The sequence below is a fragment of the Paenarthrobacter sp. AB444 genome, assembly GCF_028736865.1.
In the GTDB taxonomy this organism is placed as follows: Bacteria; Actinomycetota; Actinomycetes; order Actinomycetales; family Micrococcaceae; genus Arthrobacter; species Arthrobacter nicotinovorans_B.
In genome coordinates this window covers 1-55,020 of sequence record NZ_JAQZBY010000003.1, presented here as the reverse complement: position 1 = coordinate 55,020, position 55,020 = coordinate 1, and the positions used below count along the sequence as shown (strand labels likewise).

The following is a 55,020-nucleotide window of genomic DNA, read 5'->3' as shown; positions in this document are numbered from 1 at the left end:
CCTACAGTCCGTTGGGGGCCAGCAGCGACTTGCTGAACGCCCCGGTGCTGGCTTCCATTGGGGAAAAGTACGGAAAAACTCCGGGCCAAGTGGTGCTCCGCTGGCACGTGCAGCAGGGACTTGTCGCCATTCCCAAAACTGCGAATCCCCAGCGCATGAGGGAGAACCTGGACGTCTTCGACTTCGACCTGGACCAGGACGACCTCAGCAAACTGCAAACCCTCGACGCCGGCCCTGACGCAGGCGTCGACCCGGATGTTCAGGGACACTAGGGAGGACTGACATGGAAACTCTTATCTGGACCGGTTCCTACACCGCTGACCGGAACGCGAAGGGCGAGGGAATCGCTGCCATCTCCGCCGATTCCGAAGGAAACCTCACCTCACTGGGACTGGCCGTTGCCGCCGACTCGCCGTCGTTCCTCGCGCTGCACCCGACGCTCCCTGTGCTCTACGCCGTGGCAGAAGAAGCGGGCCATGTACAGGTCTACCGCCGGACAGGCGACGCCAAGCTCGAAGCCTTTGGCGATCCATGGCCCACCGGAGAAGCGACCTGCCATGTCGGTGCCGATCCACAGGGCCGCTTCATCGTGGCAACTTGCTGGGGTGACGGCCAGGTCATCCTTTTTGAACTGGACGACGGCGGCGCCATCACCTCGCGCGCCAGTGCGGCAGCCGCCGTCGACCCTTACGCCGGGACAACCCCCGACGGCGCGAGGCCCAGCCGGGCGCATTCGAGCCTGATGCTTCCCGACGGCCGGGTGATGACCACGGACTTGGGAAATGACCTGGTTCGGGTGTGGCAGTACGTGCCCGGTGAGGGTTTGAAGGCCGACCACCAGTTGGTCCTGCCGATGGGATCGGGGCCACGGCATATGGCACGGCACCACAGCGGGACTGTCTTTGTGGACACTGAGTACTCGGTGGAGGTCGCAGCCGTGCGGATGGAACCTGACGGCACCTATGAGCTGACCTCGGTGGTCCCGGCCAGCGCCACCGGTGCAAAAGATGGCGACGCCGGCGCTGAGATCGCGCTGTCCTCCGACGGCCGCTTCGCCTACGTGGGCGTGCGGGGGACCAACCGTATCTGCGTGCTGGAAGTTTCCCCCGACGGCTCCGGTCTCGAACCCGTTGGCGAGGTGCCCTGCGGCGGCGAGTGGCCGCGCCACCACCTGGTCCGCGAGGGCTGGCTGTACATCGCCAACGAAGGCTCGGACGACGTCGTGAGTTTCCGCCTGGACCCGGAAACCGGGCTCCCCGACGGACCCGTGGGCCGCGTGGAAACAGGCGCGCCCAGCATGTTGCTCGCGGCCGGTTAAATGACACCGAGATGGCATTTAATGACAATGATCCGCTCAGACATTGTCATTATTTGCCATCTCGGCGAGTTTTTCAGGCGGCCCAGACCTCGACGTCGTCTGTGCCGCAGATGAGTTTGCGGCCGGTCGGTTCGAGGACCACCCAGAGCAGTTCCTGGTGCTTGGAGACATCGTCCACGCGCCCCTTGCCGGCGCCCCACGCGACGTCGTAAATCCACACAGGATCGCCGGCGCTGAGGTCTGCCCACTCGGAAGCAGGCACATGGCGGTAGTCGGCCGGGCGGTTCAGGATGGAGCTGGTCATGCCGATACTTCGGCGGAAGTGCGCCGCCTCCACAGAGTCGGGACACCGTTGTAGGCCGGCAGCACGTGGCCCTCAGCGAAAACCTGGACGGTATCCGGTTCGCAGTCCGGGCTCCACAGACCCGACGCCGGGCAGTGGGAACCAGTGGGCATGACGCGGGTGGCTCGTTCGCGCAGGAGGGCGATGCTCTTCATCGTTGAAACTCATCCTTGGGGTAGATCGGGGCACTTTGTGAAGTAGATCTCTCCAACCCTATGTAAGCCGCGGACGCTTCGTTATGGGCAGTTGCACAGCGTTTATCCACCGCGGTATGCAAAGGCACAGTGACCGTTTACCCGTCGCCCAACTTGGGTACAGGAAACGTCGCTCCGGGCTGCCGGAGCGACGTTTACTGATCCCTTGGACGGGCCTAGATGTAGTTGAGGCTGAGCAACATGGACTTCAGCTGGGCATACTGGGTAGTGCCCATCCAGGCCGTGGCAGCTGCCGGGGTGGCAAAGGTAGGCCGCTTCGCCGGGTCAAAGAGCACGTAGGCACTCATGACACCGTTGGGCATTGTGATCTGGTTGGTGCCCGAAGAGCTGATGCCGGCCTTGAGCTCCGAAGTGAGCCGGACATCCATGATGTACGTCGGAGGGCCTTCGACAGGTCCCGATTGGGGTGAGGGCATTCCCTCGTAGGGCGGCCCCTCGTAGGGGATGTACTGGGGCTGGATCGACGAGAAACCGAATTCCACCTGGCTGCCGTTCACGTCCCTCACTCCGGGGACCACGGCCCGGTCAAGGACTGTCCGGTCCACCAACCCGGCCGTACCGTCGCCGTAGAATCCGCTGTAGATGTAGGCAACGGGCGAGCCGGCACTGTCCATGACGGTGGCACCCTGCGAAGCCGCTTTCGTTTCCTCTGACAGGTATGGACCTTGCTCCGTCTTGACGCTCCATCCGACTGGGTAGCTGAAGGAGAGGTGTCCGTCGGGGAACGTGTAGCTCTGGACTTGGCCAGCATGCGGCAGCGTCGTTGTCGAAACGGGCGTTGGCGCCACCACCGGGACAGTAGCGACAGGCGTGGAAGTGGGCTGGGGCGTTGCAACTGCTGTGGGTGTCGCTGTCGGAGCAGGCGTTGGCGTGGCCGTTGTCGACGGCGTGGCGGACGCCGACGGCGCGGCCGTGGCTTCGGCTGAAGTGAACGTCGCCGCCGGGGCCGGGGTGGCACCGACCGGCCCGAAGTTGGCGGCCACCAGAACGCCAGCCGTTACCGCTGCAGCGCCGAGGAACAATCCACCGGCAATCTGGAACTTCCTTGCCCGGCGCTTTTCAAGGGAAGCCACGTTCGAGAGAGTATTCGCGTCGCTGAATACAGTTGTCCCGGACAGGATCCTATGGAGCGCTTCCTCACCCTTGGGTTCCGGAGCGTCATTCATATCCCACGGGTCAATTGCTGAAATCTGGTTCTTGATAGGATCCATGATCTTCAGGCCCCCAACTTCTGTGTAGTAAATTCGGCCGCCGGCATCTGTTTGCGGAAGGCCGTACGTGCGCGGTGCAAGCGGACTTTCGCCGCTGATTCGCTGCACTGGAGGACTCCGGAAATTTCGGCCGTGCCCAAACCGTCCCAATAGGCGAGCTGCAGGATTTCGCGGTCCTGTTCGCGCATCCGCATCAAAGCGTCCTGAACCACGACGTTCTCGGAGTCATCCCCAAAGCGCTGGACCGCCGTCGTCCGGAGCTTTTCCTGCAGGGCGAGTCGCCTGTCGCGGCTCCGGTACGCGTTCCCCACCAGGTTGCGGGCGACTGTCAGAAGGTATGGAAGTTCCGGGGTGGACTCGTCCGTCCACTTCTGCCAGACGACGCGGAAAACGTCCGCGGCGATCTCCTCGGCTATATCCGCCGATTCCACGCGTCGGCGAACAAACTTGAAGACGGACGGATAGCTGTCTTTATGAATGGCGATGAACGCCAATTCGCGCTCGGAAAGCACGATTTTCCCCCTGAAATATAGAGCCCGGACCTGCAGGATACTTGTCTAGTTTCCGGCTCGGGCCCGCCGGTTACAGGGAGCGGAAAATATTTGTGTGCCGTGGGCTACGCGGATCGCCGCAGCGCCCGTCCGCGCCAGGCAGACACACCCCACACGATCACGAACAATGCCACGAGGATCAAACCGGCATCGCCCAAGTCGATTCCCCCGAGCCAGGTTGTCAGAGGATCATTCAGTCCGAAAGCGGCGTTGAGGAAGCCACCCAGCGTAATCACGGAAATAAACAGTGCCGAAACTGCCGAGATGCCTGTAATGACGGCGTTGAAGCCGAGTTTCCGTCGGGGATTGTGAAGGGCGGATTTGTACATTTTCATCATCGCAACCCCGTTGATGGAGTCGCACAGGGTCATGGCTGCCGTGAACGCCAGCGGCAGGGCCATCAGGGCGAGCGGCGAAACGCCGGCGAGTGACGCCGTCGTGGTGATGACCAGCAGCCCGATGGTGGTGGCGGTATCGAACCCCAGGCCGAACAGGAAACCGATCACGTAGATGTTCCTGGGCCGCTCCACTTTGGACAGGGGTTTCGCCAGCAGCCGCGCCACGAAACCTTTGGCCTCCAGATCCTCGGGGCGCAACTCACCGCCGGCCTGCACCTTCCGGTAAACCTGCGTGGCACGGATGAACGCCGAGCCGTTGAACAGGCCCATCGCCAACAGGAAGAGCCCGGACACCCCACTGCCGATCAGGCCCAGCACCATATTGCCGGTGGTGCCGTCCTCCATGAACTGCCCAATCAGCGTGGCACCGGCAACCACCAGCAGACCAGCCAGGATCACCACGGAACTGTGCCCCAGGCTGAATGCGAACCCAACGCTCACCGGGTCCTTCCGCTGGGCTACGAACTTGCGCGTCGAGTTGTCGATGGCCGCGATGTGGTCCCAGTCGTAGCTGTGCTTGATGCCCGCAACGTAAGCGGTGACCACCAGCCCGAGCGCCAGCGGTTGAGCGCCTCCCGCGCCTCCCGCAAGCAAAAGCACGACGGCGGCAAGATGCAATGCGGCGACGGCACCGAAGGTGAACAGCATGCGCGTCCGGAGGGACAGAGCGTCCCGTTCGCGGTACATCGTGGCGAACTCGGTCAACGCAGTCATCAGTATTTCCTCAGGTTCAGGGGCTCCTGCCCGTACCAGCGTCCGCGAAGGAAGTTGGTGCAGGCACCCAGCAGTGTGTTGAGTTCTTCGGTGCTGTTCGACAACGATCGCAGCACAAGCCCGGTGGTTCCGGCAATAGTCGCGGTCAAAGAAACTCCGGTGTACGCCTCAAATCCGCGGGTCAGTTCATGCAACTGGTCAGCGAGCCCTTGGTCCACCCGTGGATCCACCACCACCAGCGACCCCAGATGGCTGAAGCCCTCCATGAACCCCAGCCCCGTCACATCGTTGAGGGGAGGCCGGATCAGGAGGTTGTCCAGCGCCAGCAGCTGCGTGACGTTTTCGTCCTCGACCCGGACCTCGTTCCTGAGCCGCACTTCCTCAAAGCGGAACGCCGCACCGTCGGGCGACCAACCGGGCGTGATGACTTCGGCCATCACAAAGCACGACGTCGGGTCGAGACTGATGTGCGAATTCTGCCGGTAGCTCGCCTCCCGGTAGGCAATCAACTGGTCGGGCAACAGCTCCAACCGCGAGCCCTCCCCCAGCCGCACACTCATCCGCTGCTCAGCGAAGGACCCGGGCGTCCGATACACCTTGGTTGCCGACTGTGTAGTGAGGAGCAGGTCAGCCCCGTCTTCGACCTCCACCTCAATAAGGAACAAATCCGCCCCAAGATACGCTCCACCCGGATTGACCATGACATAACAAACCTGCCCGGACTCATCGAGATAGTGCGGCCTCAAAACCCGCAAGGCCCCCTCATGGAACTGCCGCGAAGCCACAGCCCTCCCGGCCCGTACACTAACCCCAAGCTCCAGCCGCCCCCGCACCGGCCGCTCCGCGTGGGATAACCCCGCGTGGGGCTCTGGTTCCAGTCCTTGGCCTTGGTCAGCGGAGGCGGGGATAAGGGGCCGCGGCGTGGCGGGCATCGCGAAGCGGGCACGGCCCCTTATCCCCGCCGAAGCGGTGACGGCCGCCCTCACGAGGCCAAGTCGAGCATCAGGACATCCCGCCGGATCCAGTTGAGGACGTCTTCGAGCCCCTCATCGGTCTTGAGGTTGGTGAAGCAGAACGGCTTATCACCGCGGAACTCCTTGGAGTCCCGTTCCATGATGGACAGGTCCGCACCGACGTGGGGCGCCAGGTCGGTCTTGTTGATGATGAAGAGGTCGGACTTGATCATGCCTTGCCCGGCCTTGCGGGGGATCTTCTCGCCTTGCGCGACGTCGATGATGTAGATCGAGAAGTCCACAAGCTCGGGGCTGAAGGTTGCCGAGAGGTTGTCGCCGCCTGATTCGACGAAGATGACCTGCAGCTCGGGGTGGCGGGTTTTCAGTTCTTCGATGGCGGCCGTGTTCATGGACGTGTCTTCGCGGATGGCCGTGTGTGGGCAGCCGCCGGTTTCGACGCCGATGATCCGGTCTTCCGGCAGGATGCCGTTGGCGGCCAGGATTTTGGCGTCCTCAATGGTGTAGATGTCGTTGGTGATGGCGGCCATTGAGATGTCGCGGCTCATGTGCCGGGTGATCCGCTCCACGAGCTGGGTCTTTCCTGCTCCGACAGGGCCGCCGATGCCGATCTTGATGGGTTCAGTCATGTGTCCTCCTGCATTAGCTCATGAACATGCGGGCACGTTGCCGTTCGTGCCGCATTTGTGAAATTTCCAGTCCGGGGCTGACTGCCCCGAAGTCGTCCCAGCACAGCTGTGCTATATCCCGGGTGGCGGCAGCAACGGCGTCGTGCGCGTGGCGAAGTACCCGCTGCCCGGCGTTCTGCCCCAACGGTATGGCGCGCACGGCGTTCTGCGTCAGCGACGTAACCGTGGCAAACAGGTAGGCACCAAGGGCCTCCTCGAAGGGGACCCCCAATGACCGCGCGATGACTCCAAAAGCCAAGGGTTGATGCCCGGAAGCCACCCCCTCACGAACCAACTTCCGGTAGCCATCCAACTGCGTCGACGGGAACACTTCCCCACCGATCTCAAGCAGCCGCCCACCCATCTTCACGGAAGCCTCCCGCACCTCCCGAGCCAACAGCTGCCCCGAAAGAACAGAATCCAACAACCCAACATCCACCCCGTCATAAAGAAAGCGCAGAGCCAACCCATCGGAATAAGTCAATTGCTGCCCCACAAAAGCGGAAAGCCAAACCCCAAACGACGCCTCATCCCCAACAAGCCCACGCTCGATATAGCCCTCAAACCCCAAAGAATGAGCAAACGCCCCCGTAGGCAAAGCCGAATCAGTCAACTGTTGAAGAGCAAGCTGATATGCGGCGCTCAAGGAGTACCGCCCAAGGTGACGGCTGCGCGCTGGAGTGGAGCTGGGAAGGGGGCCGCGGCGTGGCGGGCATCGCGAAGCGGGCACGGCCCCCTTCCCAGCGAAGCGCAAGCGCGCGCACCCAACCTGACGCTGCGCTTGACTTTAGTGCGAGTGCTCAGCATGGCGGAACGGCACCGGCATGACCCGTTCTTGCCTGTCGTAGGGGACGCCGACGCTCTTCAGGTAGTCCTCGACCGTGTGATCGTACTGGCACACCATGACTTGGGCCCCGTACTCGGAATCGGAGCCGAAGAATTGCGCCTGCAGGTGACGGTTGCCGAGCGAATGCGCCACGACACCCATTTCGTGGATGCTCCGCGGCGCGATCACCAGGACATCGGTGGGCAGCACGGAGATGACGATGACGTTGTGGTCGTCCAGCGCCAGGATGTCACCGTCGCGGAGGTCCCCTGAGCCGCTGGGGAGGCGGATGCCTAGTTCCTTGCCGTGGTCGGTGGTGACGCGCTGGATGCGTTTGACCAGCAACGCACTCGGGAGCACCACCTTTTCCTTGTGGTGACCGGTGAAGGCCTGGGGTTGCTCGTGCAGGTTACCCAGGATTTTTTCGATGATCATGCGGGCTCCTAAAACAGGAAGTAGCGCTGCGCCATGGGCAACACGTCGGACGGCTGGGAGGTGACCTCTTCGCCGTCGACCGTCACCTTGTAGGTTTCGGGGTCGACGGCGATGTCCGGCGTTTCGCCGTTGAATTTGAGGTCCGCTTTGGTGAGGTCGCGGATGCCGGCCACGGGTTTGATGACGCGTTCGAGGCCGAGCTCTTCGGGCACGCCGGCGTCGATGGCTGCCTGGGAAAGGAAGGTGATGGACGTCTGCTGGAGCGCCTTCCCATAGGTGGCGAACATGGGCCGCATGGTGCGCGGTTGCGGCGTGGGGATGGAAGCGTTGGAGTCCCCCATCAGGGCGTAGGCGATCTGTCCACCCTTGATGACGAGTTCGGGTTTCACGCCGAAAAACGCCGGATCCCACAACACGAGGTCCGCGAATTTTCCTTCTTCCACGGAGCCGATCACGTCGGCCATACCTTGGGCGATGGCAGGGTTGATGGTGTACTTGGCCACGTACCGCTTGAGCCGGAAGTTGTCCGAGTCCGGCGAGCCATGCTCCGCTCCCGAGGGGTCCTGCAACACGCCGCGATGGCGTTTCATGGCGTCGGCTACCTGCCAGGTCCGGGTCACGACTTCGCCCACCCGCCCCATGGCCTGGGAGTCCGATGACGTGATGGCGAAGATGCCGAGGTCGTGAAGCACGTCTTCGGCGGCGATGGTTTCGGCCCGGATGCGGGAATCGGCGAAGGCCACGTCTTCCGGGATGTCCGGGTTGAGGTGGTGGCACACCATGAGCATGTCCAAATGCTCTTCGATGGTGTTCTTCGTGTAGGGCAGCGTGGGATTGGTGGAGGCGGGGAGGACGTTCGGCAGGCCGGCGATCTTGATGATGTCCGGGGCGTGGCCGCCGCCGGCACCTTCGGTGTGGAAGGTGTGGATGACCCGGCCGTCGATTGCCCGGATGGTGTCCTCCACGAAGCCGCACTCATTAAGGGTGTCTGTGTGGATGGCCACCTGGACGTCGTATTCGTCCGCCACGCGTAGGGACATGTCAATCGAGGATGTGGTTGAGCCCCAGTCCTCATGGACTTTCAGCCCTACCGCACCAGCGCGGATCTGCTCAGCGAGGGGCTCGACGGCGGACGCATGGCCCTTTCCGAACAGGCCGATGTTCACGGGCAGTCCCTCAGCAGCGAGCAGCATCCTGGAGATGTGCCACGCGCCGGGCGTGATGGTGGTGGCTTTGGTGCCTTCGGCCGGGCCGGTGCCGCCGCCCACCATGGTGGTGATGCCGTTGCACAATGCTGCCGGCACCTGTTCCGGGGAGATGAAGTGGATGTGGGTGTCGATGCCCCCGGCAGTGAGGATTTTCCGTTCGCCGGCGATGATTTCGGTGCTGGCCCCGATGACGATGTCCACGCCATCGGTGATCTGCGGATTTCCGGCCTTGCCGATCTTGAAGATGTGCCCGTCTTTCAGGGCGATGTCGGCCTTGTAGATTCCGGTGTAGTCCAGGACCACGACGTTGGTGATGACGGTATCCGGGATCTCGTGCGAACGGGTCAACTGTCCGTTCTGGCCCATGCCGTCGCGGATGACTTTGCCTCCACCGAAGACCACTTCCTCGCCGTGGACCGTGTAGTCCTTCTCGATCTCAAGGAAGAGTTCCGTGTCAGCCAAACGGATGGCGTCACCGGTGGTCGGTCCGTAGAGTTCGGAGTATTGCTTGCGTGATATCTCGAAGCTCACTGGTGGTCCCTTTCCGCTGCGACGCCCGGGCGGGGTTCCCCGGCAACCCCGGTACCGCCGTCGAGCTTTCCGTTGACCGCATTGCTGAGGCCGAAGACTTCGCGGGACCCGGCAAGCTCAATCAGTTGGACCGTTTTCCTGTCCCCCGGCTCGAAGCGCGCGGCCGTGCCCGCGGGGATGTCCAAGCGGCGGCCGTATGCGGCTTCGCGGTCGAACTCGAGGGCGGGGTTTGCTTCGGCAAAGTGGTAGTGCGAACCGATCTGCACGGGACGGTCGCCGCGGTTTACGACCTCGACGGCGATCGCCTCACGTCCGCTGTTGCAAGCGATGGAACCTGGCCGGAGCCTGTATTCACCGGGGATCATGGGGGCTCCTAACGGATGGGGTTGTGGACGGTGACAAGCTTGGTGCCGTCAGGGAAGGTGGCCTCGATCTGGACGTCGTGGATCATCTCGGGAACGCCCTCCATCACGTCGTCGCGGCTGAGCAGGGTGGTTCCGTAGCTCATGAGTTCCGCCACGGTCCTGCCGTCGCGGGCACCTTCGATGAGCTCGTAGCTGATGATGGCTACGGCTTCGGGGTAGTTCAGCTTTAGCCCCCGGCCTTGGCGGCGCCGTGCGAGGTCTGCGGCCACCACGATCATGAGTTTCTCCTGCTCACGGGGCAATAGGTGCACGACATCTCCTTAGGGCTGGGCAGAGCTGGGCCTGATGTGACCAGCGTAAGGAGCGGAAGTTTCAGCCACGTTTCCGAACTGTCTCAGCCGGGGGTCGGAGTGGCCCGAATTGACCTCAACTAATGTTGAGGTTCTAGCATCGATTACTGTGCGCCCAGCGGTGCCATATTCGAGCATTTTCCATCAAAGGTATAGCGATGACCCACCACAATCCCCTGCCGTCCCCGGCTGTCGGCGAGCTCTTCCGGGCCGCGTTCCGCGCACACCCGGCGGGAGTCGCGATCGTCACTGCCTCAGGACCGGAGGGACCGGTGGGACTCACTGCTTCCTCGGTGGCCTCGGTGGCCGTGGATCCGCCAACGCTTGCCTTCTCCGTGACCGGTGGCCGTTCGGCGTCAGTCGTTGCAGCGGCAGACTCGATCGTGGTGCACCTTGTTGGGGCCGACCAGCTGGAACTGGCCCGTACCTTTGCGGACCCCGCGGCACCCCGCTTCACCGAAGACATGGATTGGCAGTGGCTGCCCACCGGCGAACCCCTTCTCCGGGAGGCCCAGTGGGCGCTGCGCTGCGACATCATCCACCGCGCGCCGCTGGGAGGTTCGGTGCTGCTCGCGGCGACGGTTCTGGACATCCGGGCCAATGACGGCGGTTCAGCCCCGCTGGTCTACCACAACCGGGCGTTCCACACCCTGCTTGAGAGTGTTCCGGCGCTGGGTTAGCTGTTCCTGCCCCTCGCGGCCACGGTCCACGTGTCCACCACAGCACCGTCACGCACCGCGTAGACCTCGTCCACCAGGTTCATGGTGAGGCAGACGTGGTTGGGGATCACCCGGAGCCGGGTGCCCAAGGCCGGAAGCTCGGCCGAATCCGGCCAGACTACCGTGGCGTGGTGCTCGGACAGTGCGGTCACCCTGGCCTCGGGAAACTCGGGGAGCCGGGCGTAACCCGTGGCCCAGTCAGGTCGATCGCTGCCCAGGACCTTGCTGCCGGCATCCACCACCACGCGCCGGACGTTGCCGCCGCGTGCTTCGTGGCGGCTGACCACCGTAGCGGCCACCGACAGGGCGATGTCGTCCCAGGTGCACCGTTCAAGCTCCAGTTGCTGGGCATCGCCAAAGACGTAGACGCCGGGGCGCAGCTCAGTTGCGGCCGTCGGGCCGTCAAGCAAGGCCGTGGGAGTGGACCCACCGCTGACTGTCCGCACCTCGAAGCCCGCCGAGCCCAGCGCCGCAGCCGCCTGCCCCAGTGCTTCGTTTTCATTGCCGGCCGCCCCTGTTGGCATTCCGGGCTTGTAGCTGTGGCCGGGGAAGGTGAAAACGCCTGCGACGGTGAGGCCTGCGGCGGCCGCAGCACGGGCCACCTCCACTGCCTCGTCGGGAAGGACACCGCTGCGGTGGTGGCCGCTGTCCACCTCGATCAGCACCTCCACGGAACCGGCGTCCGCACCCAGGCGGTGACCCATCGCCGTCGCGCCCTCCGCTGAATCCACGCCGGCAGCCAGGCGGGAACCTGCGGCCAGGGCCCGGAGTCGCTCCGCGTTTTCAGCTTCCACCCACAGCGGGTACGCGATGAAGATGTCCTTCACGCCGTTGGCCGCAAAGACCTCAGCTTCGCCAATAGTGGCAACCGTGATCCCGACAGCCCCTGCGGCCAGTTGCTTGCGCGCAATCTCCAAGGTCTTGTGCGTCTTGACGTGCGGGCGCAGATTCAGCCCACGGCCCTGCATGCTGTCAGCCATCCGCTGGATGTTGCGGTCAAGGATATCGACGTCGATCATGACGGCGGGGGTACGGAGGGCGGCTGGGATCACGTTCATTCCTCAAAGACTAGCCGCCCTTACGGCGCTGAATGCCGGATCCGCAGTTCGAAGGCGGCCTCCAGCTGGCGGACGTCGCCCGTTTCCCGGTCGCTTTCGATCCGCTCGATCAGGAGTGCGACGGCGCGCTCGGCAATTTCCGCACGCCCCGGCGCCACGGTAGTCAGCGACGGCGACGCGAACCGCGCCTCCTCAATGTCGTCGAAACCGGCCACGGCGATCTCCTGCGGCACCTTCTTTCCACGGACCAGGAGCTCGTGAAGAGCCCCCAGGGCCAAGGCGTCGTTGAGGCCGAACACGGCGTCAAACTCCGCGCCACTGTCCAACAGCCTGGCAATGGCCCCGGCTCCCCCATCTCGTCGCCACTCACACCGCACCAGCAAAGTGGGGTCGTACTCAACGCCGGCGTCCGCGAGCGCAGCCTTGTACCCGCTGAGCCGCAGGCCGGCGCTGCCTGTTGTGTCGCCGTCGGCCGCCCCCAGGACAGCTATACGACGGCGGCCACCGGCCAGCAGGTGCGTGGTGATGGCTGCGGCGGCTTCCTGGTTCTGGATGAGGACCATGTCCAGGCGCGGGTCCTGCACATACTCTCCCAGGAGGACCAACGGCTTGGTGCCGGCCCCCTGGATGATCTCCTCAGCACCAAGTGCCAGGGGAATGAAAAGGAGGCCGTCCGTGAGGCTGCGGAATTGGCCTTGGATTGCTGCCTTCTCGTGGGCCGCTTCGTTGCCTGACTGCTCCACCAGGACGCGATAGCCGCGGCGCCAGGCAGCCTTCATGATGTCGGATGCCAACTCCGCGTAATACGGGATGGAAAGGTCGGCCAGCACGAGGCCCAGCATGTTGGTCTTCCCGGAGCGGAGGCTTCGGGCCGTCAGGTTCGTTTCGTAGCCGAGCTCTTCAATGGCGGCCAGAACGCGTTGCCGGGTGGTCGGACGGATGAATTCGTAATTGTTGATGACGTTGGAAACTGTCTTCAACGAAACCCCTGCGGCTTTCGCGACGTCGTTCATGGTGACGGCCATGCGGGCACTCCTTCAGTGCTGGTGAAATACATCGGTGCAATTAAGGATGCGCACTGACGGCTGTATCTTGTTGCACGTCCTAAGCGTAGTGGCGAAGTATGAGATACCGGATGGTGATGCTCCGGAACTGATTTATCCGGGTTGGGCGCGAACACGAGTGCCCAGCCGCCCAGCCGGAAATGCGTGAGGTCCGGCCACGCTGAATTGAGGCCACAATGGCCCGGAACGAAGAAGCGAAATCTTCTGCAAAAAAGCAAAATCATCTTTCTGAAAGCCCCACATCCACAGGATCCCGGCCAGACCTGACCAATTTTCTGGAGCGCATCCAGGATCTGCTGGTGGAAAACGCGGACATTCCCGGCTTTCTCGGCGACCTCGTGGAATTGACCGCGGACGAACTCACAACATCGGCCAACGCGGTGTCTTGCGGAATGACGGTCATGCGGCAGAAAAAGCCGGTTGCCGTAGCGGACAGTGACCCGCTGGCCCGCCGCCTGGACAAGATTCAGAATGACCTGGGCGACGGCCCCTGCCTCAGCGCCCTCCGGACACGGACCATGACCCACGTCCCCGACATACGGCATGAAAACCGCTGGCCGGACTACATGCAAGCCGTGGAGGACACGGATATTGGTGCCATCCTTGCACTGCCCCTGGACTTGAACAGCACCTCTGCCGCCGTCGTAAATCTGTACTCGGCGCATCCACACAGCTTCGGCGAGGAGGACGTTCGTGCAGCCCAGCGGGTGACCACCACGGGAGCGAAGGCACTGCAGCTGGCCCTGAAGATGTCGCAGCTGCAGGACGCACGCGCGAACTTGGCGGCGGCACTGGATTCCCGCACGACCATCGACACCGCCGTAGGCATCATCATGGCGCAAAACAGGTGTGGCCGCGATGCTGCCTTCCAGATCCTGGCGGATGCTTCCAGCCATCGCAATATCAAGCTGCGCGCGGTGGCAGAGGCCGTCGTCGCCCACATCGCAGGCGACCGGCGGCTTCCCACGTCCTTTGAGGACTGAGGCCCCCACGCAGACTCCCTAGGCCGTCACACGTCGCTCATACCCATGCAACGCGCCTGCAACATAGTTGCGCAAAGCTGGATTCAAGTAAATGGCGGAGCCAGCTGAGGAGGCAACCATGGGCATTGCAAACAGGGACCTGTTCCAGGCGCTGAAGACACAGGCCACCCTGGCCCAAGCATTCGGCGCAGTACCGGGCAGCCAGGAAAAACCGCACCCCCTGAGCCAGGGAGACAACGTTGAGGCGTGGCACAACGGCCGCCTCTACCACCAAGGCACCGTGGTCAAGACCGTGGCGGGAACGGACCTTTTCTGGCTCAACGACCAGACGGGGACCCGGCGTTTGCTGGATATGGAATCCATGGAGATCGTGACCGTTGACGGTCCGGCTCCGGAGGCTGCATCGCAGTCACCAAAACCGGCTCCCGCCACCGTCACTCCCATCTCCGCCTACCCGACGTTCCACGACGGAACGCAGCAGATCGCTTAGCTGTCGTTGCCCGAATCCAGGGACAGCCTGATCATGGTCCAGCTCACGGCCGGAAGCTCCGCGGTGAGGTTGCCGCCGTCGAGCTTCACACTGACGTTCTCGGACGGCAGGACCGACGTCGAATCGTCGGCTGTCGCCTGCCAGTACGGGTCCTTGTTCGCGTAGGTCACGGCCTCGATAACCTTGCCGGCGTTCAAGCTTCCGACGGCGGCCTCCAGGGTCAGCGCGTCCGTCGCCGAACGGTTCACGGCGAATACGACGGCCTGGTTGGCATCGGCGTCGTAGGTCGCCACGGCCGACAGGGCGCTGAAGCCGGCTGTCTTTTCGCTGTCCAACTGCGGTGACTCGACGGCGAGATTGAGTACTGCGCCCGAGGCATGCTGGGACGTGAGGGCGAACGGGTGGAAGGTTGTCTGCTTCCACGCGCGGCCGCCGGGCTCGGTCATGATCGGCGCGATGACGTTGACCAGCTGGGCAAGGCTCGCTGAATGAACGCGATCGGTGTGGCGCAGCAGCGTGATCAGGAGATCGCCCACCACCACTGCGTCCGCCACCGTGTAACGGTCCTCCAGGAGAACCGGCGCAACCGGCCAGTCATCCCCGGTGGGGGCCTTGGACTCGTCGCGTGTCATGTGCCAGACATTCCACTCATCAAAGGAGATGTTGACCTGCTTCCCGGACTTGTTAGCCGACTTCACATGATCGATGTGGGAAACGATGTCCTTGATGAACGCTTCCATCCTGTGGCCTGCGGACAAGTGTTCCTGCAGGTCGCCGAAGTCCTCGAAGTACTGGTGCGCTGAGATCAGGTCCACCAGTTCATAGGTTTCGTTGAGGACCACGCGCTCCCATTCACCGAACGTGGGGATGTTGGGGCCGGAGCTGCCGCAGGCAACCAGCTCCAGTTCCGGGTTGACCATGCGCATCGCCCGCGCGGTTTCGGCAGCCACACGGGCGTATTCCGTAGCGGTCTTGTGACCGATCTGCCAGAAACCGTCCATCTCGTTGCCGAGGCACCACATGGTGATGTTGTGGGGTTCCACCGCGCCGTTGGCCTTGCGCTGCTCAGACAACGCCGTGCCGCCCTTGATGTTGGAGTACTCCAGCAGGTCCAGCGCTTCCTGGGTGCCCCGGGTGCCAAGGTTCACGGCCATCATGGGCTCCACCCCGGCCTTCACGGACCATTTGGCGAACTCATCCACGCCCACCAGGTTGGGGTCGCTCGAGTGCCACGCGAGGTCAAGACGGGTGGGACGGCTTTCCTTCGGACCCACCCCGTCCTCCCAGCGGTAGCCGGAAACGAAGTTGCCGCCGGGATAGCGGACAGTTGAGACGCCGAGTTCCTTGGTCAGCTCCAGGACGTCCGTACGGAATCCGTCCTCATCAGCCTTGGGATGCTCCGGCTCGAAAATGCCGGTGTAGACACAGCGGCCCAGGTGCTCGACGAAAGCCCCGAAGGTCTTCCTCCTCACGGGGCCGATGACGAACGCGGGGTCGATGGTGATCTTGGCGGTGTTGTTCTGGGCTCCCAAAGCGTGGGTCCTTGTCTGCTGGTGTGCGGGGCGTGCGAGTCGATTTACAACGTTATAGAAACCATGCTGTCGGTGGATGGGATGGGAGTCAAGAGATTTCTTCGCGCGCATAGGTCGCGGAAACAAAAAACAGGCCGGAGACTCAACGTCTCCGGCCTGCGAGAAGGGTGGGCCCTGTGGGGATCGAACCCACGACCCACGGATTAAAAGTCCGATGCTCTACCAACTGAGCTAAAGGCCCTCCAGCTGTTGAAACAGCCATAAATACTGTACCCCAAGGTCAAGGCAGGTAAGGAACCGGGGTGGGGTGCGCCGTCGTGACCTTCTTTGGGCGGAAGTACGACGGCGACGCGCCGCTGACGGCGGCGTGTCGGCCCACCGGCGGCGGCAAAGAGGGTCGGGAAGCGACGGCTGCGCCCGATACAAGCGTTACTCGACCCCACCAGAGCACAGGAGTACGGTGAACTCATGAGCGAACAGCCAGGATCACGTGCGTACGGCGGAGCAAACAGGCACCACAAACCAAAGCCCTTTGCGCCCATCGATTTCGAACCGTTTGCCGGCGGCGCGGACCCTGCGAGAGTCTCCGAGGCCGCACACCTCGCGGCCCAGGCCCTGGTGAAGCGCGGCCGGGACAGTGACGACCCCAAAGTCACGCGCAGATTGGTGAAGCTAGCCGACGAGCAGGGCCTGGATGCGATCGCCGAGATGTGGGCCGAGAGCCCCGCACGCAGCTTGCCCGGCGCGCTCTGGCGGCTGTACGCCCTTCGCGCTGCCACCATCCAGAACCCGGAGCGCATCTCCGTGTACTTCAGGGCCGGCCGGGACACGGCACAGGTTTCCAACGTGGTGGCAGGGGCGGCCGAGCCGCCGGGAGCCGAAGAGATGAAGACCATGGCGGACGCGATTTTGTCGGGAGCCTTCGACGGCGAGTTCGACGTCGCGTTGGAACGCTCGGCCGCATTCTGCCGCGTGGTGGCGCTCGGCCAGGCAACGATTGCCGACGGCGCCGAGCACACCAACGAAGGCCACGCCAGCAAGCTCACCCGCAACTCCCACCAGCTGGTGAAGACCGCGGAAGACCTCGAGCACGCGGCCAACGCCTGGCGGCTGGGCGAGCTGGACTAACGCGCCCGAAGGGCGAAACGTACCCACGCCCGGCCCGGACTGTCAATGTTGACTTAGCCAGCCAGACGGGGAAAACTAAAACTGGTGTCGAACCGCGAAACCCCCGGGCTTCAACTTATAGCCGCTTCGAGCGGCCTACCGCCGAGAGGCGTATCCGGTTCGGCACCATTTTTATGCCCGAAAACAGTTTGCCCGGACCAGCCTTGAGGCGGCCCGGGCAAAACGCGGCAGAAACTACTTCAGCGTCACCGTGGTTTCGGCGGTTTCCTTCTTGTCGTGGTCAAGGTCGCCTGCTGCGTTCTGGGGCGTCATGGTCGCCTTGATCTCGGCTTCCTTGCCCGCGGTGTAGGCGAAGTTCTCGGCAATGTTGAACGACTCACCCGGCTTCAGCACGAACGGGTCCTTCTCCTTCAGCTTGATGCCTGAGCTGGTGAGGCCGTATTTCTTGAACCCGTCACTGCTGGAGTCGGACGGCATGCCGCCAAGGTACTTCCAGTCCGTGTACTTGGCGTTGGGCGTCACCAACGAGTGGCTCAGGGGGATGTCGGCCGATGACGTGTTGGTCACCACGTAGTTCACGTAGACGATCGGGGCGCCCTTCTTCAGCAGGTTCTCCTTGGTTTCCTTGTCCACGAACATGCTGTCCTTGGAAGCGACGTCCGTAGCCACCTGGAAGACGTCGACGGAGAAGCTGTCACCCTTCATGCTGCCCAGCTTCTCCCCCGCGTCGGAGATGGGGAGCGCCCAGGACGCTACCTTGTAGGAACCCGAGGAGGTGCCCTCGGAGGCAGCCGATGATGCTGCGGACGAGGCAGACGGCGAGGAGGACGACGGCGATTCGGAACCGCCCGCCGTCGGGCCCGTCGCGGCGGGAGCGCAGGCACTCAGGGCAAGAAGCCCCGCAGCGGCCAGGCCGCTGATCTTCATAAGGTTATTGAGACGCATAGTTCCCCCATTGATTGGATTAATTAGCAGACGTCCCAAGTGTTGCATGGATGTGCGGCGGCTTGCCATGGGGAGTAGTTCCCGCAGCACTCCTGCTGACCGGTAAAGTTGGGAGCGAAACGGATCGCGTCAAGTCAAGCGGCCCGCGCCCACCCGTCCCCAGCCCGGAAGCGATATGAAGCTGCGCCTTTTCCCCCAGGAACCTGCCGGGCTCGTACTGCTGGCACAGATGGCCGGCGTCATCGTGGCCGCCACCGGGACGCTCTCCGAAATTCTTGGCGCCCCTGCCAGCGAGCACGAACGGCTCGCAGAAGAGCTCCACGAGCACGAGTCCAAGTCGCTGGACCTGCACTTCGCCCTCTTGACGCATATGCGCACCAGTTTCGTGAACCCCCTCCCCCGCGAGGACATGTACACCCTCTCCCGGCACCTCAACGAGGCCATGGAGAAGCTGGATGCCGCCGGTGACCTCGTGGCGATCTACAAGCTGGACCGGCTCCCCAAACGTGCGGCCGACCAGCTGGAGATCATCAGCCGCCAGGCCGAGCTGACGGTGGACGCCATGCGGAAACTCGAAGACCTCGACGAGCTGGAGGACTACTGGATCGAGATACTCCGCCTGGCGAAGCGTGCCGAGCGCACCCACCGCATCTGGGTAGCGGAGATGCTCAAGGACATGAAGTCGACACAGTACGCACGGCACCGGGACATCGCCAACCAGTTGGTGGAAGTGACCAAAGACATGCGGAAGGTCGCCACGCAGGTAGGCAGCATCATCGTCAAGGAATCATGACGTGACCATCGCCGTCCTGGTCCTGGTAGTTGCTTTGGCCTCGGGTTTTGCATTCCTGAACGGCTTCCGGGATGTCTCCAACGCCGTCGCGCTTTCAACGCGGACCCGAGCCCTCACGCCATCGGTCGCCGTGCTCCTGGCTGCTGTCTTCAACTTTGTGGGCGCCATGCTCAGCGGGACGTTCGTCCTGGCCTTCACGCAATCCTGGATCACGCTACCCCAGGGCACCGGGGGCCTCACCATGCTCGCCTCAGCCCTGGCGGCTTCCATACTGTGGGGAGTTTATGCGTGGTGGCGGGGCATTCCCTTGTCCTCCACGAACTCGTTGGTGGGTGGGCTCATAGGTGCGGGCGGCGCCAGCATCCTGGTGGGTGGAAACTCCCTCGGTGGCGTGGACGGCATCGTTCTCACCCAGGTGGTGCTGCCGCTGGTGCTTTCCCCGTTGATAGCTTTCGGCGCGGCGTATTTGCTGGTGTGGCCAGTGACGTGGGCCGCCCGCTACACCCAACCGAATGTGGTGAACAGGCGCTTCCGGCGGGCCCAGGCCGTGTCCAGTGCGGCTGTCGCGTTCGGTCATGGCCTGCAGGACGGCCAGCGCACAGCAGCGGTCATTTTCCTGGCCGTTGTGGCCGCCGGGTTGTCAGGCGGTGACGAGCTACCCCTATGGATTCTGCTGCTCACGGCCGCCATGCTCACGGCGGGAACATTGCTGGGTGGCTGGAGAATCTCCCACACCCTGGGGCACAAACTGATCCGGGTGGATCCGTTACGGGGATTCGTGGCCCAAACGCTGACGTCCGTCATGCTGTTTGTCGGTGCCATTGGTTTCCAGCTGCCGCTCTCCACTACGCACACGCTCACAGCGTCCGTACTGGGCGGGGGCATCAACCAGCGGTTCCACACCGTGAACCGGCGCCTCGTTCGGAGGATCCTGATGTTCTGGGTAGCCACCCCGCTGATCACTGCGGCCGCGGCGTTCATCTTGGAACTCGCGTTCTCCCCCCTCACCCACCTCTAGACCCAACCAGGGGACAGATACGGGCCCACTGAGCGTTCAGTGGACCGTCATCTGTCCCCCAGTTGGGTAACAAAGAACGACGGCGGCCGTACCCCCAAGGCGACGGCCGCCGTCGTTATGTGCCGACTCCCCCCATAGAAGCCGGAACCCGCGGAACCCTTATCCGAAGCGGCCGGAGACGTAGTCTTCCGTGGCCTTCTGGGACGGGTTGTTGAAGATGGACGCGGTGTCAGCGAATTCAATGAGCTTGCCCGGCTTGCCCGTCCCCGCGATGTTGAAGAAGGCGGTCTTGTCGGACACACGGGCAGCCTGCTGCATGTTGTGGGTCACGATCACCACGGTGTACTGGTCCTTGAGCTCGTTGATGAGGTCTTCAACAGCAAGGGTGGAAATGGGGTCCAGTGCGGAGCAGGGCTCGTCCATGAGGATCACCTGGGGTTCAACGGCGATGGCACGGGCGATGCAGAGTCGCTGCTGCTGGCCACCGGAGAGGCCGGAGCCCGGCTTGTCCAGGCGGTCCTTGACCTCGTTCCACAGGTTGGCACCCACCAAGGACTTCTCCACCAGGGCATCAGCCGCGCCCTTGGAGATCTTCTTGTTGTTCAGCTTTACACCGGCCAGCACGTTGTCGCGGATGGACATGGTGGGGAACGGGTTGGGGCGCTGGAAGACCATGCCCACCTGCGTGCGAACGGTTACGGGGTCCACGCCGGGACCGTACAGGTTGTCGCCGTCGAGCAGTACTTCGCCTTCGACGCGGGCGCCCGGGAGGACCTCGTGCATGCGGTTGAGGGTGCGGAGGAAGGTGGATTTGCCGCAGCCGGACGGGCCAATGAAGGCCGTCACGGACTTGGCCTGGATGTTGATGTTGACGTCCTCGACGGCCAGGAAATTGCCGTAGTAGACGTTCAGGTCTTTGACGTCGATGCGCTTGGACATGGTGTTCCTTTGTTCCTTGGGGGTTCTGGAAGTTTTCGTGCCGGGAGTGCCGGGAGTGCCCGGCTGGCGGCTAACGGCCCGTCTTGGGAGCGAAGATGCGGGCGATAAGGCGTGCTCCGAGGTTCAGGAGCATCACCAGGATGATCAGCACCAGCGCTGCGCCCCAGGCCCGCTGGTCGGACGGACCAGGGTTGGACGGCGACGTCGGGTTGAGGATCTGCGTGTAGATGAACGTGGGCAGCGAAGCCATCCAGCCGCTGAACACGTTGTTGTTGATGGTGGTGGCGAAGCCGGCGGTCACCAGGATGGGCGCGGTCTCACCGATCACGCGCGCGATCGCCAGGGTGACGCCGGAAGCGATACCGGAGATCGCCGTCGGAATGACCACCTTGGTGATGGTGCGCCACTTGCGCACGCCCAGCGCGTAGGAGGCCTCGCGGAGCTCGTTCGGGACGATCTTCAGCATTTCCTCGCTGGAGCGGACCACCACCGGGATCATCAGGACCGAAAGCGCGACGGCGGCTACCGCACCGGTCTTGGTGCCGGGGCCCACGACGGCGAAGAAGAACGCTGCCGCAAAGAGGCCGGCCACGATCGAGGGGATGCCGGTCATGACATCCACGAAGAAGGTGATGGCGCGGGCCAGCGGACGGTCGTTGCCGTATTCCACCAGGTAGATCGAAGTGAGCAGGCCGACGGGCACCGAGATGACCGTTGCAAGGAGCGTGATCTGGATGGTGCCGATCAGCGCATGGTAGATACCGCCGAGGACCTTCCCGCCCTCTTCGGCTGCCTTGTTGTCGAAAGCGCCGGTAACGCCGTTCATGGAGGTGCCGAGGAAGCCGGGGGTGATGAGTCCGGGGATGCCGTTGATGAGGACCGTGACGATCACCGAGATCAACGGCAGCAAAGCGATCAGGAAGGCACCCACAACCAGGCAGGTAGCCAGCTTGTCCTTGGCCTTGCGGGAACCTTCGACAACACCGCTCCAGGAGACCAACCCGACGGCAAAGAGGATGGCCGAGACAATCCCCCAGCCGAAGGCGTTGAAGCCGATCAATGCGAGGATGGCCGCGCCGACAATGAGTGCGACAGCCAGGACAATGTAGGGCGCGAACTTCGGAAGTTGGCCCTTGGTGAGCGCGGAGCGCTTGCGGACTGCTGTGGCGGTCATTTAGTTGGCTCCCGAGAATTCTTTGTGCTTGGTGATGATCCAGCGGGCGATCATGTTCACGCCAAGGGTGATGACGAACAGCACCAGGCCGGCAGCGATCAAAGTGTTGACCTTCAGGCCGCTGGCTTCGGGGAAGTTCAAGGCGATCTCGGCGGCAATGGTCTGGTTGCCGGACTGGATCAGGCTGGCGGTAAGGACGCCGGAGGACAGCACCAGGGCCACGGCCATGGTTTCTCCGAGCGCGCGGCCCAGGCCAAGCATGACGGCGCTGATGATGCCGGGACGGCCGAAGGGCAGCACAGCCATTTTGATCATTTCCCAGCGGGTGGCTCCCAGGGCCAACGCGGCTTCTTCGTGCAGCTTGGGGGTCTGCAGGAAGATTTCGCGGGACAGGGAGGTGATGATGGGAAGGACCATGACCGAGAGGACGATGCCTGCCGTGAGGATGGTCTTTCCGGTAGCCGAGGCCGGTCCTTGGAAGATCGGGATCCATCCGAGATTGTTGGCCAGCCAGTCGTAGGCGGGGGAGATTTCCTTGGCCAGGAAGGCCGCACCCCAGGCACCGTAGACAACGGAGGGGATGGCGGCCAGGAGGTCCACCACGTAGCCGAGCCCGGCAGCGAGCCGGCGCGGGGCGTAGTGCGAGATGAACAGGGCCACCCCGATGGCCACGGGCGTGGCGATGACCAGTGCGATCACGGCGGCAATCAGGGTACCCACCACGATCGGGGCGATGTAGGCGAAGAAGCCGTGTCCGCCCTGGATGTCCGCGGGCGGGGCGGTGAGCGCCGGGATGGCCTGCACCACGAGGAACAACGCGACCCCGAAGAGGACTGCGAGAATAAGGCACCCTGCGGCCATGGCGGCCCCGGAGAAAACCTTGTCCCCGGCGCGTCCTGCGCCTCGGGAGGTTGTCAGGGAGTTGGTGGTCACTTCACGATCCTTCAGTCTGGAGTGAACTGGTCTTGCACGGCCAAGTTCCCTGCCCCGCCGCGGCGGCGTTGGCCACCGGGGAGCGGGACAGGGAACTTCAGTGTTCAGCCGTGCTCTGGGCGCAAGCGTTAGGACTTGGCCTTGATGGTTTCGATGGCGGCCTTGGCCTTGTCCTGCAGCGTCTTGGAGAGCGGTGCGGACTTAGCGGCGTCGGCAGCGGTCTTCTGACCCTCGTCGGAGACGACGTAGGTCTCGAAGGCCTTGACCAGGTCGGCAAAAGCCTTGGTCTCGTAGGTGGTGCAGACAACGTGGTACGAGACGAGCACTACCGGGTAAGCACCGGATGCGGTGGTCTTGCGGTCCAGCTTGATGGCGACGTCGTTGCTGGCGCGGCCGTCAACGGGCTTGCCGGCTTCAACAGCCTTGGCAGCAGCGTCGGCGGAGATCTTCACGAACTCGTCGCCGACCTTGATGGAGGCCGTGCCCAGCTTGCCGGAGACTGCGGAGTCATCGGCGTAGGTCACGGCACCGGGGGTGTCTGTGACGGTCTTGACGACGCCGGAGGTGCCCTTGGCGTTCTCACCCTTCAGGGAGGCGGGCCAACGCCTGCAGCCTTGTCGGTCCAGACCTCGGGAGCGGCGGATGCGAGGTAATCGGTGAAGTTCGAGGTGGTGCCGGAGTCGTCGGAGCGGTTGACCGGGGTGACCTTGAGGTCCGGCAGGGTGACGCCGGAGTTCAGTGCTGCGATTGCCGGGTCGTTCCAGTTGGTGATCTGGCCGCGGAAGATCTTGGCAACCGTAGCGGCGTCGAGCTTCAGTTCCTTTACGTCGGGGATGTTGAAGGCGACGGCGATCGGGGAGATGTAGACCGGGATGTTGATGGCACCCTCGGGGCCGCACTTGGCCTTGGAAGCTGCGAGCTCGTCGTCCTTCAGGTAGGCGTCGGAGCCGGCGAACTGTGCCGAACCGTCGATGATGGCCTTGCGGCCTGCGCCGGAGCCGTCCGGGGAGTACTGGACCGTGGCGCCCTGGTTCGCGGAGGCGAAACCGGCCTTCCAGGCGTCCATGGCTGCGCCGGTGGAGGAGGCGCCGATGCCGGTCAGGGTGCCCGTCACCTTGGTGCCGGCTGCTGCGGACTGGGTTCCGCCAGTGGTGCCGGTTGCGTTGTCAGAACCGCAAGCGGTGAGCGCGAGTGCGCCTGCTGCGATGACCGCGAGTGCCGCGTTGCGGCCGAAGCGAGTTGCCTTCACTTGGATGTGCCCCTTCCAGGGATTTCTCAGATGCGTTCCGAACGGAGATTTCGGCGTGCGCGAGCTGTGGACCGTTTTGTTCCTTTACTGAAGGTAAGGAGCGCAGGTAACGGGATCGGCGGTGGCAGGTGAACGGAAGGTGAACGACGGCGGACCATTGGGTTATGTGGCGCGTGCCACCTTGAGTGGTTCCACCGTTACGCTCGTCGTTCCTCGGCGGAAGGTGGCCGGGCAAATAGACTGAAAGGCATGGCTGCCGCTAAGGGACTGAACGCAAGCAAGAAGTTTCTGCGGGCCAGAGTGCGGACCGGACTGGTTCGGAGCCGGAACTCCTTGACTCCGGCCATCCAAATGACCGTGTGCGCCGTGGGCGCCTACGCTTTCGCCGAATACGTCCTGGGCCACCAAGGACCCTTGTTCGCGGCGACGTCTTCCCTGATCGCCTTGGGCTTCTCGCGCGATCCCCGTCTGCGCCGGGTTATAGAGGTGGGCCTCGGCTGCACACTGGGCATCGTGGTTGGCGACCTCCTGCTCCACTGGCTGGGCGCTGGAATCTGGCAGGCCGCCGTCGTCCTACTTTTTTCCATCCTGCTGGCCAGGTTCCTCGACAGCGGGACCATCTTCACGACTCAGCTGGGTCTGCAGTCATTGCTGGTGGTGCTGCTTCCGGCGCCGGCCGGCGGGCCGTTCACGCGTAGCCTGGACGCCGTGGTGGGTGGCATCTGTGCGCTGCTGGTGACCATCCTGGTGCCGAAGGATCCGCGCAGGGAGCCACGAAAGGACGTCCAGAAGATCCTGCACGAACTCGCCGAGGTACTGCGGGAGTGTGCCACGGCGATGATCGAAAGCGACTCGACAGCTGCCTGGCACGCGTTGATCCGCGGCCGCAACTGCCAGCCTTTGGTTGACCGTATGCGGCAGACCCTGCGGGCATCCGGCGAGGTCGCCACGCTGGCCCCCGCGCACCGCAGGCACCGCGAAGAACTCGCCAGCCTGGAGCACTCCCTCGAATACATCGATCTGGCGCTCCGTAACAGCCGTGTGTTCGCCCGCCGCCTCACGAGCGCCATCAACCACGCTGCGTTATCCGATGAGGCAATCGACAGTATCTCGGAGGTGCTGCAGGAGACTGCCGCCGCCATCGATGAGATGACCATTGGCCTCTCCGAGCAAAGCGAAGGCACCCGCCGGGTCCATTTGCGGCGTGCCCGGAACGACCTTTCCGACATCGCGGCCCGGCTGCATCCCAAAATGCTCGATGTCCAAAGGCTTGAGGGTGAAACCGTGGTGATGCTTTTCCGGCCACTCATGGTTGACCTGTTGGAGGCCAGCGGGATGGAGCCGGAGGAGGCCCGGGCGGTGCTTCCGGCGTTGTAGTTTTCGCCCGCCGAGTTGGCATTTAATGACAATCCAACGGCCCGGCATTGTCATTAAATGCCAACTCGCGAGGCTCCCAGACTAGCCTCAGGACCGTTTGGCAGAATGGGCCGATGCTTTCTGCATCTTCACCACGCCTGTCCGTGCGCCCCCGGCCGGCCCCCGCCCTCCGGATGCCGCAGCGGGTCCTGTTCCTCTGGGCGGGTGCGCTCTTCGTGGCCGGGGACGCGGTCTTCTGGTTGATGTTCGCGGCCGTTCTGTCCGCGAGTGGCCTGGCAACCCTGGACGGCGCCGTGCACACGTTCGTCGTCGACTCCCGCAGCCCGGTGGCTACCGGCTTCCTGGCCGGCGTCTCTGCGGTTACGTCGCCGACTGTGATGTCGGTGGCCGGTGGACTGGTGGCCGTGGTGTGGGCCGTGTGGAAGAGGGAACTGTGGCGTCCGGCCATCCTGATGGGTGCCATGGTGCTCTCCGTCGTCCTGGCCACCGTCATCAAACTGGAGGTCTCCAGGTCCCGGCCGCCGTCGTCGGACTTCCTCCTTGGGCCGGACGATGCCCTGTCATTCCCGTCCGGCCATACGCTGGGCGCCGCAGTTTTCGTTTCGGTCCTTGCGTATCTTCTGGTCTCGCGTTCCGGGACCCGTACGACGGCGGTCCTCGCCTACGCCGGAGCTGCTTTGGTCACGCTGCTGGTCGCCTACAGCCGGCTCTACCTTGGCTACCACTGGCTCACTGACGTCGTGGCATCGATGGGCGTGGCGCTGGGTGTGTGTGGCCTGGCGGTATTCATTGACGCGGTGCGGTACGGCCGGGCTAATCCTGTCAGTCCCCCCGACTAATCTGGAACGCATGGCTTCAAAGACTTCCCGCGCATCCAAGACACCCGCCTACAAGTGTTCCGAATGTGGCTGGACTGCCATCAAGTGGGTGGGCCGATGCGGCGAATGCCAGGCGTGGGGAACCGTTGAGGAGTACGGCACCACTGTTGCGCGTACGACGGCGGCCGCCACCGTTCTGGAGCCCGCCCGGCGTATCGCCGAGGTCGATGGGACCACCGCGGCCTTCCTGCCCACGGGGGTGGACGAGCTCGACCGCGTCCTCGGAGGAGGGCTCGTTCCGGGTGCCGTCATCCTGCTTGCGGGGGAACCCGGCGTCGGAAAATCCACGCTGCTGCTCGACGTCGCGGCCAAGTTCGCCCGCACCGGGCAGGACGTCCTGTACATCACCGGAGAAGAGTCCGCGGCGCAGGTGAAGCTGCGCGCCGAACGGATCGACGCCGTCGCCCACACCCTTTACCTGTCGGCGGAAACCGACTTGGGCCAGGCCTTGGGCCAGGTGGAGAAGCTTGAGCCGAAGCTCCTGATCGTGGACTCGGTGCAGACGCTCAGCAGCGCGGATGTCGAGGGCAGTGCCGGCGGTGTTTCGCAGGTGCGCGAGGTAGCTGCCTCCATCATTGCCGCAGCCAAGAGGCGCAACATGACCACACTGTTGGTCGGCCACGTCACCAAAGAAGGCACCATCGCAGGACCGCGCCTGCTGGAGCACCTGGTGGATGTCGTGTGCCAGTTCGAAGGCGAGCGCCATTCGCGGCTCCGTTTGCTGAGGGCGGTCAAGAACCGTTACGGCGCCACGGACGATGTTGGCTGTTTCGACCTCAACGAGGCAGGCATTGAAGGACTCGCTGATCCCAGTGGGTTGTTTGTTTCACGCACCAGGGAGCCGGTTTCGGGAACGTGCATCACGGTAACCATGGAAGGCCGCCGGCCACTGTTGGCTGAGGTTCAGTCGCTTTTGGCGGAGAGCCCCAATTCCCAGCCCCGGCGGGCCACCAGTGGGCTGGAGAGCTCCCGCGTTGCCATGCTTCTGGCGGTCCTGCAGCAACGCGCGGGCTGCATGCTGCACAAGGATGACTCGTACGTGGCGACCGTAGGCGGGGTGAAGCTTACGGAGCCTGCCACGGACCTGGCTGTCGCACTGGCCGTTGCTTCCGCGAAGTCCCGGAAGGCACTCCCCCAGCGCCTGATTGCCTTTGGTGAAGTGGGGCTGGCGGGTGAGGTGCGTCCGGTTCCCGGCATCAATCAGCGCATCCAGGAAGCCCACCGGCTCGGCTTCACCCACGCGATAGTTCCGGCAAGCCCCGCCGGGGCAGGAATCATCCCGGATGGTTTCTCCGTCCGCGAGGTGGGGCATCTGGCGGAGGCGTTGGAGCTCCTCATCACTTAACTCTTTCGGGGTGTCCGTCGGCATCCTGGCTCATGCTTCGGCGAAGATTGGCCCATGACCAAACGGAATGTGCTTATCGGGGGACGCTTTTTCTTTGGGCTTTTGACGTTGGTGGCGGTGGCGACTCAGCTGGCGGTCCACATCGGGCTCGGCTACGACGTCGGAAACTTCTTCAGCTACTTCACCAACCTGTCCAATATCTTTGCCGCCGTCGTGCTGCTCATCAGCGGCTACAGGGTGCTGATCCGCAAACGCCCCAGTGAGGCGGACGATGTCACGCGCGGTACGGCCACCATCGCCATGGCAGTGGTGGGGCTGGTCTTCGGTGCCTTGCTTGCCGGCGAGGACCTGGGATCCATGGTCCCTTGGGTGAACTTCGTGGTGCACTACCTGATGCCCGTGGTGATGGTGGCGGACTGGTTGTTCCAACCCCCGCGGGCCACGCTTGAGCTCCGGCACATTTGGTACTGGCTGATCTATCCCATCGCCTATCTGGTTTACAGCCTGGTCCGGGGCGCCTTCGTGAACTGGTACCCCTATTGGTTCATTGATCCGGCACGCGCCGGGGGCTGGGGCGGAGTGGTGGTCTTCGCCCTGGCAATCTCCGTCGGCTTCCTGGTGGTGAGCCTGGCGATGCTCTGGCTCGGGAACAGGCTCAAGCGGCAGGTTGATTACTAGCCACTTTGAAGCACCCGGCGAACATAACGAATGACCCACTTTGGGGCTTGCTGGTGCGGTTAACGGTGCAATGAAGCCCTATCATTGAGCTTGGCGTCACAAGGCCATTTTTGGATGCGCCCGCAGACGCCGGTTTCAGCATGTTTGCGAGCCATGGCTTGCACCTTCGAAGGGAAAACCTATGGCCCGGAGCCCGGAAGAATCGCTTAAGGCGACTCTTGCCAGAGTCGCACCCGGAACTCCGTTGCGCGATGGCCTGGAACGCATCCTCCGTGGGCGCACCGGCGCACTGATTGTGTTGGGATACGACCGCACCATAGATTCCATCTGCTCGGGCGGCTTCGACATCGGCATCGACTTCTCCCCCACCCGCCTCCGTGAGCTGGCCAAAATGGACGGGGCGATTATTTGCGACAAGGATGCCAGCAACATCATCAAGGCAGCCGTCCAACTGGTGCCGGATTCCAGCATCGAAACCCAGGAATCGGGCACCCGGCACCGCACGGCCGAACGAGTCGCCATCCAGACCGGTGTCCCGGTCATCTCCGTCAGCCAGTCAATGCAGATCATCGCACTGTACGTGAACGGGCTGAGGCACGTGTTGGAGGGCTCGGAGAAGGTCCTCGCCCGCGCCAACCAGGCCTTGGCAACGCTGGAGCGGTACAGCGCCAGGCTGGATCAGGTCACCAGTTCCCTTTCTGCCTTGGAGATCGAGGCTTTGGTGACGGTGCGGGACGTGGCCGTCACGCTGCAACGCCAGGAAATGGTCCGCCGGATCTCCGAGGAAATTGCCCAATACGTTCTTGAACTCGGCGAAGACGGCCGCCTCCTGTCCCTCCAGGTGGAAGAACTCACCGTGGGGCGCGGTCCAGGCAGTGAAGTGATCATCCGCGATTACTCCGACCCCAACGCCACCCCTGAGGACATCGAAGAAGCCGTCCAGGCACTGCTGAACCTGGGCCCCACGGAACTGATCGACCTTAGCCGCATCGCCCACATCATCGGCTTCGCCGGCGGCGTCGAGCAGCTGGACGCAGTAGTCCAGCCGCGCGGTTACCGCCTGTTGTCCGGCCTGAAGTCCGTGCCGAAAGCCGTCGCCGACCGCTTGGTGGACTACTTCGGTGGGCTGCAGAACCTGATGGCGGCCACCATTGACGACCTCATGACTGTGGACGGCATCGGCGATCAGCGTGCCCGCACGGTCCGTGAAGGCCTGAGCCGCATGGCCGAGGCCAGCCTGCTGGACCGGTTCCTCTAAAGCCGGCTTCCGAGATCGGGCGTTTCCACCCCGCTGGGGCGGTCAGTTCAGCTGGAAGACAGCCTTGGGGCTGGCTTTGTTCCCCAGCCGCGCCTCGAACGTGTAGTAGGCGCCGCCCCCGCCGGGTTTGGCGTTGATCACGCCGCAGCCTTCGAGCGACCTGTTGCGTTGCCACGGGAAGTTGGCGGTTTCGCTCTTGCCGGGCTGGATGGTCTTGACCAGGTCCACTCCGCCGGTCTGGCAGTCCTTGGACGAGAAAATGCGGTCCGAGCCACTCATCACCACGTATTCCATCTGGGATGTGCCTACGTTGACCTCGCAAGGGGCCGCATTGCCGTTGGTGATGGTCATGGTCAGCAGCGGCTTTTCGTCGGGACCGTAGACTGGTTTGTCGGTTTTCGCTGCGACGGTCATGAGGTTGAAGTCGCACACCGGAGTGGGCGAGGCCGACGGCGACGCCGCCACGGACGGCGCGCTCCCCTGCGTGGGCGCTGATGTTGGCGCCGTTGTGTTGACAGCCTGGGGCTCAGGAGAACCGGCGAACAGGCCAGTCAGTGCCAGCACACCCACCACGACCAGGGCGATCACCAGCAGCAGCCCTCCGAAAACGACCTGACGACGACGGCGGTACACGGCAGGGCTGGGCCGCCGCCTGTTTGCCGGGGTACTGGAGGAGCCCCGGGCAGCGCTCTTTGCCGGCGCGGCGGAGCGCGCGCTCGAGTGCTGCTTACCGTTGGTGGCCATGCATCTAGGCTAGGCTCGTGGCCGACGGAGCACCTAACCTCCACGCCGCGAGGCAGCAATCCGGGCCTGTGTGACGTCGGCCATGAGCCGGCCTGTACCTTGGTTCCACTACAGTTGATGGCAGTATGACACTCCCCGATTCCGATGAGCTTGCCCGGCTGCACGACGCCCTGGACCGCTGGTTCGCCGGGGCTGCCAGGGACCTGCCCTGGCGCCGGCCGGACTGCACCGCGTGGGGCATCCTGGTCAGCGAAATCATGCTCCAACAGACCCCCGTGGTGAGGGTACTCCCGGTGTGGCTCGACTGGATGGAACGGTGGCCGACGCCCGCCCACCTGGCCGCGGAACCGTCCGGCGCGGCCGTACGTCACTGGGGACGGTTGGGGTATCCGCGCCGCGCCCTCCGGCTGCACGCGGCCGCCGCCGCCATTTGCGAAGAGCACGACGGCAAGGTTCCCGACACCTTTCCCGAACTTCTTGGATTGCCGGGTGTCGGCAGCTACACCGCGGCCGCCGTCGCGGCTTTTGCCTACGGCCGCCGGGAAACAGTGGTGGACACCAACATCCGGCGCGTCCATGCACGGCTTGTCTCCGGGAATGCCTTGCCGGCTCCGGCGCTCACTGCTGCCGAAATGCGGCTTGCGGACGCCCTGCTGCCGAAGGACCACGCCCTTTCCGTGCGATGGAACGCCTCGGTCATGGAATTGGGAGCCATGGTCTGCACGGCCCGCAGTCCCAAGTGCGCGGAGTGTCCTGTCCGCGACAGCTGCGCCTGGCTCGCGGCCGGTGAGCCGCCGCCGTCGTACACCCCCAAGGGCCAGTCCTGGCACGGCACCGATCGCCAGGTCCGCGGTGCCGTGATGGCTGTCCTGCGCGAGGCCGCACACCCCGTCCCGCGCGACATGTTCGAGCGCGCGCCCGCCGACCTCGGCTTCGAGGCGTCGGGTATCGGCATTCCCTTGGCCGCCCTGCACCGGCTCAACTCCGCACCGGAGCAGCTCGAGCGGGCCTTGGACGGCCTGCTCGCCGACGGACTGGCCGAAATGCACGACGACGGGTTGCGGCTTCCGGCGTAGCGGCGAAGGGGTTGCCGTCCTACCCTGAGTCATGGGGAGAATCGGGCTGGCTTTGACCCTTGCCGGGACGGCGCTGCTATCCGCTTGCGCAGACGCGCCGGTTGCTTGCCCCGCGATCGGGCATATAGCGGCCGTCTCGTTGACAGTCACCGCCGACTACGCAGACCAAGTGGGCTCGCTGCGGTTGAAGGCCTGCCAGGACGGAGCCTGCACCGAGAAGGACCTCATGCTGAACCCGGGTGCCGTGACCTCGGACAAGACGTGCACACCGGATGGCGTGTGCTCGGCAACCTCGTCTCCGGACGGGACGCTGCACGGCTTCGTGGAATTGCCCACCCTCTCGGAGTCTCCGATGGAAGTGACGGTCACCGGCACGTCCAAGGCCGGTGTGGCACTGCCCGTGCGGACGGTGAGCTTTACACCCCGAGGCGCTTACCCGTACGGCGAACAGTGCGGCAGGTTCATTTCCGCCGGTGTGGTGCTGGCTGCGGATGGCTTACGGCCAAGCCCTTAGATTTCGCATTATGGAAACTTGATTCCGATATTAAACACAGCAAGCCCTTGGAATTAGCATCCCGGAAACAACCCTTCCATAGCGTCTTAGGTGATCCCGGACCGTGACCCTGCACGGCCATCGCACAGATAGGCGCCACTTTGAAGATCCCTGCACCCGCCTCCGCCGTGAGCCAGGCGGCCAAGAAGCCCTTGTACAAATCCCTGTTCTTCCAGATCCTGGTGGCCGTGGTGCTGGGGATCAGCATCGGCTACCTATGGCCTGACCTTGGTTCCGCGCTTCGCCCCTTGGGCGACGGCTTCATCCAGCTCATCAAGATGATCATCGCCCCACTGATCTTCCTGGTCATCGTCACAGGGATCTCCGCAGTGGGAGACGTCAAAGCTGTGGGCCGGGTGGGCGTGAAAGCCTTGATCTACTTCACCGCCGCCACGCTCTTCGCCCTGGCTTTCGGACTGGTAGTGGCCAACATCGTGCAGCCGGGCGCTGGGCTGAACATCGATCCCGCCACGTTGTCCGCGGATGCAGTGAATGCCAAGACCACCACCGCCCCACCCAAGGATGCGGGACAGTTCCTGCTGGGCATCATCCCTGCCAGCGTGGTGGGCGCGTTCGCTTCCAACTCCTTGCTTCAGGTCCTGTGTTTCGCGGTCTTCTTCGGGGCTGCAATCGTGGTGGTGGGCCGGGAAAAGTGCAAGCCGGTCATCGACGTCATGGAGACCACCCTCGAGCTCTTCTTCAAGATCATGGCCTGGGTGATGCGGGTTGCCCCGGTGGGTGCCTTCGGCGCCATGGCCTTCATCATCGGCCAGTACGGTCTCAGCTCGCTCAGCACCTACGCACTCCTGATCGCCGCATGCTACGGCTCCGCCCTGGTCTTCATCGGACTGCTGTTCGTCGTCGCCTGGGTCTACCCGCGCGTCCCGCTGTGGCAGTTCATCAAGTACTCACGCGAAGAGTTCCTGTTGGCCCTGGGCACGGCCTCCACCGAATCCGTACTGCCACGGATCATGACCAAACTGACCAACGCCGGCTGCTCCAGGGCGACCACAGGCCTGGTGGTTCCCACCGGATACTCCTTCAACCTCGACGGCGCGGCGCTCTACCTCTCCATCTCCCTGCTTTTCCTCGCCCAGGCCTTCGGCCACAACCTGGACCTCGGGCAGCAATTGGCCGCACTCGGAGTGCTGATGCTGACGTCCAAAGGCATGGCCGGCGTGCCAGGCTCCGCCTTCCTCGCCCTGTCCGCCACGGCAGGAGCGCTGGGCATCTTCCCTGTCGCCGGGGTTGCACTGCTCCTCGGAGCGGACCGGCTCATGGACTCCATGCGCGTCGTGGTCAACCTGCTCGGCAACTGTGTAGCCACGTTTGTGGTGGCGAAATGGGAAGGCCAGTTCGACCGGGAGGCGATGCTTGCAGCCTTCCGCGGCGACAGCACCACACCGGACCCCGCCGCAGCCGAACCGCAGGCCCCGGCGCTCAAGGCTCCCCAGCTGACCTCCGATACGTACTCGGCGTAAAGCCCAGGTACTTCCGGAAGTCGTTCGTCAGGTGCGCATGGTCCGCGTAGCCAAGTTCGACGGCGATCGCCGCAAGGTCCGCTGTTGGATCGGACCGTGCGCGCTCGGCGGCGTCCTGCAATCGTCGACGCCTAATGAGTGCCGACGGACTGAGCCCCACGTACTTCTTCGCAACCCGTTGCAAGGTCCTGGGCGATACCGCCAAGCGCCGTGCGGCATCCTCGATCAGGAGTACCTCGCGGTCCGAGGCGATCACCTCCACCAAGCGGTTGGCGAGCAGCGCCTCCTCTGTGGGAACAACATCCCTGGAAGCCAGCCACGCAGCAAAGGCGGCCACTGCACGCTCCCGGCGGGCGCCGTCGTCGGGCGTTGCCGCGGGGGAAAGCGGGTCCATGGCGGCCGAAACCGCGGCGTGAAGGCCATCCAGCCGTAAGGCGACTTCCTGGTCGCGCAAGGCCTCGGGGTTATCCGTGAACAGGGGCACCGCGGCGGGCCGGAGCAAGGCGCCCACGGCCCAACCTTTGCCGCTGAGGTCGCGGAAACCGGCACGGGTGGTTGGGCCGGAAAATCCGACTCCCCCGCCTTGGACCACGAGGTTGGAGGCGGGGTAGGCGATCACGTGTTGCCGGGATGAACGGCCAGGCTCGATGTCCCATTCGGGAATCCAGAACCATTCCACGAGCTCCGCGACCGCGTCCGGGGCGGGCAGCCGATGGAAAGTGGGCAGCCGCGCCGGATACAGGATGCCCTTGAAGGAGCTCTCCAACGGACCTCCAAACCTGTCGCGAATCTGCAAGCGCCCCTGCGCGGCCGGAGCGTAGCGTCGTAGCCATGACCGATACTACAAGCACAGAATCAACCACGGCAGCCGATGGGCAGTACACCACCCGCGGCGTCCCCAACGGGCTGACCAGCCTCACGCCCTTCCTCGCCGTACCCAACGCCCGGGAAGCCATAGCGTTCTACCGCGACGTCTTCGGAGCCCGCGTTGTGGGCCAGACCGACATGGGCGGAGTGGTGGTGCACGCGGAGCTGGACTTCGGAAACGGCCACCTCCAGCTCGGCGAACCGAACCCGGAGTATCACCTGGTACCGGCACCGGACGGTGAGGACGACTGCTACTCCATGGGCCTGTACTGCGCGGACGCGGATGGTTTGGTCCGAAAGGCGGAGCAAGCCGGCGCCACTGTCCGCGAGCCGCTGACCACCTTTGTTTCAGGTGACCGCTACGCCAGCATCCGCGATCCCTTCGGCGTTCGCTGGTCCATCATGACCCGGATTGAAGACCTTTCGGAGGAAGAAAGCAACCGCCGGGTGGAAGAGTGGGCAGCCCAGCAGGGCTGACCGGCCCAGCGGGCCGGCCGACCCAAGCGGCTAGCTGAGGCAGAGGCAGAAGGGGTGGCCGGCCGGGTCAAGGAAAACCCGGAATGTTTCGCCCGGCTGGTGGTCGGCCTTGGTCGCGCCAAGGGCCAGCACAGCCTCCTCGCCCTTGTCCAGGTCCTCCACCACCATGTCCAGGTGCATTTGCTGCGGGATGGTCTGCCCGGGCCATACAGGAGCCTGGTACACCTCCACCTGCTGGAAGGAGATGCAGTTGCTGCCGTCACTGGGACGGATCTCGTACCAGTCTTCCTTGCCTTTGACTTCCCAGCCGAAAAGTTCGCCGTAGAAGGCGGCCAATGCGGCCGCGTCGGGGCAATCAAGAACTACGTTGGGGAATTTAGCTATAGCCATGGTTCAGACCTCGTCAGCCGTCTTTTGCATGCGGGCCAGGGCACTCTTGGTGCCCCGCTGGGTGAGTACGTGAACCACTGCGCCAACAGCGGCGGACACAACGGCGAACACCAGGACACCTGGCAAGGAGTCGTCGAGGTCCGTGCCGTCCTTGGGCGCGGGCTTGCCGGTCTTCTTTTCCCAGAGCCCCTCCAACGTCTTGTTGGCGAGCGCACCGGCGCCGAGGCTCACGGCGAGTCCAAACAGCTTTACCACTATGTTCACGACGATCCTCCATCAATCAGCGCACCGCGGGAGCAGTGCTTCGCACAAGAAGTTCACACAACGCGACAGGGCCGCTGCAAGTGCAGCGGCCCTGTCCACATTCCTAGTCCTTCTTGAAGGCGTCCTTCACCTTTTCGCCGGCGTTCTTCAGGTCAGCCTTGACCTGGTCGCCTTTGCCTTCAGCTTCGAGGCCCTTGTCGTCCGTCAGCTTTCCGGCAGCTTCCTTGGCCTTGCCGCCAAGCTTCTCGCCAGTGTTCTCCAACTTGTCGTCAGCACCCATGTCGCACCTCTTTCGTCGTAGGAACCTTGTACCTCTACCACATCACTAATCAGTGTACTTAGCAATATTTCGGCCAAAATCGGTTCATCCTAGAGCTCCCCGAAGCCCTCCTTGACCAACCGCCCCACATACTCCACGGCCTTGGATGCGTCCTTGCCCCGCGCCTCGACGTGGAGGCTGGAGCCTTGCCCGGCGGCCAGCGCCATGAGCGCCATGATGGACATGCCGTCGACGCCGTTCACCGTTACCTCAGCGTCCAGCCCCGACAGGCCGCCGGCGATCTTCGCGGCCGGCCGCGCGTGCATGCCCATGGGGTTGATGAGTTCGAAGTCGCCGCTCGCGTCCGGGTCATCCTGACCGTACGGGTCCGGCAAGTCAGTGCGCTTGGCCGCTTCGGGACTGCTGACGCTGCCAGCCGCCTCGGCAGCCTTGCGTACATCCTCGACGCCGGCACCACCCTGCGCGGCGACCGCAGCCGCCACGAGCCCCTCCACCAAGGGCGCGTCGGCCAGCCGCACGGCGTCGGGATTGCTGGCGAACTCCATCGCGGATTCAGCAGTCATTACCGCCGAGCCCAGGTCCGTCAGCACCACCACGCCGTCGCCACCGGAGTCGACCAGTGACTGTTCGACGCCGGCCAGCACCTTCTCCAGGCTGGTCCCGATCCGGTCGTCGTCAGTGCCCCCGGCGGCGACGAGTCCGACGTCGGGCGCCATCTGGGCGGCGAGTTCAACGGCTCCTTCAGCGATCTTGCTGCTGTGCGACACCACCACAATCCCAACCGTCATCCGGCCGCTCCCGTAACGCCGGATCCGGCCGCTGCTTCGGCCGCAGCGCGCAGCAGCAGCGCGGTTGATGCCGCCCCCGGGTCGCGGTGGCCGGCACTGCGGTCGCCGAGGTAGCTGGCCCGTCCCTTACGAGCCACCAGGGGATCCGTCGCCTCGGCACCCTCCTCCGCGGCTTTCGCGGCCGCTTCCAGCACGGCCGAGGGTTCTCCGCCGTCGGATGCCGCCTTCATTGAAGCCTCCACCGCTGGTGTCCAGGCGTCGATCATTGTCTTGTCGCCAGGCTCGGCCTTGCCACGCGCTACAACCCCGTCCCGCGCCGCGGCGAGGGCTGCCGCGAGCGCCTCGGAGTCGACGTCGACCGCCTCCCCCCAACGAGGTGGCCGCCCGCAGGTAAGCCGTTCCGTAAAGCGGCCCGGCAGCTCCACCCACTTTTGACATGAGCGCCATGGCCGCGGCCTTCAACGCGGCACCCGGGGTTTCCGGCGGGCTTTCATCGAGCTTCTGCAGCACGGCCTGGAAACCCCGGTCCATGTTCTCGCCGTGATCGGAATCCCCGATGGCGCGGTCCAGCTCAATCAGCTCGACCCTGTGCTCAGCCATTGCCTTGGCGGACAACCTCAGCCACTCCTGCGCCCACGTGACGTCCAGGCCCATGCTCAGGCTCCCCACCGCAGCGCGGCAGTGTGGACGGGCGCGTCCCAGAGCCCCGTCATCTCGTCATCCAAGCGGAGTACCGACACGGAGCAGCCCTGCATCTCCAGCGACGTCACGTAGTTGCCCACCAACGAGCGCTCCACTGTGAGCCCACGTTCGGCCAGGACCTGCGCCGCCCGCCGGTACACGATGTACAGCTCGCTTTGCGGGGTCCCGCCCATGCCGTTGACCAACAGCAACACCTTGTCGCCGGAGCTCAGGCCAAGGTCCTCCAGCACGGGCTCCAGCAGCCGGTCGGTGATGGCATCGGCGTTTTCCAGGGCGATCCTGTGGCGGCCCGGCTCTCCGTGGATACCGATGCCGATTTCGATTTCGTCGTCGGCGAGTTCGAAACTCGGCGTTCCCGCGTGCGGCACCGTGCATCCGGACAGGGCCACGCCCATTGTCCGCACGTTGGCCACCACCCTTTCGGCGATGGCCGTGACGGCGTCCAGATCGTCTCCGCGTTCCGCTGCAGCACCGGCGATCTTCTCCACCAGCACAGTTCCGCCGACGCCGCGGCGTCCGGCCGTGTACAGCGAGTCCTCCACGGCGACGTCGTCGTTGACCAGGACGGAACGCACGCGGACGCCTTCGGCCTGCGCCATCTCGGCCGCGGTTTCAAAGTTCAGGACATCGCCGGTGTAGTTCTTCACGATATGGACGACGCCGGCACCTGAGTCGACGGCGACGGTGGCTGGAATAATCTGGTCAGGAGTTGGCGAGGTGAAGACTGCGCCGGGGACAGCGGCGTCGAGCATGCCGAGCCCGACGAAACCGGCGTGCAGGGGCTCGTGGCCGCTTCCTCCGCCGGAAACGAGGGCGACCTTGCCCTGTACCGGTGCACCTTTCCGGACGACGAACTTCGGCTCGGGGTGGACGTCCACGATGTCGGCATGCGCCATGCCGAACCCTTCAACGGACTCGTCCACCACGGCCCGTGGATCATTAATGAGCTTTTTCATTGGATGCTCCTGGCGTGGTGTGGCTGGTGCTCTGACCCTACTACCGGGGCCGCAGCCCCGGTAGGCCTTCCGGGCTACTCCTCGCCGGCCGGTTGCGCTCAGCAAACTGGGTCACGATGCCGGGGACGAAGCTTCCCTGCCGTCGTCGCCTGAGCTATGCCCAAGATCTCTGATCAGGGCTCCACACGTGGTGCTCTTCCGCGGTTCCATCGAAAATTGGATCCATGAAAGCCAGGACGCGTTCGACCTGATCATCGAGGTCTTTCGCGCATAGGTCTTCCGCCCTGTTTTTTGCGCGCCAGGCAGCCCACTTGGCTTGCCCAATCTGCCCGTAGCCGTTGAGGAGAGCGCGGAGAGGTCCCAGCTCTACACTTCGGTGCTGAGCAACTTGCCGCGCTGCCTCCCTCAGGTGTGCTGCCGCAAAAGGGTATCTGTCTGACAGGGCCGCAACATCCAGAAAGTCGCGCCATCTGGTGCTGGTTGTGCCTCTTTGCAGCATGGTGACCGTTTTCTCAGCAATTACCGTTACAAGAGGATGGCCTTGCATCTTCACTGAACCGCCCAGTAGTAACGGAAGTTCGATTTGCTCGGGAGCGGGCCAGATTGGGTCCCCAGTGCTGATGTCCAGCTTGATTGTGGGTTTTGCCCTATGCAGCGCCGCCGGCAGTGTAACTCTAAGGCCCGTGTACTCGTCCTCATCACGGATCTGCTCGATGTCCAGAGATCCGGCGTGAAACGAAAGACCGTCCTCAGTGTCCACAGCCGCGACCGCTGCCACTACCTTGGTGACGTGGGCGACGTCCAGCTCAAAGTCGAGCGCCTGTATATCGATGTCACGGGTGGGCCGACGAAGTGAATGGGCAGACAGGAGGACTCCGCCTTTGAGGCAGAAATCCCTGGCATAGGGTGTGCCCCCGAGGCGGTACAGGAATCGCTCAAGCGCGTAAAAGACCAGAATTTCATCAAAGGGGCGAGCCCGGTCGCGCGCGAGGGCCTGCAGTTGATTGTAAATCTTGGAGGCGGTCATAGAAGGACCTCCAACGCGCGGCGAAGCGGTCCGCTGGATCGGGGAACAACAGATGCCACTTGCATCAGTCGCGCCGGATGGGAGTCTGGACGCTTCAGCCAGTTGCGAAGAGCTTCAACACCGGTTTCGTAGCCAGCGGTAGCACGGAGGCGAAACGCATCGACTATTGAACGCTCAGGGGAGTAAATTCCGATACTTGCGCTGTCCGCACCGTCGATAGGCACGGCTGTTCGCCCTACCTCGAACGTCGCCAGGTCGAAGATATGCCAATTTACCGGCGCCAACACCTGGGGTGGAGTTTTTCCTCGAGGGATCGCCAAATCGATGGATGACGGAATCTCGTCGATCAGCCCATGGCGTGCCAGCGCACTGTTCAGGCACAGAGTAGCCAAGGGCGCCTTATGCGCAGCCTCAACCAAGTCGAGGTCCGCATCCAGACCTTCCGCCGTCACGTAGAGACCTGGCCCGATCTGATCAATTAGTCCCGAATCGCGCAGCCGGTAGAGGCTTGCTTTGGGCACGCCGTAATGACTCGCCTCCTTAACGCTAAAGGCGGCCCCGTGTGGAAGCCGATCCAGGAGCTGGCTTCGTCCTTTCATGGATACATTCTACGACAGATAATCAGATCTGTCGTGGAATGTATCCGCAACCTAAGTGCAGCGCGCTTCCGGGCTACTCCTCGCCGGCCGGTTGCGTCACCTCGCCGCCCTCCTGCAGCACCGGGAACTCCGGCCAGAAAGCCGAGTAGAGATCCGGGTCGCTGTGCCGGTCGCCCGACCAGGAAGCATCATTCGGCCACGGCCCGTAGGGAAGATCGATCTGGAATGCGGAGAAATCCGGAAATGTGACCCTGTGGTCCATCGCCCGCATCCCCTTCAGCTGTTCAGCACGGCGTCGCCGCCGGCAGTTGCAACGTCTTCCAGCAGGACGGTCTGATCAATGACCGGCAGCCCTACAACGTGCCCAAAACTGAACATATTCTGCGGATCCAACTCGGCCTTCGCCCTGCGCAGACGCTCACGGACACTTGGCCCCCAGGGCCGTTCCCTGTCCTCGGCGTCCACAAAGTGCCCATGCAGATTGACGAAAGTCCCGCCGCTGGAGGCCGGACGCAGGTCCTCGCGGACGGCGTCGAACACTCCTGGAAGCAGCTCCGCCACGGGCGGGACGACCATGCCGGCCATGAAGAAGCTGAACGCTGCATCGCGCGCTCCCACCATGTCTTCACCGTCAGCGCAGACGGCCAGGGCTCCACCAAGGAGACGGATTTCCGCCATGAGCACGGGGCTTGGGACGCCGGGGCCGAAATGCCGAAGAATGGCGTCCCTGGCATCCTGGTCCAAGCGATCCAACAGGAATCCCCGCTCCCGCACAGGCACGGGCTGCTCAGGGTCCTGATGGACCATGTCCATTTGGGTTGAATCCAAGGGGCCGGTCCCGTCCATCATGAAGGGAGCGCTCCGGCGCATGGGTTCCAGCAGCCGCGTGGCCACCTCGGCATCGCCCTGGTAGGCATACCGAAGGTGCACTACGAACTTTCCGCGCAACGGTTCGGGGACGATGTCCATGTCCGGCAGGCGAAGGAAAGCCAACGACGCCGATGCCTCCTTGGGCAGCCCGGGCACCCATTCGCTGAACTGCTCGAGAACGGCCGGGGCGTGCTCGCCGTCGTAGTACAGGCCGCCGGCGAACAGGTCCGAGCTGGGGAAGAGGTGGAACTCCATGGCCGTGACAATGCCGAGGTTCCCTTTTCCGCCCCTCAAGAGGTAGAACAGCTCGGAGTTCTCGTCTTTGCTTACCCGACGCTGGGTGCCATCGGCGGTGACAAGTTCAAAGGCAATCACGTGGTCCGAAGCGAAGCCGTACTTGCGGCCAAGGATGGGCAAACCGCCGCCCAGCGTGTAGCCCACCACGCCAACGTCGGTGGTTGAACCGCAGAGTCCCATCAAACCGAATGTGGCGGCGTGGTCGACCACTGCCCTCCAACGGACGCCCGCTCCGACACGGGCAGTCTTCTCGAGGGGATCTATGCTGAGCTCCAGCATGCGGCGCGTACTGATGAGCAGGCCACCTTCAATTGCATTGGTGGCACCGTGGCCCGTGGATTGCACGGAAACCGGCATTCGACGTTCTGCAGCCCAACGGACCGCCGCCGCGACGTCTTCTGCATCGAGGGCGCCGAAAGCAAGGTCCGGGTGGTGCTGGGTGGATAGGTTGAAGGCCGCTACTTCTGCGGCGAATCCGGGATCGGCAGGCGTGAACACTGGACCGCGGACGCTGAGTTGGAGTTCTGAAACATCTGAAATGGACGCGTGGGACTGCATGATCTTCTCTCACATTGACCGAGTAGTGGAAGCTTCCCCAGCAAGCCGTGATCAGTTTATCCATCAACTGGATATACGAGAAGAGTTTTTAAATCACCCATAATCGGGCGAGTGCCTTGGAGGCCTACAGCTGCTTGATCATGCGGGTGTTGCCCAAGGTGTTGGGCTTGACCCGGGCAAGGTCCAGGAACTCCGCCACGCCCTCATCATGCGAGCGCAGCAACTCCGAGTACACCTGCGGATCCACCGCGGACTGGTCCTCCATGACCTCGAATCCATGGCGCTTGAAGAAGTCCACCTCGAAGGTCAGGCAGAAGACCCGGCTCACGCCCAGGGCGCGTGCCTCCTCCAGGAGGTTCTCCACCAGGGTGTGGCCGACGCCGCGCCCACGCCAGGAATCAGCCGCTGCCAGCGTGCGGATCTCGGCCAGGTCCTCCCACATCACATGCAGCGCGCCGCAGCCAATGACCTCGCCGGCGTCGGACTCGGCAATCCGGAACTCCTGGAGGCTCTCGTAATAGGCCACTGTCTCCTTGGCCATCAGGATCCGTTCCTCCGCCAGAGGGGCAACGAGCCTCTTGATGGCCGCCACGTCGCTGGTGCGGGCAGGGCGAAGGCTGAAGGAGGAAGTCACTCACCCATCCTAACGAGATGGGCGGAAGGGGCAGCTTCGTGAAGGCAGGCGTGGGTTCCGCTCTCGATAACCAACACTTATGCCGCTAAGTGTTGGTACGGCGGGAATAAACCAACACTTATGGGCTTAAGTGTTGGTATGGTGGGAACATGCCCACGTCTCCGTCCCCACGCATTCCGGTTGTTCCTGTCTCCTTCGAGACTTTCGACTGGCAGCCTCGCGCGCCCGCGATGTTCTCGCGCGCCGAGGTTGAGCGACAGACCGGCCCCTATCAAGCAGCCTTGACGGCGAATATTGAGCACTGGACTCCCGAAATTTCCGGGGAAGATGCTGCGGACGTCGAGGACGCGACTCGTGAGCTCGTGAAATTCGACAAGCACGCTCAACAGACGCTGGGCACGGACAACCCCGCACTTGGACCCATGACTGCGATCCTCTTGCGCACGGAATCAGCCTCAAGTTCGCAGATCGAGCAATTGACCACATCGGCGAAACAACTTGCCCTCGCCGAGATTGACGCCGGCCACAAGGCCAACGCGCTGACCGTCGTCGGAAATGTCCGCGCCATGGAAGCAGCTCTTCGGCTGGCCGACAATATCAGCGAAGACTCCATACTGGCGATGCACAAGGCGCTGATGCTCCACCAGCCCGGCTTCGATCCGGCAGGCGCTGGTCGCTTCAGAGAAGAGCAGGTGTGGATCGGCCCTGGCCAAGCCGGACCACGAATGGCCGAGTTCGTCGCTCCGCACCATGACCGTATTCACGGGGCGATCACGGATTTGGTCAAGTTCATCCACCGCCAGGATGTCTCCGTACTGGTTCAGGTGGCGGTCAGTCATGCGCAGTTCGAAACGGTGCATCCATTCCCCGATGGAAACGGCAGGACGGGTAGGGCGCTGGCTCAGTCGATTCTCCGCAACAAGGGCCTGGTCGGCTCCACAGCTGTGCCAATCTCCGCCGGTCTCCTGGTGGACACAGCACGCTATTTCGCCGCGCTTGGCGCATTCCGGGAGGGCGATGCCGGACCAATAGTTCGTCAGTTCGCGGGAGCAGCCCGGATTGCGGCCACCACTGGATCACGACTTGTAGACGACCTTGTCGGCGAGCTCGAAGAGTCCCGGGCAAAGTTGGCTGGTCTTCGGGCAGACGCGGCGGCCTGGAAGGTGCTGCCCGCACTGATCGGGCAACCCGCGGTCAACACAAAGTTCCTGATGAGCGAACTCGGTCTCGGCGAGATGGCGACGCTTCGCGCACTGGACACGCTCAGTGGCCGTGGCGTGCTCAACGAGACTTCAGGGCACGGCCGCAAGCGGGTTTGGCAGCACCGCGGAATACTCGATGTCCTCGACTCCTACGCCGCCGACATCCGACGGATGTCGGGAGGCTGATCCGTCAGCCTCCCGACACACCTACACTCCCAACTCCTCCGGGAGCGCCACCTCCTTGCCCAGGACCTGCTTGGCCAGGAAGTGCTCCACCACGCCGTACCAAACCTTGGCGTGCTGCGGTTGCAGGATCCAGTGGTTCTCGTCCGGGAAGTATAGGAAGCGGTGAGGGCTCTGGCCGTTGTCGTCCGCGGGCAACTGCGAGGAGGACAGGAGCTCGTACCAGAGCCGCAGGCCTTCGCCGATCGGCACCCGGTAGTCCTTGTCGCCGTGGATCACCAGCATGGGCGTCTTGATGTTGCCTACATTCAGGTGCGGTGAATTCGCCATGGCCATCTCAGCGGTCATTTCCTTGAGCCAGTACTGCGCAGCATCCGTGGTAGGCCCGAACTGGTCCAGCGCCCACAGGCTGGCATGCGTGACAATCGCCTTGAATCGGTCCGTTTGCCCGGCCACCCAGTTCGCCATGTAACCACCGAACGAGCCACCCATGGCCGCGGTCCGCGTTTCGTCAATATCCGGTCGCGACACCACCGCATCAGTAATGGCCATCAGGTCGGTAAAGGGCTTCTTTCCCCATTCACCCCATCCGCGCTGGATGAATTCCTGCCCGTAGCCGGTAGACAGGGCCGGATCCGGCAGCAGGACCGCGTAGCCCTTGGCCACCAACAGCCAGGGGTTCCATCGCCAGGTCCAGGCGTTCCACGAGCCCAAGGGTCCACCATGGATCCAGAGCAGGAGTGGCGCCGGATCTTCCGCTGAGGCCCCCTCCGGAAGGGCGAGGTAGGCAGGTACCCGCGCGCCGTCGTCGGCTGTTGCCTCCACGCGCTCAAGGCGTCCCTTGTACGCTGGCCGCTCCGCCGGTGCCTGCAAGCGGAGCACTTCTCCCGTGGCGAGGTCGATCCGCACAGCCTCGGCAGGGAACTCGTACGAGCTGCGAAGCGCATACGCGGCGCTCCCGTCGGGAGAAACCACGACGTCGGTATACGCTGCGCCGTCCTGCGTCACCTGCGTGACACCACCGTCGGCGACGTCGATCCGGAAAACCGGCGATGCGCCGTCGTCGTCCGCTTTCGCGAGGATGGCCGAACCGTCGGGGAGCCATGCGAGCGCGGTGGCCCATCGGTCCCACTGGTGGGCCAGGGGCTCCAGGTCAGCGGCCTCTCCACCCGCCACGTTCAGCAGGTGCAGCTTCACCTGGGGCGCCTGGGTGGGCGTTGTGTCGCTCTCGCTCTCCACCACCAGCGTCCGGTTGTCCGGGCTGACGGGGCCAGGAAAGTAACTCATCCCTTCATGGTCGAGCAGCACCTTGACCGCACCGGTAGCCACGTCGATGGCAGCCAGGACCTCACGGCTATCGGCTTTGGCCAGGGCCTTGGCCATGCTGGTGTAGATGGTCTTGCCGTCGGGGCTCACCACGGTTTTCGCTTCCCGAAGCGAGGCGCCGACGCCGGAGGTCAGGTTCCGCAAGGTAAGCGGCGCGGCAGCATCCACTGTTGCCGGCTTGCCGGACTCCTTCTCCTCCCCCGGCTCCACTGCGAAAATGCGCGGCTCCGCAGGGCCGAGGTCGGCATCCCAGTACCGGACAGGGTAGCCGCTGTGCAGGATGGCCGAGACCTTGTTGTCCTTGCGGGCCTTCCTGCGTTCTTCATCGTTTTCCTCGTCGGTTGAGCCGGCAAGGACCTCCGCGTTGATGAACGTTGCGTCGGCGCTCTTGGCCGTCATGACCGAACTGATGCCCCCGGGACGCGAGTGGACCACGCGCGCTTCACCGCCGTCGGACGGGAGCCGCCACAGCGCGTTGACGGGGTCAGCGTCGGGGCTTTCAGGATCCGGGCGGGCCGAAGTGAAGTAGAGGTCGCCGTTGGCCGCGAAGGCAGCACCGGTTTCGCCCTTGGAACTGCGGGTGATCCGGCGCGCACGGCTTTCGCCGGCTGGGTCCAGCTCCCACAGGGCGGTAGTGAACGCAGTTCCTTTGGTATCCAACGTCGTCACGGTAGTGACCAGGCGTTTTCCATCCGGGCTAAGGGTCAGGCCGCCAACCCGCGGGATGGCGAGGTAGTGGTCCAGGTCATGAAAGGGGGTTTCGGGCTGCGCGCCCGAGGTATCAGCTGAGTCCATGCTCCGATTCAACACCGAATGTGTTCGTCATCACAGTCTGGTTCACTTACAGTGAAACAGTACTTTCAGATATTGGCGCGGGTTTCAACCCGCCGCAGTGCCTCGACAACGGGAAGGGTCCCGTCTTCTTCGGCGACGGCTGCCGCCATTTCTTCTGCCCGCACACCGTACGACGGCGTGCGGGCGGCTTTCGCAATGGCCTCGCCGAGGCGCTCCGGAGTCAGCGTCTTGTGCGGAAGTGGGCGGGGACCAACCCCCAGCGCGGCAATCCTTGAGGCCCACAGTGGTTGGTCTGTGTACACAGGGACAGCTACGGCAGGGACACCTGCCCGGAACCCGGCCGCCGTCGTTCCGGCCCCCGCGTGATGCACCACCGCGGCCATGCGCGGAAACAGCCACTCATGGGGAACATCCCCGACGCCGATAGCGTCATCGCCAAGGGGCCCTTCCACCCCCTGCACCACAGCCCTCGTGCCGGCGCGCCGCGTAGCCTCGAGGATGAAGTCGGGGTCAATGTGGGCGCTGCTGCCGAAGCCCACGAAGACCGGCGGCGGCCCATCCCCAAGGAAGTCCTCCAAATCCTCCGGCGGCAGCCAGTTCTGCCTCGTTGCAGGCCACCAGTATCCGGCCATGACCAGGCCATGGTGCCAATCGGCAGGGCGCGGCAGCACCGTTGGACTGATGCCGTGGAGCGTGATTGCCCGCGCCGTCCTTCTGCGTCTCTCGCCCGCCGCACGGCTTTCCTTTGCGAGCCCCAGGGTCTTGCGAAGCCGCCTGCTGGGACCGTCGTAGGGAGCCGGCCCTGCTGCAGCACGCTCGCCAATAAGCTTGTTGCCCCACGGGCCAAGGCTTCGCGCCGAGTTCATGATCACCGGAGGGTAGGCAGAGCTGGGTTCCGTGGGCTGCAGATGGGCCCCGATGGCTGGGATGCCGAAGGCTTCAGCAACGTCGTACGCGTAGGGCGCTACCGAGTTCGCCAGAATGACGTCGGCTCCGGCCTCGGCTGCGGCCAGCGTGCCGATCGCGGCATTCTCCATGTACTGGCCCAGCTGGCGCCAGAACTCCACGAGGTTGCCCGGTTCCGGCTTCGCCCCTGGAGCCGGCCGCCTGATGAGCCGGGCCAAGTCCCCCTGCAGCGGCCTGAATTCACAGCCGGACTCGACAACCAGTGCAGCGTACGCAGGGTTGGCTGCAATAGCGACCTCATAGCCCAAGTGCTGCAGGCGGCATCCGAGGCCCGCCATGGGCGCAACGTCACCCCTGGTACCGGGGGCCACCATCAAAACGCGCAAGCTCCCCTCCCCCACTGGAGTTTTTGAACAGATAATGCCCTTATCAAGCCACCTTAGCCGCAATAGGTGTACAAAAACTCCACTTTAGGGGTGGGGTGGGAAGTGGGCCTGGGGCAAGCGAAAGCCCCGCCCACTCCTTTCGGAATGAACGGGGCTTTCGTTGGGCCAGGCCAGATGACTTACGCGGTAGGAGCGATCTCCGGGATCCGCGGCTTGGCGTTGCCTTCGAACGTGAACTTGGCGTCGTCACCTTCACCCTCGACGTCCACCACAACGATGTCGCCGGTGTGGATGTCGCCGAACAGGATCTTCTCGGACAACTGGTCCTCGATCTCGCGCTGGATGGTGCGGCGCAGGGGCCGGGCACCCATTGCGGGGTCGTAACCACGGGTAGCGAGCAGGACCTTGGCGGCCTTGGTGAGCTCGATGCCCATGTCCTTGTCCTTGAGGCGGCGCTCCAGTCGGGTAACGAACAGGTCCACGATCTCGATGATCTCGTCCTGCGTCAGCTGCGGGAACACCACGACATCGTCAACACGGTTCAGGAACTCGGGGCGGAAGTGCTGCTTGAGCTCTTCGGTAACCCGTGCACGCATCCGGTTGTAGCCGGTCTGGGTGTCCGTGCCGGACTGGAAGCCGGTTGCGACGCTCTTGGAGATGTCGCGGGTACCCAGGTTGGTGGTCATGATGATCACGGTGTTCTTGAAGTCCACAACGCGGCCCTGGGAGTCGGTCAGGCGGCCGTCTTCCAGAATCTGCAGCAGCGAGTTGAAGAGATCGGCGTGTGCCTTCTCAACTTCGTCGAACAGCACCACGGAGAACGGACGACGACGGACCTTCTCGGTCAGCTGGCCGCCTTCTTCGTAGCCAACGTAGCCCGGAGGTGCACCGAAGAGACGGGAAACCGTGTGCTTCTCGGAGTACTCGGACATGTCCAGCGTGATGAGGGCGTCCTCTTCACCGAACAGGAACTCGGCCAGGGCCTTGGCGAGCTCGGTCTTTCCGACGCCGGTGGGGCCGGCGAAGATGAACGAGCCACCAGGACGCTTGGGGTCCTTCAGGCCTGCACGGGTACGGCGGATAGCCTGCGACAGGGCCTTGATGGCCTCGTCCTGGCCGACGACACGCTTGTGCAGTTCGTCTTCCATCTTGAGGAGCCGAGAAGACTCTTCCTCGGTGAGCTTGAAGACCGGGATGCCGGTGGAGTTCGCGAGAACCTCGGCGATCAGGTCTTCGTCAACCTCGGAGATGTCGTCCATGCCGCCGGACTTCCAGGTGCGCTCCTTCTCAGCGCGTTCGGCAATGAGCTTCTGCTCCTTGTCGCGCAGCGAGGCAGCACCCTCAAAGTCCTGGGCGTCGATGGCGGATTCCTTCTCCATCTTGACGTCGGCGATGCGCTCGTCCATGGCCTTGAGCTCCGGCGGAGCGGTCATGCGGCGGATGCGCAGGCGTGCGCCGGCTTCATCGATGAGGTCGATTGCCTTGTCCGGCAGGAAGCGGTCCGAGATGTAGCGTTCGGCGAGCTGCGCGGCCGAGGCCAGGGCGCCGTCGGTAATCGTCACGCGGTGGTGTGCCTCGTAACGGTCCCGCAGGCCCTTGAGGATCTCGATCGCGTGCGCAACAGAAGGTTCCTTGACCTGGATCGGCTGGAAGCGGCGCTCAAGGGCAGCGTCCTTCTCGATGTGCTTGCGGTACTCGTCCAGGGTGGTGGCACCAATGGTCTGGAGTTCGCCACGGGCGAGCATCGGCTTCAGGATGGACGCAGCATCGATTGCACCTTCTGCGGCACCTGCACCGACGAGGGTGTGGATCTCGTCAATGAACAGGATGATGTCGCCACGGGTGCGGATCTCCTTGAGAACCTTCTTCAGGCGCTCTTCGAAGTCACCGCGGTAACGGGAGCCGGCAACCAGGGAACCAAGGTCCAGCGTGTAGAGCTGCTTGTCCTTGATGGTCTCCGGGACATCGCCGCGGACGATCGCCTGGGCGAGGCCTTCGACGACGGCTGTCTTACCGACGCCGGGCTCACCGATCAGCACGGGGTTGTTCTTGGTACGGCGGGAGAGGACCTGCATGACGCGTTCCATCTCCTGCTCGCGGCCGATCACAGGATCGAGCTTGTTTTCGCGGGCAGCCTGGGTGAGGTTGCGGCCGAACTGATCCAGCACCACCGAACCGGCCGGGGTACCTTCGGGCTGGCCCTGGCCGGAACCGCTTCCTGCGGTCTCCTTGCCCTGGTAGCCGGAAAGCAGCTGGATAACCTGCTGGCGGACCCGGTTCAGGTCGGCGCCAAGCTTGACCAGCACCTGGGCGGCCACGCCTTCGCCTTCACGAATGAGGCCGAGCAGGATGTGCTCGGTACCGATGTAGTTGTGGCCGAGCTGCAGTGCTTCGCGGAGCGAAAGCTCAAGCACCTTCTTGGCGCGCGGCGTGAAGGGGATGTGACCGGACGGGGCTTGCTGGCCCTGGCCGATGATCTCCTGCACTTGCTCGCGGACGCCATCGAGCGAAATGCTCAGGGACTCGAGCGCCTTGGCTGCAACGCCTTCACCCTCGTGGATCAGACCCAAGAGGATGTGCTCGGTACCGATGTAATTGTGGTTGAGCATCCTTGCCTCTTCTTGGGCAAGGACGACCACGCGACGGGCACGGTCCGTAAATCTCTCAAACATTTCGCCACACTCCTAGCTACGACGTACTTTGATGCTACGTGCCCGGAGAAGACTTTTGGAGCGTGTTCGCCACAGGGGAAACATGACGCCGTTGCGGAATAAATCCGTTTGGAACCCTTGACCGGGAACGACGGCGGTGACATCCTCCCGCAGGCCGGCCCGGTAGCAGGCCGGCCCGGTGGCCTCCAGGATGCCGGGCCGCACTGCCGGAGCGGATGCTCCCGCGCTTCAGCGGGATCACAATGGAATCCCCGGCACTTTCCATCGGGAGCAGATTCACAGAGAATTCCCAGTCACGGATGCCGCCGGACGAAAAAAGCACGCTTAAACAACGAATGCCCCGGCAGCAACTGCCGGGGCATTGAAGTGATGAATCAGGAATTGGCCTTTTGATAAGCTTCCTGAATTTCGGCCTGAATACGTCCGCGGCTGTTGACCGTGTACCCGTTGTCACGGGCCCACTGCCGGATCTGTGCGGAGTCCTGGTTGCGGGCTGCAGTAGCGCGGCCACGGGTCGCCCGACCGGAGGTCTTCCGGGCTTTGGCTACATACGGCTCCAGGGCTTTCCGAAGGGAAGCCGCGTTGGCCGTGGACAGGTCCATCTCGTAGCTCACGCCGTCGAGGCCAAAGCGGACAGTTTCGTCCGCAGACCCTTCATCCAGGTCATCGACGAGGATGATTTTTACTTTCTGTGCCATGAGTTGCCTCTCATTCGGAGGGTTTGGATAATCAGAAATTCCCCGGGTTTCTTTCTTGATTATCTGTCACGGCAAGCACGCGCGTCAAAGCACAATTGGATTCCGCTGCTTAGCGGAACCCAATTTTCGGCTATTTAGCGGTTGGGCCTTCGGGAGCCGGGCCCTGATTTCTCATATTGGCTTCCTCCTGGGCGCGGGCTTCCGCCTGGCGCTCGGATTTGTCCGCATTGAAGATGGACTTCATGGCAAACCAGAAAATCAAACCGACCACCACTGACGGCGCCAGCACTGCGATGTACTCCATGATCAGTGCCCTTCAGGCTTCAACAAGGGGAAAAGAATGGTTTCGCGGATACCGGCCCCGGTAAACAACATGACCAAACGGTCGATGCCGAGTCCGATTCCGCCCATGGGCGGCGCACCGTATTCGAGGGCACGGAGGAAGTCCTCATCGAGCTGCATGGCTTCTTCATCACCGGCAGCGGACCTGCGCGATTGTTCCGTGAGGCGTTCACGCTGAATGACAGGGTCAATCAACTCGGAGAATGCCGTGCCGCGCTCCATGCCGCCAATAATGAGGTCCCACGCCTCGATCAAACGGCCGTCCTCGCGGTGCGGGCGGGCCAATGGCTGGGCCGACGGCGGGTAGTCGTACACAAAAGTCGGGTTGAGCAGCGTGGGCTCGACGATTTCGCCGAAGAGTTCAACCACAATCTTCTCGGCATCCCATTTCGGGTCCGCTTTGACGTCGTGCTTGGCGGCGATCGCCAACAACTCCTCCACAGTGGTGTCCGGGGTAATTTCCACGCCCACGGCTTCTGAAATACCGGGGTATACCGCAAGCCACGCCCATTCGCCGTCGAGATTAATCTCACCGGCTTCCGTTTGGATGGTGCGCGTACCCACAACGTCAGCCACATTCAGGATGATTTCCTTCATGCGTTCAGCCATGACGAACTGGTCCGCCCACGCCTCATAGCATTCAAGCGTGGTGAATTCGGGGCTGTGGGTGGAGTCCACGCCCTCGTTGCGGAACACCCTGCCCATGTCGTAGACACGGTCAATTCCACCCACGACCGCACGCTTCAGGAAAAGTTCGGTGGCAATACGAAGGGTCATTTTCTGATCGAAAGCATTCATGTGCGTTTCGAACGGACGGGCCGTTGCACCGCCGTGGACCAGCTGCAGAATGGGCGTTTCCACCTCGACGTACCCGTGGCGGTCAAGGGTGTCGCGGACCGACCGGGTGATGGCGGCGCGCTTGTAAACCATCTCGCGGGCTTCATCGCGGACCATGAGGTCCACGTAGCGCTGGCGAACGCGGGTTTCCTCGTTGAGCTCCGCATGCAGCACGGGCAGCGGACGCAGCGCCTTGGACGCCATGGACCAGGAATCGGCCATCACGGACAGCTCGCCGCGACGGGAGGAAATGACCTCGCCCTTGATGAACACGTGGTCGCCGAGGTCCACCAGGGCCTTCCAGTCGGCCAGCGCTTCCTCGCCGACATTCGCCAGGCTCAGCATGGCCTGCAGGCGCACACCCTTGCCATCCACGCCGCCCTCCTGGAGGGTAGCGAAGCAGAGCTTGCCGGTGTTGCGGACAAACACCACGCGTCCGGTGACGCCAACAATGTCGCCCGTCGTCTCGTCAGCTTCGAGGTGTGCGTACTTTTCGCGGATTTCGCCGAGGGAGTGGGTCCGTTCCACGCCCACGGGATAGGCCTCCGTGCCGCGCTCGATCAGCTTGGCGCGCTTGTCCATGCGGATGCGCATCTGCTCGCTGGCGTCGATGGGTCCTGCGGAGGTGTTCGGGGCTGGGGTGTTTGCGGAAGTCACAATCCTTAAGTTTACCGTTGATTACCGACCTCCACTTCCGGACTTTCCCAAGGGGGAAAAGCATAGACTCGGACAGTGGAGACATGGATGGTTGAAACGCACGACGGCGGCGGGCAGCTTGAGGTGCACAGCTTCAGGCCGGCGGCCGCTGCCTCGATTCCCGGCGCCCAAGCGCCCGCGGAACCTGCCGGCGTCGTGCTTGTCCATGGCACTTTGGTGACCGATTCCCTGTACTGGTCCTTTGCGCGGACCTTGAGCGTTCTGCTGGGGCGCCCGGTCCACAGTTACAACAGGAGGGGCCGCGGCAATTCCGCCCCGCAACCTGCGGGCTACTCCGTTGAGACTGAGATTGCGGACCTCCAGGCAGTCATGGAGAAGAGCGGGTCCACCGATGTTGTGGCGCACAGCTACGGCGGCTTCGTGGCACTGCAGGCAGCCCGGGAGATCAGCATCGACCGCTTGGTGACCTACGACGCCGCGGTGTCCTTGTCCGGCAACCTGAGCAGCCGTTGGCGGCCCGAGCTTGAGGAAGCAGTCACTGCGGGCCAACTGGACCACGCGTGGGCGCATCTGGTGCAGGGATTGGGTACTGCCGGGCCCATCTCCTACCTCCCGCTGCGTGCCCTCCGCACCTTGAGCGTGCTGTCGGCCCAAACCAGGCTGGGACTGGAGATGCGCTCCCTGCTGCCCACCGCCGTCGTGGAAATGCGGGCGGTCCTCGACGCCGACGCGCACCTTCACGACTTCATGAAACTCTCCACGCCCACCCTCATGCTCAGTGGTGGATGGAGTCCGTCGTACTTCGGCGAGACAGGGCGGGCACTGGCCGGCGCCGTTCCCGCGATCGAGTTCGCGGTGGTGCCGCGGCAATTCCACGAAGGTCCGCTGCGGCCTGGACGGCGTCTGGCTGCACGGATCGCGCGGTTCCTTTCAGCGAACCGCCTCCCGGAAGAACGGGCTGACGCCACCTAAGATGTTCCGGTGAAGGAACGTGGAATCAAGACGCACGACGGCGGCAGCCTCGCCTTGTACAGCTACGGCGCCGAAGACGCGCCCGGGGAGCGCAGGGTGGTGCTGATCGGCGGCGCGTTTCTCACGGCCCTGATCTACCGGCCCTTCTCCGTCGCGCTGGCAAAAGGCCTTGGCGATGGCTGGGCCGTGGACGTGTACGACCGCCGCGGCCGGGGAAAGTCCACAGACCAGCCGCACAACTACTCCATGGAAACGGAAATCGAGGACGTCCGTACGATCATGGACGCTACCGGCGCCCGCAATATCCTTGGCCATAGCCTCGGCGGTTCCGTCGCCTTGAACGCCGCGCAGGCGTTCGCGGGAACCAGGCACGAACCCGGCAAGCTTGCTGTCTACGATGCCGCGGTGAATATCGACGGGAGCATGGACACCGGCTGGGTTGATGGTTTCGCAGAGGCGGTAAACCAAGGCGACATCAACCGGGCCATGGCAAGGATGCGGCGCGGCATGGAGCCCGGGACGGCGCTGGCACGCGTACCGGAGCCCATCCTGGCTGGTCTTATGGCCGTGGTTTCCCGCACCAAGGTGAACAAGTTGTTCCGGCAGCTGCTGCCATCCGGAGTGGGCGAGCTGAAGGCCGCGTTCGAGGATGCGGACACGCCGCAGGACTTCTCCGTGCTGCCCTCGAACACCCATTTCATGGTGGGCAAGAAGAGTCCACAGTTCTACAAGGTCACCGCAGCACGGCTGAACAGGGCCGTTCCTGGGAGCACCCTGGGAGTCTCCCCCAAAGGTTTCCATGGTTCCGTTCCCGCGGCAGTCAATGAGCTTGTGACGGACATTTCGAACTACTTCACACGCTGACTTCTTATCTTTATTCACATACGGGACCGGTATGCGGCGTGCTGTCAGGTGGCTCGGCTAGGCTCGTGACATGACGCGCGACATCATCATGACCCACGACGGCGGACACCTCGAAGTATTCACTACCGGCGGTGAGCAGGCATCGCCGGGCTCTGGTGTCGTGGTGGTTCCCGCCTCGATGGTGACGGCCTCGGACTACACGCGGTTTGCCCAGAAACTCAGTGACGCCCTCGGCCGGCCAGTCCACACGTTCAACAGGCGTGGGCGCGGCGATTCATCCCCGCAGGCCGAGGACTACACCCTGGAAGCCGACATCCGCGATCTCCAGACCGTCATGGAGCACACGTCCAGTACGGATGTGTTCGGCCACAGTTTCGGCGGCGCGGTGGCATTGCACGCAGCGCGCACGCTGCCCGTGGAACGCTTGGCCGTCTACGATCCCGCGGTATCGGTCAACCACAGCGTCAAGGCTGAGTGGACGGACGACTATGAACGCGCGACGGCGGCAGGAGACTATGATCGCGCCCTCGCCGTGCTCATCAAGGGAGTCGAGACGGGCGGCGCCTTCGCGAGGATGCCGCTGTCCATGCTGACGCTGGCCAACAAGCTTGCAGCAGGAACTCCCCTGGGCAAGCAGCTGCGCGAGCTCATGACTTGTGGTGTCCGCGAAATCAAGGCGGTCATTGCCGCCGATATGCCTGCCGAGCCGTTCCTGGCCCTCCCCCTTGAAACGTTGATCGTGGTGGGGGAGAAGAGCCCCGCGTACTTCGGCGTGGCCTGCGGGCAGATCCACGACGTCCTCTCCGGATCCAGCTACACCATCCTGCCTGGCTTCGGCCACGACGGCCCGAATAAGGCTCCGGACAAGCTGATCTCGGAATTGTCGGAGTTCTTCTCGGGTTAGTTGGGTTTTAACGGCTGCGGGCCTCCCTTGGGGGAGGCCTGCAGCGGT

At 63.7% G+C, this 55,020-nt stretch carries 58 protein-coding genes, 1 tRNA gene and 2 pseudogenes (1 of these 61 only partly in view); 21 read left to right on the top strand and 40 right to left on the bottom strand.

Annotated elements, in window-relative coordinates; all coding sequences use genetic code 11:
* A protein-coding gene (locus tag PQ627_RS05445) for an aldo/keto reductase (protein ID WP_274259109.1) crosses the window boundary here: on the top strand, nt 1–272 show its 3' portion. 559 nt of this gene lie to the left of the window's left edge; the window shows 272 of its 831 coding nt (coding positions 560–831); the start codon falls outside the window, past its left edge; it ends in the stop codon at nt 270–272.
* Between the two features lie 11 nt (nt 273–283).
* Nucleotides 284–1,318, top strand: coding sequence for a lactonase family protein (locus PQ627_RS05440; protein ID WP_274259107.1), 1,035 nt, complete (start codon nt 284–286; stop codon nt 1,316–1,318).
* 73 nt (nt 1,319–1,391) lie between these two features.
* Here PQ627_RS05440 and PQ627_RS05435 read toward each other — a convergent pair whose 3' ends face one another.
* From PQ627_RS05435 to PQ627_RS05380, 12 genes are all read right to left on the bottom strand, one after another.
* Nucleotides 1,392–1,622 carry a hypothetical protein gene (locus PQ627_RS05435; RefSeq protein ID WP_274259105.1) on the bottom strand — a complete coding sequence of 77 codons (231 nt, stop codon included), beginning with the start codon at nt 1,620–1,622 and terminating at the stop codon, nt 1,392–1,394.
* A complete protein-coding gene (locus PQ627_RS05430; RefSeq protein WP_144663110.1) occupies nt 1,619–1,816 on the bottom strand; it encodes a hypothetical protein in 198 nt (65 codons plus the stop codon). Before PQ627_RS05430 ends, PQ627_RS05435 begins: the two co-directional genes overlap by 4 nt.
* 215 nt (nt 1,817–2,031) lie before the next feature.
* A complete protein-coding gene (locus tag PQ627_RS05425; RefSeq protein ID WP_274259103.1) occupies nt 2,032–2,949 on the bottom strand; it encodes a hypothetical protein in 918 nt (305 codons plus the stop codon).
* Nucleotides 2,950–3,092: 143 nt separating this feature from the next.
* Nucleotides 3,093–3,599, bottom strand: a complete 507-nt coding sequence (locus PQ627_RS05420) for an RNA polymerase sigma factor (RefSeq protein ID WP_262276888.1) — start codon at nt 3,597–3,599, stop codon at nt 3,093–3,095.
* 104 nt (nt 3,600–3,703) lie between these two features.
* Nucleotides 3,704–4,750: a HoxN/HupN/NixA family nickel/cobalt transporter gene (locus tag PQ627_RS05415; protein WP_274259100.1), complete on the bottom strand. Its 1,047-nt coding sequence runs from the start codon at nt 4,748–4,750 to the stop codon at nt 3,704–3,706.
* Nucleotides 4,750–5,682, bottom strand: coding sequence for an urease accessory protein UreD (locus tag PQ627_RS05410; RefSeq protein WP_443192743.1), 933 nt, complete (start codon nt 5,680–5,682; stop codon nt 4,750–4,752). The genes PQ627_RS05415 and PQ627_RS05410 overlap by 1 nt, the downstream gene beginning before the upstream one ends.
* A gap of 50 nt (nt 5,683–5,732) precedes the next feature.
* Nucleotides 5,733–6,350 carry an urease accessory protein UreG gene (ureG, locus tag PQ627_RS05405; RefSeq protein ID WP_274259096.1) on the bottom strand — a complete coding sequence of 206 codons (618 nt, stop codon included), beginning with the start codon at nt 6,348–6,350 and terminating at the stop codon, nt 5,733–5,735.
* A 13-nt stretch (nt 6,351–6,363) separates the two neighbouring features.
* Nucleotides 6,364–7,035 (bottom strand): urease accessory protein UreF, encoded by a 672-nt coding sequence (locus tag PQ627_RS05400; protein WP_274259094.1) that lies wholly within the window; start codon nt 7,033–7,035, stop codon nt 6,364–6,366.
* 141 nt (nt 7,036–7,176) lie between these two features.
* Nucleotides 7,177–7,650, bottom strand: a complete 474-nt coding sequence (gene ureE, locus PQ627_RS05395; RefSeq protein ID WP_274259092.1) for an urease accessory protein UreE — start codon at nt 7,648–7,650, stop codon at nt 7,177–7,179.
* A gap of 8 nt (nt 7,651–7,658) precedes the next feature.
* Nucleotides 7,659–9,389: an urease subunit alpha gene (gene ureC / locus PQ627_RS05390; protein WP_274259090.1), complete on the bottom strand. Its 1,731-nt coding sequence runs from the start codon at nt 9,387–9,389 to the stop codon at nt 7,659–7,661.
* On the bottom strand, nt 9,386–9,754 hold the full coding sequence (locus PQ627_RS05385; protein WP_274259088.1) for an urease subunit beta: 369 nt from the start codon (nt 9,752–9,754) through the stop codon (nt 9,386–9,388). The genes ureC and PQ627_RS05385 overlap by 4 nt, the downstream gene beginning before the upstream one ends.
* Before the next feature lie 8 nt (nt 9,755–9,762).
* Complete coding sequence (locus PQ627_RS05380) at nt 9,763–10,065, bottom strand: urease subunit gamma (protein ID WP_214857918.1); 303 nt, start codon at nt 10,063–10,065, stop codon at nt 9,763–9,765.
* Nucleotides 10,066–10,262: 197 nt separating this feature from the next.
* Between PQ627_RS05380 and PQ627_RS05375 the strand changes: the two genes are divergently transcribed.
* Nucleotides 10,263–10,784 carry a flavin reductase family protein gene (locus PQ627_RS05375; RefSeq protein ID WP_274259084.1) on the top strand — a complete coding sequence of 174 codons (522 nt, stop codon included), beginning with the start codon at nt 10,263–10,265 and terminating at the stop codon, nt 10,782–10,784.
* Here PQ627_RS05375 and PQ627_RS05370 read toward each other — a convergent pair.
* Both PQ627_RS05370 and PQ627_RS05365 read right to left on the bottom strand, forming a co-directional pair.
* Entirely contained in the window at nt 10,781–11,881 is a 1,101-nt protein-coding gene (locus PQ627_RS05370; protein WP_274259082.1) for a D-TA family PLP-dependent enzyme, read from the bottom strand. The two genes, PQ627_RS05375 and PQ627_RS05370, sit on opposite strands and share 4 nt — an antisense overlap.
* Before the next feature lie 20 nt (nt 11,882–11,901).
* Nucleotides 11,902–12,906 (bottom strand): LacI family DNA-binding transcriptional regulator, encoded by a 1,005-nt coding sequence (locus PQ627_RS05365; RefSeq protein WP_274259080.1) that lies wholly within the window; start codon nt 12,904–12,906, stop codon nt 11,902–11,904.
* Between the two features lie 338 nt (nt 12,907–13,244).
* On the opposite strand from PQ627_RS05365, the gene PQ627_RS05360 reads away from it, so the two are divergent.
* Nucleotides 13,245–13,928 (top strand): GAF and ANTAR domain-containing protein, encoded by a 684-nt coding sequence (locus tag PQ627_RS05360; protein ID WP_274259078.1) that lies wholly within the window; start codon nt 13,245–13,247, stop codon nt 13,926–13,928.
* Nucleotides 13,929–14,046: 118 nt separating this feature from the next.
* The gene (locus tag PQ627_RS05355) at nt 14,047–14,418 is read left to right on the top strand and encodes a hypothetical protein (protein WP_274259076.1); all 372 of its coding nucleotides are present in this window, start codon (nt 14,047–14,049) and stop codon (nt 14,416–14,418) included.
* Here PQ627_RS05355 and arfA read toward each other — a convergent pair.
* Nucleotides 14,415–15,950, bottom strand: a complete 1,536-nt coding sequence (arfA, locus tag PQ627_RS05350; RefSeq protein WP_274259074.1) for an arabinosylfuranosidase ArfA — start codon at nt 15,948–15,950, stop codon at nt 14,415–14,417. The genes PQ627_RS05355 and arfA overlap by 4 nt on opposite strands.
* A 168-nt stretch (nt 15,951–16,118) precedes the next feature.
* Nucleotides 16,119–16,191 (bottom strand) — tRNA-Lys (locus PQ627_RS05345).
* 227 nt (nt 16,192–16,418) lie between these two features.
* On the opposite strand from PQ627_RS05345, the gene PQ627_RS05340 reads away from it, so the two are divergent.
* Entirely contained in the window at nt 16,419–17,078 is a 660-nt protein-coding gene (locus tag PQ627_RS05340; RefSeq protein ID WP_144663129.1) for a hypothetical protein, read from the top strand.
* A 234-nt stretch (nt 17,079–17,312) separates the two neighbouring features.
* Here the strand turns inward: PQ627_RS05340 and PQ627_RS05335 are convergent, their stop codons facing one another.
* Nucleotides 17,313–18,023 carry a hypothetical protein gene (locus tag PQ627_RS05335; RefSeq protein WP_274259071.1) on the bottom strand — a complete coding sequence of 237 codons (711 nt, stop codon included), beginning with the start codon at nt 18,021–18,023 and terminating at the stop codon, nt 17,313–17,315.
* Nucleotides 18,024–18,198: 175 nt separating this feature from the next.
* Here PQ627_RS05335 and PQ627_RS05330 point away from each other — a divergent pair, with 175 nt between their 5' ends.
* On the top strand, nt 18,199–18,816 hold the full coding sequence (locus PQ627_RS05330; protein WP_144663131.1) for a DUF47 domain-containing protein: 618 nt from the start codon (nt 18,199–18,201) through the stop codon (nt 18,814–18,816).
* 1 nt (nt 18,817) lies between these two features.
* Entirely contained in the window at nt 18,818–19,834 is a 1,017-nt protein-coding gene (locus PQ627_RS05325; protein ID WP_274259069.1) for an inorganic phosphate transporter, read from the top strand.
* A 159-nt stretch (nt 19,835–19,993) separates the two neighbouring features.
* On the opposite strand, the gene pstB is transcribed toward PQ627_RS05325, so the two are convergent.
* The 4 genes and pseudogenes from pstB to pstS all read right to left on the bottom strand — a co-directional run bounded on the left by pstB (nt 19,994) and on the right by pstS (nt 24,129).
* Nucleotides 19,994–20,773 (bottom strand): phosphate ABC transporter ATP-binding protein PstB, encoded by a 780-nt coding sequence (pstB, locus tag PQ627_RS05320; protein WP_144663133.1) that lies wholly within the window; start codon nt 20,771–20,773, stop codon nt 19,994–19,996.
* Nucleotides 20,774–20,843: 70 nt separating this feature from the next.
* Nucleotides 20,844–21,947, bottom strand: a complete 1,104-nt coding sequence (gene pstA, locus PQ627_RS05315) for a phosphate ABC transporter permease PstA (protein ID WP_144663134.1) — start codon at nt 21,945–21,947, stop codon at nt 20,844–20,846.
* Complete coding sequence (pstC, locus tag PQ627_RS05310) at nt 21,948–22,880, bottom strand: phosphate ABC transporter permease subunit PstC (RefSeq protein ID WP_274259066.1); 933 nt, start codon at nt 22,878–22,880, stop codon at nt 21,948–21,950. It lies immediately after the preceding gene.
* Nucleotides 22,881–23,008: 128 nt separating this feature from the next.
* A pseudogene (gene pstS, locus PQ627_RS05305) lies at nt 23,009–24,129 on the bottom strand (phosphate ABC transporter substrate-binding protein PstS).
* A 249-nt stretch (nt 24,130–24,378) separates the two neighbouring features.
* Between pstS and PQ627_RS05300 the strand changes: the two are divergent.
* From PQ627_RS05300 to disA, 5 genes are all read left to right on the top strand, one after another.
* Nucleotides 24,379–25,506 carry an FUSC family protein gene (locus PQ627_RS05300; protein WP_144663137.1) on the top strand — a complete coding sequence of 376 codons (1,128 nt, stop codon included), beginning with the start codon at nt 24,379–24,381 and terminating at the stop codon, nt 25,504–25,506.
* A gap of 113 nt (nt 25,507–25,619) precedes the next feature.
* A complete protein-coding gene (locus tag PQ627_RS05295) occupies nt 25,620–26,345 on the top strand; it encodes a phosphatase PAP2 family protein (protein WP_274259063.1) in 726 nt (241 codons plus the stop codon).
* A gap of 10 nt (nt 26,346–26,355) precedes the next feature.
* The gene (radA, locus tag PQ627_RS05290; RefSeq protein WP_274259061.1) at nt 26,356–27,729 is read left to right on the top strand and encodes a DNA repair protein RadA; all 1,374 of its coding nucleotides are present in this window, start codon (nt 26,356–26,358) and stop codon (nt 27,727–27,729) included.
* Nucleotides 27,730–27,783: 54 nt separating this feature from the next.
* The gene (locus PQ627_RS05285; RefSeq protein ID WP_274259060.1) at nt 27,784–28,407 is read left to right on the top strand and encodes a Pr6Pr family membrane protein; all 624 of its coding nucleotides are present in this window, start codon (nt 27,784–27,786) and stop codon (nt 28,405–28,407) included.
* A 181-nt stretch (nt 28,408–28,588) separates the two neighbouring features.
* Nucleotides 28,589–29,665: a DNA integrity scanning diadenylate cyclase DisA gene (disA, locus tag PQ627_RS05280; protein WP_144663141.1), complete on the top strand. Its 1,077-nt coding sequence runs from the start codon at nt 28,589–28,591 to the stop codon at nt 29,663–29,665.
* A 42-nt stretch (nt 29,666–29,707) separates the two neighbouring features.
* On the opposite strand, the gene PQ627_RS05275 is transcribed toward disA, so the two are convergent.
* The gene (locus PQ627_RS05275) at nt 29,708–30,409 is read right to left on the bottom strand and encodes a hypothetical protein (protein ID WP_274259056.1); all 702 of its coding nucleotides are present in this window, start codon (nt 30,407–30,409) and stop codon (nt 29,708–29,710) included.
* Nucleotides 30,410–30,534: 125 nt separating this feature from the next.
* On the opposite strand from PQ627_RS05275, the gene PQ627_RS05270 reads away from it, so the two are divergent.
* The 3 genes from PQ627_RS05270 to PQ627_RS05260 all read left to right on the top strand — a co-directional run bounded on the left by PQ627_RS05270 (nt 30,535) and on the right by PQ627_RS05260 (nt 33,519).
* Nucleotides 30,535–31,485, top strand: a complete 951-nt coding sequence (locus PQ627_RS05270; RefSeq protein WP_274259055.1) for an A/G-specific adenine glycosylase — start codon at nt 30,535–30,537, stop codon at nt 31,483–31,485.
* Nucleotides 31,486–31,516: 31 nt separating this feature from the next.
* On the top strand, nt 31,517–31,999 hold the full coding sequence (locus PQ627_RS05265) for a hypothetical protein (protein ID WP_274259053.1): 483 nt from the start codon (nt 31,517–31,519) through the stop codon (nt 31,997–31,999).
* Between the two features lie 140 nt (nt 32,000–32,139).
* Nucleotides 32,140–33,519 (top strand): cation:dicarboxylate symporter family transporter, encoded by a 1,380-nt coding sequence (locus tag PQ627_RS05260; RefSeq protein WP_274259051.1) that lies wholly within the window; start codon nt 32,140–32,142, stop codon nt 33,517–33,519.
* On the opposite strand, the gene PQ627_RS05255 is transcribed toward PQ627_RS05260, so the two are convergent.
* The gene (locus PQ627_RS05255) at nt 33,479–34,285 is read right to left on the bottom strand and encodes an AraC family transcriptional regulator (protein WP_274259049.1); all 807 of its coding nucleotides are present in this window, start codon (nt 34,283–34,285) and stop codon (nt 33,479–33,481) included. The genes PQ627_RS05260 and PQ627_RS05255 overlap by 41 nt on opposite strands.
* A 65-nt stretch (nt 34,286–34,350) precedes the next feature.
* On the opposite strand from PQ627_RS05255, the gene PQ627_RS05250 reads away from it, so the two are divergent.
* Complete coding sequence (locus tag PQ627_RS05250) at nt 34,351–34,863, top strand: VOC family protein (protein WP_274259047.1); 513 nt, start codon at nt 34,351–34,353, stop codon at nt 34,861–34,863.
* Nucleotides 34,864–34,893: 30 nt separating this feature from the next.
* On the opposite strand, the gene PQ627_RS05245 is transcribed toward PQ627_RS05250, so the two are convergent.
* The 11 genes and pseudogenes from PQ627_RS05245 to PQ627_RS05195 form a co-directional block, all read right to left on the bottom strand.
* Nucleotides 34,894–35,253 carry a VOC family protein gene (locus tag PQ627_RS05245; RefSeq protein ID WP_144663170.1) on the bottom strand — a complete coding sequence of 120 codons (360 nt, stop codon included), beginning with the start codon at nt 35,251–35,253 and terminating at the stop codon, nt 34,894–34,896.
* 3 nt (nt 35,254–35,256) lie between these two features.
* A complete protein-coding gene (locus PQ627_RS05240) occupies nt 35,257–35,517 on the bottom strand; it encodes a DUF4235 domain-containing protein (protein ID WP_144663171.1) in 261 nt (86 codons plus the stop codon).
* Between the two features lie 103 nt (nt 35,518–35,620).
* Nucleotides 35,621–35,797: a CsbD family protein gene (locus PQ627_RS05235; RefSeq protein ID WP_144663172.1), complete on the bottom strand. Its 177-nt coding sequence runs from the start codon at nt 35,795–35,797 to the stop codon at nt 35,621–35,623.
* An 89-nt stretch (nt 35,798–35,886) separates the two neighbouring features.
* Nucleotides 35,887–36,585 carry a dihydroxyacetone kinase phosphoryl donor subunit DhaM gene (gene dhaM / locus PQ627_RS05230; RefSeq protein WP_274259043.1) on the bottom strand — a complete coding sequence of 233 codons (699 nt, stop codon included), beginning with the start codon at nt 36,583–36,585 and terminating at the stop codon, nt 35,887–35,889.
* Nucleotides 36,582–37,239, bottom strand: a pseudogene (gene dhaL, locus PQ627_RS05225) (dihydroxyacetone kinase subunit DhaL). Before dhaL ends, dhaM begins: the two are co-directional and overlap by 4 nt.
* A 2-nt stretch (nt 37,240–37,241) precedes the next feature.
* Nucleotides 37,242–38,243 (bottom strand): dihydroxyacetone kinase subunit DhaK, encoded by a 1,002-nt coding sequence (dhaK, locus tag PQ627_RS05220; protein ID WP_274259041.1) that lies wholly within the window; start codon nt 38,241–38,243, stop codon nt 37,242–37,244.
* A 154-nt stretch (nt 38,244–38,397) separates the two neighbouring features.
* Entirely contained in the window at nt 38,398–39,270 is an 873-nt protein-coding gene (locus tag PQ627_RS05215; protein WP_274259039.1) for a nucleotidyl transferase AbiEii/AbiGii toxin family protein, read from the bottom strand.
* Nucleotides 39,267–39,869, bottom strand: a complete 603-nt coding sequence (locus tag PQ627_RS05210; protein ID WP_274259037.1) for a type IV toxin-antitoxin system AbiEi family antitoxin domain-containing protein — start codon at nt 39,867–39,869, stop codon at nt 39,267–39,269. Before PQ627_RS05210 ends, PQ627_RS05215 begins: the two co-directional genes overlap by 4 nt.
* 73 nt (nt 39,870–39,942) lie before the next feature.
* A complete protein-coding gene (locus tag PQ627_RS05205; protein WP_274259035.1) occupies nt 39,943–40,131 on the bottom strand; it encodes a hypothetical protein in 189 nt (62 codons plus the stop codon).
* Between the two features lie 14 nt (nt 40,132–40,145).
* Nucleotides 40,146–41,594, bottom strand: coding sequence for an FAD-binding oxidoreductase (locus tag PQ627_RS05200; protein ID WP_274259033.1), 1,449 nt, complete (start codon nt 41,592–41,594; stop codon nt 40,146–40,148).
* Between the two features lie 124 nt (nt 41,595–41,718).
* Nucleotides 41,719–42,228 (bottom strand): amino-acid N-acetyltransferase, encoded by a 510-nt coding sequence (locus PQ627_RS05195; RefSeq protein ID WP_144663180.1) that lies wholly within the window; start codon nt 42,226–42,228, stop codon nt 41,719–41,721.
* A gap of 149 nt (nt 42,229–42,377) precedes the next feature.
* Here PQ627_RS05195 and PQ627_RS05190 point away from each other — a divergent pair, with 149 nt between their 5' ends.
* Nucleotides 42,378–43,616 (top strand): Fic family protein, encoded by a 1,239-nt coding sequence (locus tag PQ627_RS05190; protein ID WP_274259031.1) that lies wholly within the window; start codon nt 42,378–42,380, stop codon nt 43,614–43,616.
* Nucleotides 43,617–43,637: 21 nt separating this feature from the next.
* Here PQ627_RS05190 and PQ627_RS05185 read toward each other — a convergent pair whose 3' ends face one another.
* From PQ627_RS05185 to lysS, 6 genes are all read right to left on the bottom strand, one after another.
* On the bottom strand, nt 43,638–45,734 hold the full coding sequence (locus tag PQ627_RS05185; RefSeq protein ID WP_274259029.1) for a S9 family peptidase: 2,097 nt from the start codon (nt 45,732–45,734) through the stop codon (nt 43,638–43,640).
* 65 nt (nt 45,735–45,799) lie between these two features.
* Nucleotides 45,800–47,026 carry a glycosyltransferase gene (locus PQ627_RS05180; RefSeq protein ID WP_274259027.1) on the bottom strand — a complete coding sequence of 409 codons (1,227 nt, stop codon included), beginning with the start codon at nt 47,024–47,026 and terminating at the stop codon, nt 45,800–45,802.
* A 179-nt stretch (nt 47,027–47,205) separates the two neighbouring features.
* On the bottom strand, nt 47,206–49,698 hold the full coding sequence (locus tag PQ627_RS05175; protein ID WP_144663184.1) for an ATP-dependent Clp protease ATP-binding subunit: 2,493 nt from the start codon (nt 49,696–49,698) through the stop codon (nt 47,206–47,208).
* Nucleotides 49,699–50,072: 374 nt separating this feature from the next.
* On the bottom strand, nt 50,073–50,396 hold the full coding sequence (locus PQ627_RS05170; RefSeq protein ID WP_144663185.1) for a histone-like nucleoid-structuring protein Lsr2: 324 nt from the start codon (nt 50,394–50,396) through the stop codon (nt 50,073–50,075).
* A 130-nt stretch (nt 50,397–50,526) separates the two neighbouring features.
* Nucleotides 50,527–50,700: a hypothetical protein gene (locus tag PQ627_RS05165; protein WP_274259023.1), complete on the bottom strand. Its 174-nt coding sequence runs from the start codon at nt 50,698–50,700 to the stop codon at nt 50,527–50,529.
* A gap of 2 nt (nt 50,701–50,702) precedes the next feature.
* The gene (gene lysS, locus PQ627_RS05160; protein WP_274259021.1) at nt 50,703–52,232 is read right to left on the bottom strand and encodes a lysine--tRNA ligase; all 1,530 of its coding nucleotides are present in this window, start codon (nt 52,230–52,232) and stop codon (nt 50,703–50,705) included.
* A gap of 75 nt (nt 52,233–52,307) precedes the next feature.
* On the opposite strand from lysS, the gene PQ627_RS05155 reads away from it, so the two are divergent.
* The 3 genes from PQ627_RS05155 to PQ627_RS05145 all read left to right on the top strand — a co-directional run bounded on the left by PQ627_RS05155 (nt 52,308) and on the right by PQ627_RS05145 (nt 54,972).
* Nucleotides 52,308–53,204, top strand: coding sequence for an alpha/beta fold hydrolase (locus tag PQ627_RS05155; protein WP_144663187.1), 897 nt, complete (start codon nt 52,308–52,310; stop codon nt 53,202–53,204).
* Nucleotides 53,205–53,213: 9 nt separating this feature from the next.
* Nucleotides 53,214–54,068 (top strand): alpha/beta fold hydrolase, encoded by an 855-nt coding sequence (locus PQ627_RS05150; protein WP_274259019.1) that lies wholly within the window; start codon nt 53,214–53,216, stop codon nt 54,066–54,068.
* Between the two features lie 70 nt (nt 54,069–54,138).
* Nucleotides 54,139–54,972, top strand: a complete 834-nt coding sequence (locus PQ627_RS05145) for an alpha/beta fold hydrolase (protein ID WP_144663189.1) — start codon at nt 54,139–54,141, stop codon at nt 54,970–54,972.
* The last annotated feature ends 48 nt before the right edge of the window (nt 54,973–55,020 follow it).

Bases quoted from the DNA above. Each gene is read 5' to 3' on its own strand.
- PQ627_RS05440 (WP_274259107.1), top strand. From the start codon at position 284: ATGGAAACTCTTATCTGGACCGGTTCCTACACCGCTGACCGGAACGCG.
- PQ627_RS05435 (WP_274259105.1), bottom strand. From the start codon at position 1,622: ATGACCAGCTCCATCCTGAACCGCCCGGCCGACTACCGCCATGTGCCT.
- PQ627_RS05430 (WP_144663110.1), bottom strand. From the start codon at position 1,816: ATGAAGAGCATCGCCCTCCTGCGCGAACGAGCCACCCGCGTCATGCCC.
- PQ627_RS05415 (WP_274259100.1), bottom strand. From the start codon at position 4,750: ATGACTGCGTTGACCGAGTTCGCCACGATGTACCGCGAACGGGACGCT.
- PQ627_RS05410 (WP_443192743.1), bottom strand. From the start codon at position 5,682: ATGCCCGCCACGCCGCGGCCCCTTATCCCCGCCTCCGCTGACCAAGGC.
- ureG (WP_274259096.1), bottom strand. From the start codon at position 6,350: ATGACTGAACCCATCAAGATCGGCATCGGCGGCCCTGTCGGAGCAGGA.
- ureE (WP_274259092.1), bottom strand. From the start codon at position 7,650: ATGATCATCGAAAAAATCCTGGGTAACCTGCACGAGCAACCCCAGGCC.
- PQ627_RS05385 (WP_274259088.1), bottom strand. From the start codon at position 9,754: ATGATCCCCGGTGAATACAGGCTCCGGCCAGGTTCCATCGCTTGCAAC.
- PQ627_RS05375 (WP_274259084.1), top strand. From the start codon at position 10,263: ATGACCCACCACAATCCCCTGCCGTCCCCGGCTGTCGGCGAGCTCTTC.
- PQ627_RS05370 (WP_274259082.1), bottom strand. From the start codon at position 11,881: ATGAACGTGATCCCAGCCGCCCTCCGTACCCCCGCCGTCATGATCGAC.
- PQ627_RS05365 (WP_274259080.1), bottom strand. From the start codon at position 12,906: ATGGCCGTCACCATGAACGACGTCGCGAAAGCCGCAGGGGTTTCGTTG.
- PQ627_RS05355 (WP_274259076.1), top strand. From the start codon at position 14,047: ATGGGCATTGCAAACAGGGACCTGTTCCAGGCGCTGAAGACACAGGCC.
- PQ627_RS05340 (WP_144663129.1), top strand. From the start codon at position 16,419: ATGAGCGAACAGCCAGGATCACGTGCGTACGGCGGAGCAAACAGGCAC.
- PQ627_RS05335 (WP_274259071.1), bottom strand. From the start codon at position 18,023: ATGCGTCTCAATAACCTTATGAAGATCAGCGGCCTGGCCGCTGCGGGG.
- PQ627_RS05330 (WP_144663131.1), top strand. From the start codon at position 18,199: ATGAAGCTGCGCCTTTTCCCCCAGGAACCTGCCGGGCTCGTACTGCTG.
- pstB (WP_144663133.1), bottom strand. From the start codon at position 20,773: ATGTCCAAGCGCATCGACGTCAAAGACCTGAACGTCTACTACGGCAAT.
- pstA (WP_144663134.1), bottom strand. From the start codon at position 21,947: ATGACCGCCACAGCAGTCCGCAAGCGCTCCGCGCTCACCAAGGGCCAA.
- PQ627_RS05300 (WP_144663137.1), top strand. From the start codon at position 24,379: ATGGCTGCCGCTAAGGGACTGAACGCAAGCAAGAAGTTTCTGCGGGCC.
- PQ627_RS05295 (WP_274259063.1), top strand. From the start codon at position 25,620: ATGCTTTCTGCATCTTCACCACGCCTGTCCGTGCGCCCCCGGCCGGCC.
- radA (WP_274259061.1), top strand. From the start codon at position 26,356: ATGGCTTCAAAGACTTCCCGCGCATCCAAGACACCCGCCTACAAGTGT.
- PQ627_RS05285 (WP_274259060.1), top strand. From the start codon at position 27,784: ATGACCAAACGGAATGTGCTTATCGGGGGACGCTTTTTCTTTGGGCTT.
- disA (WP_144663141.1), top strand. From the start codon at position 28,589: ATGGCCCGGAGCCCGGAAGAATCGCTTAAGGCGACTCTTGCCAGAGTC.
- PQ627_RS05275 (WP_274259056.1), bottom strand. From the start codon at position 30,409: ATGGCCACCAACGGTAAGCAGCACTCGAGCGCGCGCTCCGCCGCGCCG.
- PQ627_RS05270 (WP_274259055.1), top strand. From the start codon at position 30,535: ATGACACTCCCCGATTCCGATGAGCTTGCCCGGCTGCACGACGCCCTG.
- PQ627_RS05265 (WP_274259053.1), top strand. From the start codon at position 31,517: ATGGGGAGAATCGGGCTGGCTTTGACCCTTGCCGGGACGGCGCTGCTA.
- PQ627_RS05250 (WP_274259047.1), top strand. From the start codon at position 34,351: ATGACCGATACTACAAGCACAGAATCAACCACGGCAGCCGATGGGCAG.
- PQ627_RS05245 (WP_144663170.1), bottom strand. From the start codon at position 35,253: ATGGCTATAGCTAAATTCCCCAACGTAGTTCTTGATTGCCCCGACGCG.
- PQ627_RS05235 (WP_144663172.1), bottom strand. From the start codon at position 35,797: ATGGGTGCTGACGACAAGTTGGAGAACACTGGCGAGAAGCTTGGCGGC.
- dhaM (WP_274259043.1), bottom strand. From the start codon at position 36,585: ATGACGGTTGGGATTGTGGTGGTGTCGCACAGCAGCAAGATCGCTGAA.
- dhaK (WP_274259041.1), bottom strand. From the start codon at position 38,243: ATGAAAAAGCTCATTAATGATCCACGGGCCGTGGTGGACGAGTCCGTT.
- PQ627_RS05215 (WP_274259039.1), bottom strand. From the start codon at position 39,270: ATGACCGCCTCCAAGATTTACAATCAACTGCAGGCCCTCGCGCGCGAC.
- PQ627_RS05210 (WP_274259037.1), bottom strand. From the start codon at position 39,869: ATGAAAGGACGAAGCCAGCTCCTGGATCGGCTTCCACACGGGGCCGCC.
- PQ627_RS05205 (WP_274259035.1), bottom strand. From the start codon at position 40,131: ATGGACCACAGGGTCACATTTCCGGATTTCTCCGCATTCCAGATCGAT.
- PQ627_RS05200 (WP_274259033.1), bottom strand. From the start codon at position 41,594: ATGCAGTCCCACGCGTCCATTTCAGATGTTTCAGAACTCCAACTCAGC.
- PQ627_RS05190 (WP_274259031.1), top strand. From the start codon at position 42,378: ATGCCCACGTCTCCGTCCCCACGCATTCCGGTTGTTCCTGTCTCCTTC.
- PQ627_RS05185 (WP_274259029.1), bottom strand. From the start codon at position 45,734: ATGGACTCAGCTGATACCTCGGGCGCGCAGCCCGAAACCCCCTTTCAT.
- PQ627_RS05175 (WP_144663184.1), bottom strand. From the start codon at position 49,698: ATGTTTGAGAGATTTACGGACCGTGCCCGTCGCGTGGTCGTCCTTGCC.
- PQ627_RS05170 (WP_144663185.1), bottom strand. From the start codon at position 50,396: ATGGCACAGAAAGTAAAAATCATCCTCGTCGATGACCTGGATGAAGGG.
- PQ627_RS05165 (WP_274259023.1), bottom strand. From the start codon at position 50,700: ATGGAGTACATCGCAGTGCTGGCGCCGTCAGTGGTGGTCGGTTTGATT.
- PQ627_RS05145 (WP_144663189.1), top strand. From the start codon at position 54,139: ATGACGCGCGACATCATCATGACCCACGACGGCGGACACCTCGAAGTA.